55 protein-coding genes (1 of these 55 only partly in view) are annotated in these 48,026 nt (G+C 68.9%); 15 read left to right on the forward strand and 40 right to left on the reverse strand.

All coding sequences use genetic code 11. The features are described 5' to 3' along the window. On the forward strand, positions 1 to 725 hold the end of the coding sequence (locus NVU01S_RS20040) for a sensor histidine kinase (protein WP_043670988.1). The gene continues 868 nt to the left of window position 1, outside the view; 725 of the gene's 1,593 nt are visible here — the last part of the coding sequence; the start codon falls outside the window, past its left edge; its stop codon occupies positions 723 to 725. Beyond that, positions 722 to 1,165 carry a response regulator gene (locus tag NVU01S_RS20045; protein WP_029896163.1) on the forward strand — a complete coding sequence of 148 codons (444 nt, stop codon included), beginning with the start codon at positions 722 to 724 and terminating at the stop codon, positions 1,163 to 1,165. Before NVU01S_RS20040 ends, NVU01S_RS20045 begins: the two co-directional genes overlap by 4 nt. Before the next feature lie 73 nt (positions 1,166 to 1,238). Here NVU01S_RS20045 and NVU01S_RS20050 read toward each other — a convergent pair whose 3' ends face one another. The 10 genes from NVU01S_RS20050 to NVU01S_RS20095 form a co-directional block, all read right to left on the reverse strand. Then, on the reverse strand, positions 1,239 to 1,586 hold the full coding sequence (locus NVU01S_RS20050; protein ID WP_052280629.1) for an STAS domain-containing protein: 348 nt from the start codon (positions 1,584 to 1,586) through the stop codon (positions 1,239 to 1,241). 228 nt (positions 1,587 to 1,814) lie between these two features. Then, positions 1,815 to 2,390 (reverse strand): hypothetical protein, encoded by a 576-nt coding sequence (locus NVU01S_RS20055; protein ID WP_043670992.1) that lies wholly within the window; start codon positions 2,388 to 2,390, stop codon positions 1,815 to 1,817. After that, positions 2,387 to 2,926 (reverse strand): DUF6286 domain-containing protein, encoded by a 540-nt coding sequence (locus NVU01S_RS20060; RefSeq protein WP_043670995.1) that lies wholly within the window; start codon positions 2,924 to 2,926, stop codon positions 2,387 to 2,389. Before NVU01S_RS20060 ends, NVU01S_RS20055 begins: the two co-directional genes overlap by 4 nt. Beyond that, positions 2,923 to 3,255, reverse strand: coding sequence for an Asp23/Gls24 family envelope stress response protein (locus NVU01S_RS20065; RefSeq protein WP_043670998.1), 333 nt, complete (start codon positions 3,253 to 3,255; stop codon positions 2,923 to 2,925). Before NVU01S_RS20065 ends, NVU01S_RS20060 begins: the two co-directional genes overlap by 4 nt. Next, complete coding sequence (locus NVU01S_RS20070; protein ID WP_014983598.1) at positions 3,252 to 3,440, reverse strand: hypothetical protein; 189 nt, start codon at positions 3,438 to 3,440, stop codon at positions 3,252 to 3,254. Before NVU01S_RS20070 ends, NVU01S_RS20065 begins: the two co-directional genes overlap by 4 nt. Beyond that, the gene (locus tag NVU01S_RS20075) at positions 3,441 to 3,938 is read right to left on the reverse strand and encodes an Asp23/Gls24 family envelope stress response protein (RefSeq protein WP_043671001.1); all 498 of its coding nucleotides are present in this window, start codon (positions 3,936 to 3,938) and stop codon (positions 3,441 to 3,443) included. Between the two features lie 95 nt (positions 3,939 to 4,033). Further along, positions 4,034 to 4,354 carry a hypothetical protein gene (locus tag NVU01S_RS20080; RefSeq protein ID WP_043671004.1) on the reverse strand — a complete coding sequence of 107 codons (321 nt, stop codon included), beginning with the start codon at positions 4,352 to 4,354 and terminating at the stop codon, positions 4,034 to 4,036. Then, on the reverse strand, positions 4,351 to 4,725 hold the full coding sequence (locus tag NVU01S_RS20085) for an Asp23/Gls24 family envelope stress response protein (protein ID WP_014983595.1): 375 nt from the start codon (positions 4,723 to 4,725) through the stop codon (positions 4,351 to 4,353). The genes NVU01S_RS20080 and NVU01S_RS20085 overlap by 4 nt, the downstream gene beginning before the upstream one ends. Then, positions 4,722 to 5,318: a hypothetical protein gene (locus NVU01S_RS20090; RefSeq protein ID WP_043671006.1), complete on the reverse strand. Its 597-nt coding sequence runs from the start codon at positions 5,316 to 5,318 to the stop codon at positions 4,722 to 4,724. The genes NVU01S_RS20085 and NVU01S_RS20090 overlap by 4 nt, the downstream gene beginning before the upstream one ends. Beyond that, positions 5,309 to 5,875: an RNA polymerase sigma factor gene (locus NVU01S_RS20095; protein WP_042263175.1), complete on the reverse strand. Its 567-nt coding sequence runs from the start codon at positions 5,873 to 5,875 to the stop codon at positions 5,309 to 5,311. The genes NVU01S_RS20090 and NVU01S_RS20095 overlap by 10 nt, the downstream gene beginning before the upstream one ends. Positions 5,876 to 6,046: 171 nt before the next feature. Between NVU01S_RS20095 and NVU01S_RS20100 the strand changes: the two genes are divergently transcribed. Both NVU01S_RS20100 and NVU01S_RS20105 read left to right on the forward strand, forming a co-directional pair. Next, positions 6,047 to 6,253, forward strand: a complete 207-nt coding sequence (locus tag NVU01S_RS20100) for a CsbD family protein (protein WP_029896186.1) — start codon at positions 6,047 to 6,049, stop codon at positions 6,251 to 6,253. 68 nt (positions 6,254 to 6,321) lie between these two features. After that, the gene (locus NVU01S_RS20105; RefSeq protein ID WP_029896188.1) at positions 6,322 to 6,513 is read left to right on the forward strand and encodes a hypothetical protein; all 192 of its coding nucleotides are present in this window, start codon (positions 6,322 to 6,324) and stop codon (positions 6,511 to 6,513) included. A 19-nt stretch (positions 6,514 to 6,532) separates the two neighbouring features. On the opposite strand, the gene NVU01S_RS20110 is transcribed toward NVU01S_RS20105, so the two are convergent. Next, positions 6,533 to 7,354, reverse strand: a complete 822-nt coding sequence (locus NVU01S_RS20110) for a hypothetical protein (RefSeq protein WP_043671154.1) — start codon at positions 7,352 to 7,354, stop codon at positions 6,533 to 6,535. A 302-nt stretch (positions 7,355 to 7,656) separates the two neighbouring features. Here NVU01S_RS20110 and NVU01S_RS20115 point away from each other — a divergent pair, with 302 nt between their 5' ends. Continuing rightward, positions 7,657 to 8,406, forward strand: coding sequence for a helix-turn-helix domain-containing protein (locus NVU01S_RS20115; RefSeq protein WP_043671009.1), 750 nt, complete (start codon positions 7,657 to 7,659; stop codon positions 8,404 to 8,406). A gap of 43 nt (positions 8,407 to 8,449) precedes the next feature. On the opposite strand, the gene NVU01S_RS20120 is transcribed toward NVU01S_RS20115, so the two are convergent. The 6 genes from NVU01S_RS20120 to NVU01S_RS20145 form a co-directional block, all read right to left on the reverse strand. Next, on the reverse strand, positions 8,450 to 9,529 hold the full coding sequence (locus NVU01S_RS20120) for an amidohydrolase family protein (protein WP_043671157.1): 1,080 nt from the start codon (positions 9,527 to 9,529) through the stop codon (positions 8,450 to 8,452). A 122-nt stretch (positions 9,530 to 9,651) separates the two neighbouring features. Beyond that, positions 9,652 to 10,764 carry an ABC transporter ATP-binding protein gene (locus NVU01S_RS20125; protein ID WP_043671012.1) on the reverse strand — a complete coding sequence of 371 codons (1,113 nt, stop codon included), beginning with the start codon at positions 10,762 to 10,764 and terminating at the stop codon, positions 9,652 to 9,654. Between the two features lie 12 nt (positions 10,765 to 10,776). Then, positions 10,777 to 11,619 carry a carbohydrate ABC transporter permease gene (locus NVU01S_RS20130; RefSeq protein WP_014983586.1) on the reverse strand — a complete coding sequence of 281 codons (843 nt, stop codon included), beginning with the start codon at positions 11,617 to 11,619 and terminating at the stop codon, positions 10,777 to 10,779. Further along, entirely contained in the window at positions 11,616 to 12,584 is a 969-nt protein-coding gene (locus NVU01S_RS20135) for a carbohydrate ABC transporter permease (RefSeq protein WP_043671015.1), read from the reverse strand. Before NVU01S_RS20135 ends, NVU01S_RS20130 begins: the two co-directional genes overlap by 4 nt. A gap of 2 nt (positions 12,585 to 12,586) precedes the next feature. After that, on the reverse strand, positions 12,587 to 13,945 hold the full coding sequence (locus tag NVU01S_RS20140; protein WP_043671017.1) for an ABC transporter substrate-binding protein: 1,359 nt from the start codon (positions 13,943 to 13,945) through the stop codon (positions 12,587 to 12,589). Then, entirely contained in the window at positions 13,945 to 14,907 is a 963-nt protein-coding gene (locus NVU01S_RS20145; protein WP_052280631.1) for a sugar-binding transcriptional regulator, read from the reverse strand. Before NVU01S_RS20145 ends, NVU01S_RS20140 begins: the two co-directional genes overlap by 1 nt. A gap of 146 nt (positions 14,908 to 15,053) precedes the next feature. Between NVU01S_RS20145 and NVU01S_RS20150 the strand changes: the two genes are divergently transcribed. Beyond that, a complete protein-coding gene (locus NVU01S_RS20150; protein WP_043671160.1) occupies positions 15,054 to 16,523 on the forward strand; it encodes a mannitol dehydrogenase family protein in 1,470 nt (489 codons plus the stop codon). A gap of 8 nt (positions 16,524 to 16,531) precedes the next feature. Here the strand turns inward: NVU01S_RS20150 and NVU01S_RS20155 are convergent, their stop codons facing one another. Both NVU01S_RS20155 and NVU01S_RS20160 read right to left on the reverse strand, forming a co-directional pair. Then, complete coding sequence (locus NVU01S_RS20155) at positions 16,532 to 16,786, reverse strand: hypothetical protein (RefSeq protein ID WP_043671023.1); 255 nt, start codon at positions 16,784 to 16,786, stop codon at positions 16,532 to 16,534. Between the two features lie 108 nt (positions 16,787 to 16,894). Then, positions 16,895 to 17,653: an acyl-[acyl-carrier-protein] thioesterase gene (locus NVU01S_RS20160; RefSeq protein WP_043671026.1), complete on the reverse strand. Its 759-nt coding sequence runs from the start codon at positions 17,651 to 17,653 to the stop codon at positions 16,895 to 16,897. Between the two features lie 142 nt (positions 17,654 to 17,795). Between NVU01S_RS20160 and NVU01S_RS20165 the strand changes: the two genes are divergently transcribed. Continuing rightward, positions 17,796 to 18,677: a YobF C-terminal domain-containing protein gene (locus tag NVU01S_RS20165; RefSeq protein WP_043671029.1), complete on the forward strand. Its 882-nt coding sequence runs from the start codon at positions 17,796 to 17,798 to the stop codon at positions 18,675 to 18,677. An 83-nt stretch (positions 18,678 to 18,760) separates the two neighbouring features. Here NVU01S_RS20165 and der read toward each other — a convergent pair whose 3' ends face one another. The 11 genes from der to steA all read right to left on the reverse strand — a co-directional run bounded on the left by der (position 18,761) and on the right by steA (position 32,064). Next, positions 18,761 to 20,164: a ribosome biogenesis GTPase Der gene (gene der / locus NVU01S_RS20170; protein ID WP_081594296.1), complete on the reverse strand. Its 1,404-nt coding sequence runs from the start codon at positions 20,162 to 20,164 to the stop codon at positions 18,761 to 18,763. Between the two features lie 11 nt (positions 20,165 to 20,175). Further along, complete coding sequence (cmk, locus tag NVU01S_RS20175) at positions 20,176 to 20,919, reverse strand: (d)CMP kinase (RefSeq protein ID WP_244467254.1); 744 nt, start codon at positions 20,917 to 20,919, stop codon at positions 20,176 to 20,178. Beyond that, complete coding sequence (locus tag NVU01S_RS42545) at positions 20,919 to 22,421, reverse strand: pseudouridine synthase (RefSeq protein WP_082032059.1); 1,503 nt, start codon at positions 22,419 to 22,421, stop codon at positions 20,919 to 20,921. The genes cmk and NVU01S_RS42545 overlap by 1 nt, the downstream gene beginning before the upstream one ends. A 9-nt stretch (positions 22,422 to 22,430) precedes the next feature. Beyond that, positions 22,431 to 23,096 carry an SMC-Scp complex subunit ScpB gene (gene scpB / locus NVU01S_RS20185; protein ID WP_043671168.1) on the reverse strand — a complete coding sequence of 222 codons (666 nt, stop codon included), beginning with the start codon at positions 23,094 to 23,096 and terminating at the stop codon, positions 22,431 to 22,433. A gap of 572 nt (positions 23,097 to 23,668) precedes the next feature. After that, positions 23,669 to 24,631: a segregation and condensation protein A gene (locus NVU01S_RS20190; RefSeq protein WP_082032064.1), complete on the reverse strand. Its 963-nt coding sequence runs from the start codon at positions 24,629 to 24,631 to the stop codon at positions 23,669 to 23,671. A gap of 200 nt (positions 24,632 to 24,831) precedes the next feature. After that, positions 24,832 to 25,767 (reverse strand): ParA family protein, encoded by a 936-nt coding sequence (locus tag NVU01S_RS20195; protein WP_043671036.1) that lies wholly within the window; start codon positions 25,765 to 25,767, stop codon positions 24,832 to 24,834. Positions 25,768 to 26,148: 381 nt separating this feature from the next. Further along, on the reverse strand, positions 26,149 to 27,102 hold the full coding sequence (gene xerD / locus NVU01S_RS20200) for a site-specific tyrosine recombinase XerD (protein WP_043671039.1): 954 nt from the start codon (positions 27,100 to 27,102) through the stop codon (positions 26,149 to 26,151). A gap of 12 nt (positions 27,103 to 27,114) precedes the next feature. Beyond that, positions 27,115 to 27,777, reverse strand: coding sequence for an NUDIX domain-containing protein (locus NVU01S_RS20205; RefSeq protein ID WP_043671042.1), 663 nt, complete (start codon positions 27,775 to 27,777; stop codon positions 27,115 to 27,117). 4 nt (positions 27,778 to 27,781) lie between these two features. Next, positions 27,782 to 29,503: a CTP synthase gene (gene pyrG, locus NVU01S_RS20210; RefSeq protein WP_029900377.1), complete on the reverse strand. Its 1,722-nt coding sequence runs from the start codon at positions 29,501 to 29,503 to the stop codon at positions 27,782 to 27,784. A gap of 370 nt (positions 29,504 to 29,873) precedes the next feature. After that, positions 29,874 to 30,818, reverse strand: coding sequence for a copper transporter (locus NVU01S_RS20215; protein ID WP_043671045.1), 945 nt, complete (start codon positions 30,816 to 30,818; stop codon positions 29,874 to 29,876). A 31-nt stretch (positions 30,819 to 30,849) separates the two neighbouring features. Next, complete coding sequence (gene steA, locus NVU01S_RS20220) at positions 30,850 to 32,064, reverse strand: putative cytokinetic ring protein SteA (protein WP_014983568.1); 1,215 nt, start codon at positions 32,062 to 32,064, stop codon at positions 30,850 to 30,852. Positions 32,065 to 32,437: 373 nt separating this feature from the next. Here steA and NVU01S_RS20225 point away from each other — a divergent pair, with 373 nt between their 5' ends. The 3 genes from NVU01S_RS20225 (at position 32,438) to NVU01S_RS20235 (ending at position 35,503) form a co-directional block, all read left to right on the forward strand. Beyond that, a complete protein-coding gene (locus NVU01S_RS20225) occupies positions 32,438 to 33,139 on the forward strand; it encodes a DUF8020 domain-containing protein (RefSeq protein WP_063775972.1) in 702 nt (233 codons plus the stop codon). A 279-nt stretch (positions 33,140 to 33,418) separates the two neighbouring features. After that, entirely contained in the window at positions 33,419 to 34,810 is a 1,392-nt protein-coding gene (locus NVU01S_RS45465; RefSeq protein ID WP_052280632.1) for a M23 family metallopeptidase, read from the forward strand. A 192-nt stretch (positions 34,811 to 35,002) separates the two neighbouring features. Beyond that, complete coding sequence (locus NVU01S_RS20235; protein WP_167829388.1) at positions 35,003 to 35,503, forward strand: VOC family protein; 501 nt, start codon at positions 35,003 to 35,005, stop codon at positions 35,501 to 35,503. 120 nt (positions 35,504 to 35,623) lie between these two features. On the opposite strand, the gene NVU01S_RS20240 is transcribed toward NVU01S_RS20235, so the two are convergent. The 3 genes from NVU01S_RS20240 to NVU01S_RS20250 are packed head-to-tail and all read right to left on the reverse strand — an operon-like array spanning position 35,624 to position 38,609. After that, positions 35,624 to 37,021: a DHA2 family efflux MFS transporter permease subunit gene (locus tag NVU01S_RS20240; RefSeq protein WP_244467256.1), complete on the reverse strand. Its 1,398-nt coding sequence runs from the start codon at positions 37,019 to 37,021 to the stop codon at positions 35,624 to 35,626. After that, positions 37,009 to 37,242 (reverse strand): hypothetical protein, encoded by a 234-nt coding sequence (locus NVU01S_RS20245; protein WP_244467257.1) that lies wholly within the window; start codon positions 37,240 to 37,242, stop codon positions 37,009 to 37,011. The genes NVU01S_RS20240 and NVU01S_RS20245 overlap by 13 nt, the downstream gene beginning before the upstream one ends. After that, entirely contained in the window at positions 37,200 to 38,609 is a 1,410-nt protein-coding gene (locus NVU01S_RS20250) for an amidase (RefSeq protein ID WP_043671051.1), read from the reverse strand. Before NVU01S_RS20250 ends, NVU01S_RS20245 begins: the two co-directional genes overlap by 43 nt. A gap of 76 nt (positions 38,610 to 38,685) precedes the next feature. Here NVU01S_RS20250 and NVU01S_RS20255 point away from each other — a divergent pair, with 76 nt between their 5' ends. Together NVU01S_RS20255 and NVU01S_RS20260 are read left to right on the forward strand one after the other, a co-directional pair. Then, entirely contained in the window at positions 38,686 to 39,090 is a 405-nt protein-coding gene (locus NVU01S_RS20255; protein ID WP_043671054.1) for a MerR family transcriptional regulator, read from the forward strand. Between the two features lie 103 nt (positions 39,091 to 39,193). Then, complete coding sequence (locus NVU01S_RS20260; protein ID WP_043671057.1) at positions 39,194 to 39,613, forward strand: SRPBCC family protein; 420 nt, start codon at positions 39,194 to 39,196, stop codon at positions 39,611 to 39,613. A gap of 5 nt (positions 39,614 to 39,618) precedes the next feature. Here the strand turns inward: NVU01S_RS20260 and recN are convergent, their stop codons facing one another. The 5 genes from recN to NVU01S_RS20285 are packed head-to-tail and all read right to left on the reverse strand — an operon-like array spanning position 39,619 to position 44,387. Beyond that, positions 39,619 to 41,394 carry a DNA repair protein RecN gene (recN, locus tag NVU01S_RS20265; protein WP_043671060.1) on the reverse strand — a complete coding sequence of 592 codons (1,776 nt, stop codon included), beginning with the start codon at positions 41,392 to 41,394 and terminating at the stop codon, positions 39,619 to 39,621. Continuing rightward, on the reverse strand, positions 41,372 to 42,331 hold the full coding sequence (locus NVU01S_RS20270; RefSeq protein ID WP_043671063.1) for an NAD kinase: 960 nt from the start codon (positions 42,329 to 42,331) through the stop codon (positions 41,372 to 41,374). Before NVU01S_RS20270 ends, recN begins: the two co-directional genes overlap by 23 nt. Further along, positions 42,328 to 43,161 (reverse strand): TlyA family RNA methyltransferase, encoded by an 834-nt coding sequence (locus NVU01S_RS20275; protein WP_043671066.1) that lies wholly within the window; start codon positions 43,159 to 43,161, stop codon positions 42,328 to 42,330. Before NVU01S_RS20275 ends, NVU01S_RS20270 begins: the two co-directional genes overlap by 4 nt. Before the next feature lies 1 nt (position 43,162). After that, positions 43,163 to 43,468, reverse strand: a complete 306-nt coding sequence (locus NVU01S_RS20280) for a hypothetical protein (RefSeq protein ID WP_244467258.1) — start codon at positions 43,466 to 43,468, stop codon at positions 43,163 to 43,165. A gap of 13 nt (positions 43,469 to 43,481) precedes the next feature. After that, entirely contained in the window at positions 43,482 to 44,387 is a 906-nt protein-coding gene (locus NVU01S_RS20285; RefSeq protein ID WP_043671069.1) for an HAD-IIA family hydrolase, read from the reverse strand. 296 nt (positions 44,388 to 44,683) lie between these two features. Here NVU01S_RS20285 and NVU01S_RS20290 point away from each other — a divergent pair, with 296 nt between their 5' ends. The 3 genes from NVU01S_RS20290 to NVU01S_RS44605 all read left to right on the forward strand — a co-directional run bounded on the left by NVU01S_RS20290 (position 44,684) and on the right by NVU01S_RS44605 (position 46,715). Continuing rightward, positions 44,684 to 45,133 (forward strand): hypothetical protein, encoded by a 450-nt coding sequence (locus tag NVU01S_RS20290; protein ID WP_043671073.1) that lies wholly within the window; start codon positions 44,684 to 44,686, stop codon positions 45,131 to 45,133. Positions 45,134 to 45,295: 162 nt separating this feature from the next. Next, positions 45,296 to 46,219: a hypothetical protein gene (locus NVU01S_RS20295; protein ID WP_043671077.1), complete on the forward strand. Its 924-nt coding sequence runs from the start codon at positions 45,296 to 45,298 to the stop codon at positions 46,217 to 46,219. Continuing rightward, positions 46,209 to 46,715, forward strand: coding sequence for a hypothetical protein (locus NVU01S_RS44605; protein ID WP_209444803.1), 507 nt, complete (start codon positions 46,209 to 46,211; stop codon positions 46,713 to 46,715). The genes NVU01S_RS20295 and NVU01S_RS44605 overlap by 11 nt, the downstream gene beginning before the upstream one ends. Positions 46,716 to 46,975: 260 nt before the next feature. On the opposite strand, the gene NVU01S_RS20310 is transcribed toward NVU01S_RS44605, so the two are convergent. Next, complete coding sequence (locus NVU01S_RS20310) at positions 46,976 to 47,206, reverse strand: Trm112 family protein (protein ID WP_014983551.1); 231 nt, start codon at positions 47,204 to 47,206, stop codon at positions 46,976 to 46,978. Between the two features lie 10 nt (positions 47,207 to 47,216). Continuing rightward, complete coding sequence (locus tag NVU01S_RS20315; RefSeq protein WP_082859549.1) at positions 47,217 to 47,711, reverse strand: GtrA family protein; 495 nt, start codon at positions 47,709 to 47,711, stop codon at positions 47,217 to 47,219. Between the last annotated feature and the right edge of the window lie 315 nt (positions 47,712 to 48,026).

Raw genomic sequence — 48,026 nt, forward strand, 5'->3', positions numbered from 1 at the left:
AACTACGCCGCTCGAACGCGGAACTGGAGCAGTTCGCCTACGTCGCGTCGCACGATCTACAGGAACCGCTGCGCAAGGTCGCCGCGTTCTGTCAGCTGCTGGAGAAGCGCTACGGCGACCAACTCGACGAGCGCGCAGGACAATACATCGCCTACGCGGTGGACGGCGCGAAGCGGATGCAGGTGCTGATCAACGATCTGCTCACCTTCTCCCGGGTGGGCCGGGTGATCGACAGCAATGTGCAGATCGATCTCGATCAGACGATGGACAAGGCGCTGGCCAACCTGTCGTCCGCCGCCGAGGACACCGACCTGAAGCTGGAACGCCCCGCCGAACTGCCCAAGATCACCGGCGACCCGACGCTGCTGACCATGCTGTGGCAGAACCTGATCGGCAACGCGATCAAGTTCCGCGACGTCGAGCGCGCACCCGTGGTGCGGATCGGCTGCGAGCCGGACGAGGACGCAGGTGGCTGGCGATTCTCGGTGTCCGACAACGGAATCGGCATCGCGCCCGAGTTCGCGGAGAAAGTTTTCGTGATCTTCCAGCGGTTGCACAGCCGGGAGGAGTACACCGGCACCGGGATCGGGCTCGCCCTGTGCAAGAAGATCGTCGAACACCACGGCGGCAAGATCTGGCTCGACACCGAATACACCGGCGGCACCCGCTTCGTCTTCACCCTCAGCGCCCCCACGGCACCCACCCCGCAAGGAGATCCGTCTTGACCGACCCAGGCCAGCCCATCGACATCCTGCTCATCGAGGATGATCCCGGCGACGAATTGATGACCAGGGAGGCGTTCGAGGACAACAAGATCGGCAACACCCTGCACGTCGCCCACGACGGGCAAGAAGCGCTCGACTTCCTCTACCGGCAGGGCGAGCACGCGGACGCGCCACTGCCGGACCTGATCCTGCTCGACCTGAATCTGCCCAAATACGATGGCCGCCAAGTGCTCGAGCGGATCAAGGCGGATCCGGACCTCGCGCACATCCCGGTGGTAGTACTGACCACCTCCGCGGCCGAGGAAGACATTCTGCGCAGCTACAAGCTGCACGCCAACGCCTACGTGACCAAACCGGTCGATCTCGACCAGTTCGTGGCCGCGATCAAACACATCGACGATTTCTTCGTCCAGGTGGTCCGGCTGCCCCGGCAGTCCTGAGGCCGAACTCGAAGTCGCGCCGACCGGGCGGTCGGCGCGACTCGAGCAGTATCGATGTTTCCGGTTGCCTCGGCTAGGCGGCCAAGGCGTCGTCGACGGTGTTGAACACGCTGAGCAGCTTGTCCAGGCCGGTGACCTCGATCGGGCGGCGCACCGGCGGCGAGGCCACCACCCGCAGCTTGCCCTGCGGCACCGACTCCGCGGCCACCAGCAGCACGCTCAGCCCGGCGGAGCCGAAGAACTCCACCTGGGACAGATCGATCACGAGCGCCGCCGGCTGTCCCTGCAGCGCTTCCTCCACCACGGCCTGAAATCTCGGCGCCGAGGCCATATCGATCTCACCGGTGATGGACAGCACCCTGGTCGAATCCACCGACCGCGCTACCGCTTCCAGTTCCCTGGCTTTACCGTCCGCACTCATCGGGCACCTGCGCGCATGCGAGAACCGCCGAGCACTGTTTCCACCCGGCTCGAATCCGAGCTCGCTACACCAAACCGGTTGCCTGGCATCGCCACTTCGCTACCTCCGACGCGTCGACCCTCCGCCCGCCGAGCACGGTGCGGAGATGATCCATCGGGTAAAACTACCGTAGGACGGACCCGATCGCCGCGCCCGGCTCGAATGCGGCCGGACAGCCGGGGCAATCGATCAGCGCACGCGGGCGGGACGGCGATCCTCGGCGAAGTCGATCTCCAATGTCACGGGGATGATCTCCACTTCGAGCGCCTCGCGCAGCCGGGTGACGGCGTGCCCGAGAATTCGGCGACGCAGTTCGGCGATGTCGGCGCTGGGCTCCGCGGTCACCACCAGATGCAGCTCAGGCGCGGTGCGGTCACCGGAGAGCCAGGCCGAGGCGGCGCGCACGCCCTCGTAGCTCTCGACATCGGTGGCCACCGGTGCGGCCGCGACGGAGGATTCGAGCACGGTGGTGCCGGGCCACTCGCTGCCGCCGGTGCGCCAGGTGACCGACTTGGGCATCCGGAACACCTGTGCCAGCAACCAGCGCAGGCACAGCAATCCGATCAGCACGGCGGCCGCGACCGCGGCCCACAGCACCCAGGTCGGCGGGGCCGCGGTGCCGGGCACCAGGGTGTCGTCCGAGCGAACCCAGCGCAACCGGCCGAAGTGTGCGGCCACCGCGAGCCCGCCCGCCGCCAGCAACAACACCCCGACCAGCCCGAGCACGCTGCGGTTCAGCGTGGCGGGACGATTGATCCGGCTCATCGGGCCGCTCCTGTCTTCGGTCCCCGTACCTTGGCCCGCACCCGGCGCACCGGTTGCGGCCCGATCTCCTGCACCCGGCGGGTGAGCGTGGCGCAGATCGCTGCGGGCAGCGCGTCGGTGCCGGTCCGATCGGTTCGCGCGGACACCTGTACGCCCTTGCGCCGCAACCGGATCCGCGCCGAGTCGACGCCGTCCACGGCGCCCGCGGCACTGCGCAGCGCGGTGCGCAGGCCGCCGCGGGTCACGCCCGCGCTGAGTCCGTCCTCGTCGGCGAGCGGCAGGACCGCGGGCCGCCCCGGCCACAACGCCAAGCCGAGCAGCACGAAGCCGAGCACCGCCGCCGCGGCGCCGGCGACGAGCACCGGCAGTTCGTTCCAGGTCAGGCCGTGCAGATCGGTCGCGACCGTATCGTAGGAAACGAATTCCCTTGCGCCGACCAGCCGTTGGATCAGCGAGACCGCCACGGCCGCGCACCCGGCGATCAGCACCACCGCGACCACGATGGCCGGTCCCACCCGACGAGGCCTGCGTATCACCGAACCCTCCTTCCCGCACCGGTTTCGGTGGTCAGCTCGGCCACCTCGATATCGATCGCGGAGACCGCGAGCCCGGTCAACTCGCGGGTCCGGCGGGCCAGATGGCCGCGACAGGCCTCGGTCACCTTGCCCACCGGCGACGGATAGGCGATCGGCAGCCGCACATCGAGCGCGGTCCGATCCGCGAACACCTCCGCCTCGACCCGCACGTCCTGCCCTACCCCGGCCACCTCACGGGCGGCCTGCGCGACGATCCGGCGCACCGCGCGGGGCGCGACGGTGGTGCGGCCGGGCAACTCCACCTCCGCCGCACCGACCGCGAGGGTCATCGCCTGCCCTTGCGCTGCGCCGACTGCAACAGGCCCGGCAGATCGAGTTCACCGTCGAGCCAGCGGCCGATCAGCAGGCCGAGCACGGCGAACAGCAGGACGATGGTGAACGCGCCGAATCCGCCGAAGGCACCCGCGAATCCGAGCGCCAGACCGACCGCGAGGCAGATCGCTGTGGCATTCATCTACTGCACCCGGCTGCTCGGCGCGGGTTCCTCGTCGTCGCCGGGGATGAACACGTCGTTGACGTTGATGTTCACCTCGACCACGATCAGGCCGGTCATCTGCTCGATCGCGGTGATCACGTTGCGCCGCACCGCGCGCGCCAATTCCGCGATGGCGACCCCGTATTCGACGACGAGCTCGAGATCGACGGCCGCCTGCGTCTCGCCGACCTCCACCGAGACGCCCTGGCCGATACTGGCCGACGCGCCGGGGATCCGGTCGCGGATCGCGCCGAACGCGCGGGCGGCGCCACCGCCGAGATCGTGTACGCCGCGCACTTCGCGCGCGGCCAGGCCCGCGACCTTCTGCACCACGATATCGGCGATGGTGGTGGTGCCCTGGTCGCTGGCGAGCTTGCTGTCCTTGTCGGCCGCGGCGGCGGTCCGGCTCGGCTGGTTCTTGGTGTCCGCGGCCGTCTTGTTCTCGGTGTTCTTATCGGTGCTCGTCGTCGCGGTCATGCCAATTCCTCCTGATTTCCCTTGGGGTACAGCGGATTCGCTTGCTATGGATGGACACCTGCGCGGTCCGATCGTCACGGGTGCGCTGCTGTGAGCTAGGTAACTCTCCCTTCTCCGCCGAAGGCCACGGCGTCGAGATCGGTGACCACCAGCCGCAATCGGGCCTCCGACCACGGCGTCTCGGCCAACGCCGCACGCACGGCCTCGGTCGCCTTGTCCAGCAGCGGCGTCAGCGGTAGCTCGGCCGCGGTGACCCGGATCTCGACCCGGGTCTGGGTCAGGTCCACCGCGAATCCCCTTGCGTCCCATGGCCACCAGGCGGGCGGCTCGGTGCCGAGGGTGGTCGCGGGGCGCAGGCCGTCGATGGTGTCCAGCGCGGCGAGAATCGCCGCGATGACGTCGCCGGAAGAATTCACTGCCGCTCCGGTTCGATATCGAGAATGGACACCGACACCTCGTCGACCGCCTGACCGGTCTGCTCGAACACCACCCGCGAAACCTCCTGTTGCACTGCCTGACCGATCACCGCCGCGGCGCGTTCGGCCGAAATCACCAGATCCACTTGCACACTCAGCGCGCCCGACGCGCTCCGGCGCACCCGCACGCCCTCCGACGGGGCGGGATCGGCACTGGTGAGCCGCTGTTTGCTCACCCGGAGCAGGGACGAGACCAGGCCGCGCACACCGGGTTCCAGCCGGATCACACCCGGCGTCGCGCGGGCCGCATGCGCGGCCACCGCGGCGATGACCGGTGTCTCGATCACCACCTCGGAAACTACGTCGGTCATCGCGGCGCGTCCCCTGTGTCCTCGTAGATATCGGCGACCACCAGGTCCAGCGTCGCCAGCTCGAGACCGACCTGTGCGGCCAGCGCCGCGCGCACCCGCTCGCGCACCACCGGCAGCGCGGCGCCGACGGTGGTGTGACCGAAGCGGATCGCGACCGCGAGTTCGACCGCCAGCAGGTTCGCCCCGTCCGTGCCCGAACCCACGCGACGCACCCGGCAGTGCCTGGCGCGCACGCCCGGCACCGAATCGGCGGCGTAGCGCAGCACCGCGGCGACGGCCTGTTCGCTCACCTCCACCACACCGGGCATGGTCGTCGGCAGGCTCAGCGTCCGGCCGCGCCGGGCCTCGGCGCGGACCGCGGACATGATGCGCCCGGTGAGATCGGGCGGCGCCGGATCCGGTTCGTCGATCAGCTCCTTGGTCGCCGCGCGCAGGGCCAGCAGACTGTCCCTGGCCGCCGCGCAGTGCGGGCAGGTGTTGTCGTGTTCGTCGCCGAGCCCGGCCTCGACCGTGTCCAGCCGGTCCCAGACCTGTTCGATCTCGCGGCCGCAAGGCAGCAGGTAGTCCTGTTCGGTCGTGCCGTTCACCGCCATGGTTTCATCACCTCGGACAAGTGGGCTCGCGCCCTGGCTATCCGGCCACGCACCGCCGTCGTGTTCACCTCGACGATGTCGCCTATCTCCTCGTAGGAAAGCCCGTGTACCTCGCGCAGCAGCCAGCAGGCGCGCTGTTCGGGCGTGAGCAGTTGCAGCGCCGCGTTCAGCGCTGCCAATTGCGTGCTCACCTGCACCGCGTGCTCGGGTTGGGTGTCCGAGCGCGGCGATTCGGTCGTCTCCGGATCCACCTCGACCGTCGGCCGGCGGGCCCGGATCACGTTCAGACAGCGGTTGGTCGTCATGCGATAGAGCCAGCCGACGAACGCGGCGTCCTCGTTGAGTTGCGGAAGGCGGCGCCAAGCACCCAGAAACACCTCCTGCACCACATCTTCGGCGTCGGCCCGGTCGGCGAGCATCTTGACCGCGAGCCGAAACATCTGCGCCTGATAGCGCACCACCAGCTGCTCATAGGACCGCATATCGCCGTCGCGCGCCCTGCTCACCAGGGTCGCATCGTCCGGCGTGGTCTCGGCAACCGTTTCGGTCGTGGTCACAGCACCTCCTCCACCGCTTGTCCGTAAAGACACCGCGGATCGGAAACCGTCACGGCCCAGTATGACGTGATCGTTGTCTCAGTGGTTGCTGCGTGCGCTTTCCCCCGCGCGCCGTGTCTCTAGGACATGCGCATCCGATCGGGATGCGCGCCAACGCAGCAGGAGGTTTCGATGTCTCTGAGCGACAAGATCGGCAACAAGGTCGACGAATTCGGCGGTAAGGCCAAGGAGGCCGCGGGCAACGCGACCGGTGACGAGGACCTGGCTGCCGAGGGTAAGGCGGATCAGGTCGGGGCGGCCGTCAAGGGCGCGGTGGAAAACGTCAAGGACGCCATCGGTGACGCGGTGGACAAGACCAAGAGCGCACTGGGCAAGTAGCCCGCGCCGCGGTGTGCGGCCGGTTTGCCCGGCCGCACACCGTCTCCGGTTCGAACAGAGGTAAGACAGTGACCGAACAACGACCGGCCCGGATCGCGGGCATCGAACAGGGCACCGCGGTGCTCGCCGCGGCGACCTCGCTCGCGCTGACCATCGCCGTCGCGGCGCTGACGCATTCGCTCGGCGCGACGGTCGCGGCCGGTGCCAGCATCGTGGGCGGGCTGGTGCTCGTGCTGAGCATCCTGCCGCACAAGGCCTGACCGGCCGCGCGCGTCCGCACTAGGTGCGCGGCTGCTGCAACGCCTCCTCGACCGCCGCGAGCGCGTCGACCGGCGTGCGGTTCTGGCCCTTCTCGTTCTTGCCGAGCTGCGCCCAGCCCTGGCCGTCCGGCCCCCGCAGCTGGGTCCAGATGTCGCGGGTCTTGTCCAGCAGCTCGCGCTGCTCGAACTCGTTCAGTGCGGACATGAATTCCTCCTCTATTCCGACGCCGCAGGCCGCGGCGAAATCCTGGGGCGACATGCCGTAGGCGATGTTCATGTCGCAGTCGCCGAACGGCGGGCAGCCCTCGGGCAGGCCGCCGCCGTAGCCCTGGCCGTCGGTGTATTGGTGCGCGATCTGACCCGGCAGGTTCGGATTGCGGCCATACCCGGCCCCGACCATGCGCAGGCCGGCGGGCCGATGTGACCACATGCCGAAGAAATCGCCGCTGTTCGCGTAGCCGATGACCCGGCGGGTGTCGCCGAGCCAGTCGGCGACGCTCCAATAGGTCGCGTTGAGCGCGTCGGAATGATCCCCGCCGGGATTACCCCCGGATTCGACATCGATCATGGTGATCATCCGCGGGTGCGGACCGCCTACCCCAGCCACCATGTCCCGGTGGACCTGCACCGTCTCGGCCCAGTTCGGGCGCCAGTAGAAGTACACGACGAAGCACGCCAACCGACCGGAATCGACTGCACGACAAGCCCAGTCGTAGTTCGCGGCGAAGTTCGAATCGCGAAATGTACCGTCGTTGGAGCGGAAGCTCAGGATGCCGAACGGGTAGGAATCGTCCACCGGCACCTGAAAATATGACACATCCGCGAAGAGGCTGTCGACCATTTGTTCTCCCTCGATTTCGTCTGCCGAAATTTCCCCCGAGTAGTGGCCGCCGCCGCCGAACACCCCTCGCGACGTCGTGAGACGCCGATGAAACGTGGGTGAAGGGCCTGCGCCGGAGACTGTTGTTCGTCAGTTGGAATGTCCCGGCGCCCATGCGGTGCGACGGACCAATGTTGTCGCTGGTCGGCCGCGGTTCGGAAGCGAACGGTCGGATGAGCGAACCGGGCGTTCCATTTGTTGGACCACGAGCGATAAGAACGACGTGCTCGGTTCGTTGCGTTATCTGCATGGGAGGACAGAGAGTGAGCGAAGCGACGATCGAACGGGCGGCTATGGGGGGCCGCGGCGTATTGGAGGGCGCATTCGCCCTGTTGGAGGTCCTCGCGGAAGGGGACGAGGTCGGCTTGACACAGCTGGCCTCGGCCGCGGGACTGCCGAAGGCCACGGCCTACCGGCTGCTCAACCAGTTGGTCGTGGAGGGCGCGGTGCAACGGCGCAGCGGCCGTTATCAAATCGGCCCCCGGGTGTATCGGCTCGGGCAGACCTGGCAGCCCGCGCGGTTGCTCAGGGCGGCCTCGGCGCGGCCACTCGGGCAGTTGACCGCGGCCTCGGATCGCGGAGGTTTCAGTCTCGCGGTGACCGATCGGGGGCACACGATGTTGATCGGCGGCATCGGGCGCGAGATCGATGAGATCTTCCCGCTGCGCGCGGGCGTGCTGCTGCCGCCGGGCACGGCGGCCGAGCAGGCGCTCGCCATCGGGCGCACCGTCACCACCCCGCCGACCGGCTATTCCCAGCGGGAATGGAGCAGGCAACTGGCGGTGACCCGGGAGCGGGGACTCGCCTACGACACCGACATGACCCGGTTCGGGCTGGCGTGTGTGGCGGCGCCGGTCCGCGGGCCGTCCGGGGAGGTGGTCGCCGCGCTGGCGGCGACAGTGGCAGACCTGCCCCGGGTGCCCGCGGTCGCGGAGGCGGTGCTGCGGGCGGCGGGCCTGGTGAGCGCGAACCTCACCAGGCTGCTCAGGTCGACCGGGGCGATGTCACTGTGAAACCGGTTGGCGTCCGGCGCGGTCCGGACGCCGACCGGCGCGGTCAGTCGTGCGCGATGCCCGCGCACCAGACCTTGGTGATGGTGCGGGTCGCGTGGATGTCGGCGAGGGGGTCGCCGTCGATCAGCACGAGATCGGCCCGCTTGCCCGGGACGACGGCGCCACGATCGGTGAGCCCGAAATGCTCGGCGGGCAAGCTGGTCGCGGCCTGCAACGCCTCGGCGGTGGACAGGCCGGCGGTGACCAGCAGTTCCAGTTCGCGGTGCAGCGAGTCGCCATGCGGCGGCTGACACGGCACGCCCGGGGTGCTGTTCGCGTCGGTACTGGCGAGCACCGCGACGCCCGCGGTGTGCAGCGCGGCGACGGTGGCGAGGCAGTCGGCGAAGCCGAGGACGCCCTGCGCCTTGGCGATGCCCTGCATCATCGTGAGCGTGGGCGTGGCCACCCGTCCCTCGGTCGCCATCCGGTGCACGTCCGCGGCGGGGACCTGCCCGTCCGTCGGCACGTGCGTGATGATGTCGGCGCCGATATCCAGCGCCAGGGCGTAGGCGGCCAGGGACGTGGCGTGCACGACGGTGCGCAGCTGCCGGGCGGTCGCGGCCGCCACCACCGCTTTCGCCGTCGCCGCGTCGGGACCGCCCGCGCCCGGAGCTTCCAGCATCAGCTTGATGTAGTCCGATCCGGCGGCGGCGCGCTCGGCGACGAAGCTCTCGGCATCCTCGACGCCGCGGATGACCGCCTGCTCGGCCAAGCCGGGCAAGTGCGCATGCACCCCGCCCGGGCCGATGATCGGCACGCCCGCGCTGCGAATGTCGGTGGTACCCGGTCGATTTCGGAGCGCGTCCAAGCGCTCGGCGGGCCAGGTGGCCATGTCGAGCGCGGTGGTCACGCCGTGCGCGGCCAACTGGTCCAGCGATTCACCACCGGATAGGTGTACGTGCGCGTCGATCAGACCCGGTAGCAGCACCGCCCCGTGGCCGTCGACCTCCTCGGCCCCGGCCGGGTCGGTGCCGATCACCGCCCCGTCGATCACCACCGTCGTCGGCTCGGTGAGTCTGTGCCCGTCGAAGACCCGAACGTTGCGCAGGGCGGTTTTCCCGTTCGCTGGGGCTTCGACAGTCACGCGGACCTCCGGTGCGGTAGTCGTCAGCGGCGGGATGCAACCGCTCAGCATGGAACGTTAGTAGCCGTCAACCCATTTGTCCGCACACGAAGTGGTAACACCTTGCGCATGATCGAATCGCGCTAGTCGGCCAGCCGGGCACCGGTCTCCGGATGGAAGAGATGCACTGCGGCAGCATCGGTTACCGCGAGCCGCACCGATTCGGCGAGCCGAGCGGGCGCCCGCATCGCCGAGCGCGCGACGAACAGGAACGACTCGCCGTCCAAACCCGTCACCGCGCCGCCCGACGGTCGGGCGTAGACGTAGGACTCACTGCCGAGTTCCTCGATCAACTCCACCGTGACCTCGAAACCCTCGGCATCCCTGCGCAATTCGAGCTGTTCGGGCCGGATGCCCACGGTCACCCGAGACAGGCCCAGCTCGGCCAGGCGGGCCAGCCGTTCGCGCGGCAGTTCCAGTGTGCTGCCCGCGATCTCGACCCCGCCGGGCACCAGCGCCACCGTGCACAGATTCATCGACGGCGAGCCGATGAAGCCCGCCACGAACGCGGTGGCCGGCCGGTCGTACAACTCGGCCGGAGTGCTGAACTGCTGCAACCGGCCGTCGCGCAGGACCGCGACCCGGTCGCCCATGGTCATCGCCTCGACCTGATCGTGCGTGACATAGACGGTGGTGGTGCCCAGCCGCCGTTGCAGCGCGGCGATCTGGGTGCGGGTCTGCACCCGGAGCTTGGCATCGAGGTTGCTCAGCGGCTCGTCCATGCAGAACACCCGCGGCTCCCGCACGATCGCCCGGCCCATCGCCACCCGCTGTCGTTGCCCGCCGGACAGTTTCGCCGGTTTGCGATCCAGGAACGGGGTGAGGCCGAGCAGCTCGGCGGCCTCGGCCACCCGTCGTTTCCGTTCGGCCAGCGGCACTTTCATCATCTTGAGCGCGAAACCCATGTTCTCGCCCACGGTCTTGTTCGGGTACAGCGCGTAGTTCTGGAAGACCATCGCGATATCGCGATCCTTGGACGGCACGCCGACCATGTCCGCGCCGTCGATGCGGATGGAACCGGCGTCGATCTCCTCCAGCCCGGCGAGCATGCGCAGCGCGGTGGACTTGCCCGAGCCCGAAGGCCCGACCAGGACGATGAATTCGCCGTCGGCGATATCGAGATCCAGCGAGTCGACCGCGAGACTGTCGGCCCCGGCGTAGACACAGGACGCCGAGTCGTAACGAATGGTGGCCATGAGTGGTGTTCCTTACTTGATGGCGCCGAAGGACAGGCCGCGCACGAGCTTGTTCTGCGCGATCCAACCGGCAAGGACGACAGGGAGCGCAGAGAGCACCGCGGCGGCGGACAACCGGGCCCAGTACAACCCCTCGCCGGTGATGAATCCGACGAGGAAGACCGGAATTGTCTGTGCCTGAACGGCGGTCAGGTTCACCGCGAAGAAGAATTCGTTCCACGAGAAGATGACACAGATCAGCGCGGTCGCGGCGATACCGGGCGAGACGAGCGGCAGGATCACCTCGCGCACCGCGGTCCACAGGCTCGCGCCGTCCATGCTCGCGGCCTCGAGCAGCTCGCTCGGCACCTCGAGGAAGAACGAGCGCATCATCCAGACCGCGATCGGCAGGTTCATCGCGGTGTAGAGCACGACCAGCGCCCAGATATTGTCCAGCAGACCGATATCGCCGACGATCACGTACAGCGGCACGATCGCCGCGACCACCGGCAGCATCTTGGTGCCGATGAAGAAGAACAGCGCGTCCTGGGTGCGCCGCACCGGCCGCAGCGACAGCGCGAAGGCGGCGGGCAGGCCGAGCAGCAGCACCAGGATCGTCGACATCGCGGTGGCGAAGGCGGAATTCAGCAACGTGGTGCCGATACCGCTGTCCAGTACAGCCGCGAATTGGTCGAGCGTCGGGGTGAAGAACAGCTTCGGCGGATCGGTATAGGCGTCGGCCTCCTGCTTGAACGCGGTGAGCACCATCCACAGCACGGGAAAGAAGAACCCGATGCCGACCACCCAGGCGAGCACCGTCCAGAGCAGGCCGCTGCGGCTGCGCCTGCGGCGGACCGGAACCTGTTGCGCGGTCATGCCGCCTCCTCTTTTCCGGTGAAGGACTTGAACAGCAGGCGCAGGGCCAGGGTGGCGACCACGGTGGTCGCGATGACGGTGATGACGCCCATCGCGGCCGCCTGACCGATATCGAAACCGAGGAACGCGCGCTGATAGATGTAGAACGGCAGGTTGGAGCTGGCGATACCCGGACCGCCGGAGGTCATCATGTACACCGCGTCGAAGGTGTTGACGAGGTAGATGGCCCCGAGCACCGCGCCGAGTTCGATGAACCGGCGCAGGTGCGGCAGGGTGAGCTCGCGGAAGACCGCGAACGAGCTCGCGCCGTCGACCCGGGCGGCCTCCACGATGTCGCGCGGCATGGACTGCAGTCCGGCCAGGATCAGCAGCATCATGAACGGGGTCCACTGCCACACCAGGTCGGCCATCACCGCGGGCAGCGGATAGCGGCTCACCCAGTCGATCTGTCCGGCGCCGAACGGTTTCAGCACCACGTTCACCAGACCGAACACCGGGTCCAGCATGGTCGTCTTCCAGATCAGCGCGGCCGCAACGGGTGTCACCAGGAACGGGGTGATGAGCAGCGTGCGCACGATACCGCGCCCGAAGAACGCCCGATCCAGCAGCAGCGCCAGCAGCAGGCCGAGGACCACCGAGATGATGACCGTGCCGACGATCATGATCACGGTGTTCAGCGCGACCTGACGAAACTGACTGTCGCGGAACACTTCCGCGTAATTGTCGAGGCCGGTGAAATGCCGCGAACCCGGACGGACCAGGTTCCACGACTGGGTCGAGTAGTACAGGGTGAACACGAACGGCAGCTGGGTGACGACGATCATGAAGATCAGCGCGGGCAACAGCGGTCCGCGCCGCCGCCAGCCCTCGGCCCTGGAGATCCGATCGCGGCGGGAGACCAGCGGGGGCGCCGACTCAGGCGCGGGCGGCGCGGAAGCTGCTGGTGCGGTGGTGGTTTCCGACATTGTCACTGACTTTCTCGATACGACCGCCCGACCACGTCGGCGTACTGCTGCGCCTGGTCGAGGGCGGCACGGACGCTGATCCGGCCGGCGACCGCGGCGCTGATCTGCTGACTCACCCTGGTGCCCAGGTCCTGGAATTCCGGAATGGTCAGGAATTGGATGCCGGTGTACGGCACCGGTCGCACGCCGGGATGCTCCGGGTCGACACCGGCCATGGCCGACAAGGTGAGCGGTCCGTACGCCTTGGACGCCTCGCGGTACTCGGGTATCTGGTAGGTCGAAAGACGGCTGCCCGGTGGCACATGCGACCAACCGAGCTTCTCCCCCACCATCCGGATGTAGGGCTTGCTGGTCATCCAGGACACGAATTTCCATGCCGCGTCGGGCTTGTCGGTCGTCTTCGGGATGCCGAGCGACCAGGTGTAGAGCCAGCCCGCGTTCGGCTTCTGCATGATCGGCGCGAGCGCATAGCCGATCTTGCCGACCACTTTGCTCGACGCGGGGTCCTCCAGCACCGAAACGGCCGAGGTGGCGTCGTACCACATCGCGGTGTTGCCCTGCGCGAGCTGCGTGGCGCACTCACCGAAACCACTGGTGGCCGCACCGGGTTCGCCGTGCGTGCGGACCAGGTCGATGTAGAACTCGACGGCCCGCACCACCTCGGGGCTGGTGAGCTGGGCGTGCCAGTTCTCGTCGAACCAGCGGCCGCCGAAGGTGTTGATCACCGTGTTGAGCGGGGCCAGGGACTCACCCCAGCCGGGCTTGCCGCGCAGGCAGATGCCGGACCGCCCGGCCGCCGGATCGTCCAGTTTCGCGGCCGCGGCGGCGACCTGCTCCCAGGTGGGTTCGGCCGGGATGCTGAGACCGGCTTGCTCGACCAGATCCTTGCGGTACATCAGGAACGACGACTCGCCGTAGAACGGCACCGAGTACATCGAGCCCTGATACGACAGCGACTTACGCAGCGACGGGATGAAATCCTCCTCGTCGTAGCCCGGCGTGTTGCGCGCGTAGCTGGAAAGGTCGGTCAGCCAACCGTTCTCGGCCCACTGCGGGGTCTCGTAGTTGCTGATCATCACCACGTCGAACTCGGCGCCGCCGGTGGCGACGGAGGCGGTTATCTTCGCCCGGGCCTCGTTCTCCGACAGCGAGACGAATTTCAGCTTGGTTCCGGGGTTCTCGCGTTCGAACTCCCCGGACAGCGCGATCGCGTCGCGCATCTGCGAATTCGAGACCATGGCGATGGTGACCGTATCGCCGCCGGCGCCGAACGAGCCGGCACCCGCACAGCCCGACGCGGCCAGCACGGCCGAAATCCCCAGCGCCAGTATATTTCTCCGGATCGGGCTGTGCCTTCGCATCAGGCCGCACCCTCTTTCTGCTCCAGCAGCCACCGCGCGCACTCGATATCGGTGACGAGAATCTTGGCCAGCCCGCCGCGCAGTGCGCCGAGGGTGGCTTCGTGCTTGGCCGCGCCGCCGGCGATCAGCAACGTGGCGGGACAGGCGCGCACCGCGTCGAGGGCGACCGAGACCGTCCGCGCGGCAAGCGATCCCATGACATCGCCGCCATCGGCACGGAAGAATCTGCCGCCGATCTCCCCCACCGCGCCGAGCCCGCGCAATTCGTCGAGGATCGCGGTATCGAGGTAGCTGCCCTCGAACAGCGTGGTCGCGGTGGACACCGTGCCGACGCCGAACATCATCACCTCGGCGTGCCGGCCGAGCGCCATCGGCTTGCCGAGCACCGAATCCTGTTCCAGCGCAGTGACAGTCGCCGGGTCAGCGTAGAGCGGAGCGTGCAGCCGGACCGGGGTGGCCTGCAAATAGGTCGCGCAGCGGCCGAGGGTGTACTCGACGCCGGTCTGATAGTCGCCCGAGGTCATCGACCCGTCCAGCTGGACGACGAACGTGCAGCGGGTCGTCTTGGTGTGCAACTCGTGCGCCACCGCGATCGTCTCTGGGCCCCAAGTGAATCCGAGGGTGTCGCGCGGCTGCAACCGGCGGGTGAGCACGGCGACCGCGGCGCGCGCCAGCGGCTGCAGGCCGGACGGCGAACCATCGGGCACATCACGCAGCACCACCGCCTCGGTCAGGCCGAACGCCGCTTCGAGTTCGCGCTCGAGCTCGGTGTGCACGGTGTCGCGCAAATCGTCCGGGAGGCTGATCTCGATGCGCACCAAGCCCTGGGCGCGGGCCCGGGCGATGAGCCGGCCCGCGGTCGGTCGCGAAACACCGAGTTTGGCCGCGATTTCGGCTTGAGTAGCGCCTTCCAAGTGATAAAGCTGCGCGGCGCGGAGCGCGAGCCTGACGTCATCCGGCATACCCGGCCGGGATGGGACGGTGGCCACATGGCCTCCTCCATGAGTCTGAGCATATGCTCAGCATGTGATCTCCTGCTCACAGAGGGTACCATCCGATATGTGACGTACACAACAGTGGTGGGGTAGTTATGACTTGGGACACAGGCGTGCCGCTCGATGCCGCGACGCTACGGAACCTCGGCTCGGGTATCGCGACACCGGCCTACGATCGGTCGGAGATCACCACCGGCATAGTGCATTTCGGTGTCGGTGGCTTTCACCGCGCGCACCAGGCGATGTACCTGGACCGATTACTGGCGCGCGGCGAGGCGCGCGAATGGGGCATCTGCGGGGTGGGCGTGCTGCCCGGCGACCGCCGGATGCGCGACGTATTGACCGCGCAGGACGGGCTTTACACGCTGTCGGTGCTCGCCCCGGACGGCGGCTGGACCGCCCGGGTGATCGGCTCGATCGTCGAATACCTCTACGCCCCGGACGATCCCGAGGCCGTGCTGGCGAAACTGGCGGCGCCGAGCACCCGCATCGTCTCGCTCACCGTGACCGAGGGCGGCTATCACATCTCGGCGACCACCGGCGAGTTCGCCGCCGAGGATCCGGCCATCCAGGCCGATCTCGCCCCGGATGCGGTGCCCGCCACCATCTTCGGACTGATCACCGAGGGGCTGGCCCGGCGGCGGGCCCGCGGTATCGCGCCGTTCACCGTGCTGTCGTGCGACAACATCGAGGGCAACGGCGAGGTCGCCCGCAAAACCTTCAGCGCGTTCGCCCGGCTGCGCGACGCCGAATTCGGCGACTGGGTGGCCGCCGAGGTGCGTTTCCCGAATTCCATGGTCGACCGGATCACCCCGGTCACGCCGCCGGACGCGGCGGCCGAGGTCGAGCGGCGCTTCGGCGTGCGGGACGGGTGGCCGGTGGTCACCGAACCGTTCACCCAGTGGGTGCTGGAGAATTCGTTCACGCTGGGCCGGCCGGACTACGGCGCGGTCGGCGTGCAACTCGTCGACGATGTCGCGCCGTACGAGCTGATGAAGCTGCGCCTGTTGAACGCGAGCCATCAAGCGCTGGCCTACTTCGGCTATCTCAGCGGCTACCGGCTCGTGCACGACGCGGCGCTGGATCCGGTGTTCCGCCGATTCCTGTTGCGCTACATGGACGCCGAGGCCACCCCCACCCTGCTGCCGGTGCCCGGTGTCGATCTGGCCGATTACAAGCAGACGCTGATCGAGCGGTTCGCCAACCCGGCGATCGGTGACACCATCGCCCGGCTCTGCGCGGAATCATCGGACCGCATCCCCAAGTGGGTGCTGCCGGTGATCCGCCGCCGCCTCGCCGACGGCGGCGAGATCACCTGCGCGGCAGCACTTGTGGCCAGCTGGGCGCGGTACGCGGAAGGCACCGACGAACAGGGTGAACCGATCGAGATCGTGGATCGGCTGCGCGAGCGCCTCGGCCCACTGGCCCGCCGCCAGCGCACGGACCGCACCGCATTCCTCAGCGACCGCGAGGTTTTCGGCGATCTGATCGACGAGCCACGGTTCGTGCGCGAGTACGTCGCGGCGCTGGATTCGCTGTACGCCAAGGGCGCTCGCGCGACGGTCGCCGAACTCGCGGGCTAGCGGGACGGTTAACCGCAGCCCGGCGTCCCGGCGTTGCTACCGGTCGCGATCGGCAGGCACAGCCCGGAGGAGCCGGTGTTCAGCGCCCGGACGAACTGACCGGCCAGTGCGTGCGGGTCGGCGACCCGGTCCGCGCCACTGGCGATCGACGGTGCGTCGGGCGTCTGCGCGGCCGCGGTGCCATGCCCCAGGGCCACGCCGGCGCCGATCGTGGCGCAGACGGCGAACGTGCGAAGCGAGACCGTACCCATCAGTTTCTGCATGACCTCAAACTAATGCGGTAACGCGATCACCCAACGCCCCCAATTGCTGGCCCCCGAGTTCTGGTGCCGCTGCCACCGCCAGCACCAGAGCGCCCGGGCCGCCCGGAGTCAGAGCGGGAGCACCCGGGTGACGGCGTGGGTCTCGCCGCCGACGGTGAACCAGATGTCGAGGTCGGTGCCCGTGCGCTGCGCGACCAGCGCGACCTGATCACCGGACTTCAGCGGCTTCGCGTACTCGATGACGGTGCGGTGGGCGCCCGACTTCAGGTCGTGGTGCTCGGCGAGGACCTCCTCCACGCCGCTGAGGTAGACGCTGTTGTTGACGTGGTCGAGCATGTCGATATCGGTGATCCGCAGTGGGAAAGGTCGCACCTGGATATCGGCGGCGTCGATGCGGGGCGCGGGCTCGGTGAGCGCCGCCTTCCAGCGCAGCCGGTGCTCGGTGGTGGCGGCCAGCATCGGTGCCATGAAGCGATCGCTCATCCGCGCCGGGAGCCCGGATTCGGTGCCGAAATGGATCAAAAAGGCCTCGGTCTCGACCAGGCCGCCGCCGCTGCCGACGATCTGGACCCGCATGTTGCACCAGCGGTTGGACAGTCCGGAACACCAGCGGCGCAGCGTGACCCGCTCGCCGAACAGAATCGGCTTCAGCACGTCGATCACGGTCCGGCGCACCACCCAGCCGGGATGGGCGTCGCCGTCGTCCACCGCGTCCAGGTGCTCGAACCCGATGTCCTGCAGGTAGCGGGCGATGGCGTCGAGCCGCAGGTGTTGCTCGCCGTCGGTGTCGGCGAGACGGACCGGCCATCCCGTCTCGAACGGGGTTCCGGTGGTCGGACGTTCCGGCAGCACGCTGGGAATGACCATGCAGGGATACTGCCAGGTCGTGCCGCGTGCGCGCGCAGCGGCACGGTCGGCGCGTCGTGCATCTCACATCTGCGCATCGCGACAACGGGCGTCACACCGCGGGGTTGACCCTCACACGGTGTCAGCTCGTTGACTCGACGTCATGCACGCTTATATCGGTTCGGTTCCCTACTGCTACAGCAATTCCCTGGCGATGCTGCTCGGTGCGCACGCGCCGTCGACCGCGGTGATCGAGACGCTGACCGGATCGCCGTTCGGCGTTCAACTCGAGGGCGGCACCGTGCCGTTCTTCGATCCGGTCGGCTGGCACCCGGAGATCGGCGTGAGTGCCGCGCTCGAGCTGCTCGGTTGGTCGTGCACCCGCAGCGCGGGCGGGCCGGCCCCGGCGGCGCTCGAGCGGTTGCGGGACGCGACCACGCGGGGGCCGGTGCTGGCCGGTCCGCTCGATCTCGGGTTGCTCAGGTATCGGCCCGGTGCCGAAGCCGCGCTCGGAGCGGACCATTACGTGGTGGTGCTGGCGGTGGCGCACGACACGGTGTTGCTGCACGATCCGCAGGGGCATCCGTTCGCGACCCTGCCGACCGAGGAGTTTCTCGAGTCGTGGCGGGGCGAGCGGGTGAGCTACCGCGATACGCCCTTCGTGCTGCGCTCGGATTTCGTCCGGGAACGGGAGGTGTCCCCGGTGGAAGCGTTGGCATCGTCCATGCCGCAAGCGATCCGGTGGACGGCGGGCGCGTCCGACGCCGCGGCGGCGATCGCCGATCTGGTCACGCGGGGACTGCCGCCGGAGATCCGGGGCTTGCTGGCCGACTTCGGTCTCCGTGTGGGCAGCCGTCGGTTGATCGACGCCGCTACGAGCCTGACCCTGCTCGGGCGCACCGCCGCGGCGGAACTCGCCGCGACGCAGGCCCGCCTGATCGGCAGCCTCCAGTACCCGCTGGTGGCGGGCGACGACAGCGCGGTCGCCGCCACCCTGCGCGACCTCGCCCCCGGCTACGACCGGCTGCGCGCAGCCCTCGCCTGAAAACCCACGCACCCCTTCCGCTTTCCCGCACCCGCTGTGCCATGCCAGAGCGGGTGCGGGAAGCCAGAAAGGGTGCGGGTGTGCTACTTCTTGCCGCGCTCGCGCTTCTCGCGGACACGCACCGAGATGCGCACCGGCGAACCGTCGAAGTTGAACTCCTCACGCAGCCTGCGCTCCAGGAAACGGCGGTAGCCCGCCTCCAGGAAGCCGGTGGTGAACAGGACGAACGTCGGCGGACGGGTGGACGCCTGGGTGGCGAACAGGATGCGGGGCAGGCGACCGCCACGCATCGGCGGCGGCGTCGCCGCGACCACTTCCTTCAACCAGTTGTTCAGGCGACCGGTGGAGATGCGCTTGTCCCACGACTCGAGCGCGGTCTCCATCTGCGGCACCAGCTTCTGCACCGCGCGACCGGTGTGCGCCGAAATATTGACCCGCTGCGCCCACGGCACCCGGACCAGATCCCGGTCGATCTCGCGTTCCAGTTGCAGGCGCCGGTCCTCGTCGACCAGATCCCACTTGTTGAAGGCCAGCACGAGCGCGCGACCGGAGTCCGCGACCATGCTGATCACCCGCAGGTCCTGCTCGGTCATCGGCTGCGAGGCATCGATCAGCATGATCGCGACCTCGGACGCCTCCAGCGCCGCCTTGGTGCGCAGCGACGCGTAGAACTCGGTGCCGCTGGAATGCGAGACCTTGCGGCGCAGACCCGCGGTATCGACGAATTTCCAGACCTTGCCGCCCAATTCGACCAGCGAGTCGACCGGGTCGACCGTGGTGCCCGCGACATCGTGCACCACCGAACGCTCGTCGCCGGCCAGCTTGTTCAAGAGGCTGGACTTGCCGACATTCGGCTTGCCGACCAGGGCCACCCGGCGCGGACCGACCCCGCCGGTGCCCTCCCGCGGCGTCTCCGGCAGGACGGCGAGCACGTCGTCGAGCAGATCGCCGGTGCCGCGGCCGTGCGCCGCACTCACCATCCGCGGCTCGCCGAGACCGAGCGACCACAGCGCGGCGGCCTCGGACTCGATGCGCTGATCGTCGACCTTGTTGGCGACCAGGATCACCGGAATCTTGGAGCGGCGCAGCTTCTTCACCGCGGCCTCGTCGGTGGCGGTCGCGCCGACCACGGCATCGACCACCAGCAGGATCGCGTCGGCGGTCTGCATCGCCACCTCGGCCTGGCGCGCCACCGACTGCTGCAGGCCCTTGGCGTCAGGCTCCCAGCCGCCGGTGTCCTGCACCAGGAAGCGGCGGCCCGCCCAGTTCGCCTCGTAGGAAATCCGGTCCCGGGTGACGCCGGGAATGTCCTCGACGACCGCCTCGCGGCGGCCGAGGATCCGGTTCACCAGCGTCGACTTGCCGACATTCGGGCGGCCCACCACCGCGAGCGTCGGCATCGCGAGCAGCTCTTCACCGTCGAACTCGCCGTCGAGATCGGTGAGCTCCCACTCGGTTTCGTCACTCCAGATGCCGTCGCCGGCCATCACGTCTTCGGTCACTGCGAACCTCCCGTCCGGCCTACCGAAATCTGCTGCGCGACAACGCGGTACAGCTCGTCGATGACCTCATCCATGTTCAGGTCGCTGGTGTCGACCAGCACGGCGTCGTCGGCCGGACGCAGTGGGGACACCTTGCGGGTGGAATCGAGGTTGTCGCGTCGCTGCACATCGGCGAGCACGGCCTCGTAGTCGTCGCCGCGGCCCTCGGCGATGTTCTGCTGATTGCGCCGATGCGCGCGCGCCTCCGCCGACGCGGTCAGATAGATCTTGGCGTCCGCGTCCGGCAACACGACGGTGCCGATATCCCGGCCCTCCACCACGATTCGCTGTGCGTCCGTGGTGATCTCGCGCTGCAACGCGACCAGCAGATCCCGGACCTCGGGCACGGCCGACACCGCGGAAACCGCCTTGGTGACGGCGTCGCCGCGGATCTCCGAGGACACGTCCTCGCCGTCGAGCCGGATCACCTCACGGCTCGGATCGGTACCGATCGAGAGCGGCAGCTCCTTCACCGCGGCGCCGATCGCGGCGGCATCGGTCAGCTCGACACCCGCGCGCAACACCCGCAGCGTCGCCACCCGGTACATCGCACCGGTGTCGAGATAGCGGGCACCGAGCCGGGTCGCCAGGCGCCGCGAGACGCTGGACTTGCCGGTACCGGACGGGCCGTCCATCGCCACCACGAGTGGACCGGTCCCCGACATCTGCCGAGGGGCCTCGACCGGAATCTCCACACCCATCACAACGACACCGCCTCGTAGAGTTTGCCGATTTCCGCGCGACCGAGCACCCGCAGCGTGCCCGGCCGCTGGTCGCCGAGCGCGACCGGACCGATATTGGTGCGCACCAGCCGGGTCACCGGATGGCCGACCGCGTCCAGCAGCCGTCGCACGATGTGTTTGCGCCCTTCGTGCAACACCAGTTTCACCAGAGAACGTCCCTCGCCCAGCTCGAGCACCTGGAAACTGTCCACCTTGGCGGGACCGTCCTCCAGCTCGATGCCGTCCTTGAGGCGTTTGCCGACCGACTTGTGCACCTCGCCGTTGACCGTGGCCAGATAGGTCTTCGACACCTGGAACGACGGATGCATGAGCCGGTGCGCCAGATCACCGTCGTTGGTGAGCAGCAGCAGGCCCTCGGTGTCGGCGTCGAGACGCCCGACATGGAACAGGCGCTGACCCGCCGCCACCCGCTCGGCGACGATGTCACCGACACAGGGACGACCCAGATCGTCGGACATGGTGGACTGCCAGCCCTTGGGCTTGTTCAACGCGATGTGCACGAGCTCCTCGCGCACCATCACGCGGGTACCGTCCACCCGGACCACCGCGACCTGCGGATCGATCCGCAGACCCTGTTCACGCACGATCGCGCCGTCGACCTCGACCCGGCCCTGCGCGATCATCTCCTCGGCGGCGCGGCGCGACGCCACACCCGCCTTGGCCAGCACCTTCTGCAAACGCTCGCCCTCGCCCCACGGCATCTTGACGTGGCCCTCGGCGGCCGCGGGTTCCACGTGCTGGCGCTTCGCGGGCTTGGCGTTGCTGAGCAGCGGAGCGGACTGCGTCTGCTTCTGCGGCTTCGGGTTCTTCTTCTTGCCGGTCGGCGCGGGCTGGGCGGCCCGGCGCACCGGGATGCCGTTCGGCGGGGTGCCCCACTGGGCGGTGCCGCCCTGGCTCGGGCCACGTCCCGAATTGCCTTGCGCGGAGCCGTTTTCGGTCCGGGGGCGGTAGGAAGCGCCCTGCGCGGGGCCGTCGGTGCGACCGCGGTAGCCGTTGCCGCCCTGGGCGGGACCGTCCGTGCGGCCGCGGTAGCCGTTGCCGCCCTGCGTAGTTCCGTTGCGGGTGCCGCGATATCCGTTGCCGCCCTGGGTATTTCCGCCGTCGTTACGGCCGCGGTAGGGGCCGTCGCCGTCGGAGCGGCCGCGGTAGGAGCCGCCTTCGGTGCGGTCGCGGTACGAGCCGCCTTGCGCGGCGCCGCCGCGGTACGAGCCGCCGTCCTGGCGGTCCCGGTACGAGCCGCCGCCGGCGTTGCCGCGATAAGCGTTGCCACCCTGAGCGTTTCCGCCCTGAGCGTTGCCGCGGGACGCGGTACCGCGATATCCCCCGTCGCCGCGGGCGCTGCCGCGGTCTGTTCCCCCGCGAGCCGCACTGCGTGCGTCTCGCGTCGCGCCACCCCTGCTGGGCTGGTCGCTGCGTTTCCTACGATCCGGTGTGCCATCTCGGCGAGCGGGCGTATTCATTTTGTCCTGTCAATCCTCGCTGCCGAGGTCCAAGTCGGCCTCGGCGGGTTTCTTCAGCTTGGTGTAACGGGGGTCCGTGTCCAAGCTCTCGTTGATCTCATCGATCAGGTCGACGCCCGGGAGCAGGGGCGCCAGCGGCGGCAGGTCGGTCAGCGACGCGAGCCCGATCCGCTCCAGGAACAGCTCGGTCGTGCTGTACGTCGTCCCGTTCGTTTCCGGGTCGACGCCGGCCTCGGCGATCAAGCCCCGAGCCAGCAGCGTGCGCATCACCCCATCGACGTTCACGCCGCGCACCGCGCTGACCCTGGTCCGGGTCACCGGTTGACGGTATGCCACCACCGCCAGAGTTTCCAAGGCCGCCCGCGTCAGTTTGGTGCGAGCGCCGTCGAGCAGCACCCGTTCCACATAGGGCGCGTACTCGCTGCGAGTATAGAAGCGCCACCCGTCTCCGACGAAACGCAGATCGATCCCGCTCCCCCGCGCCGACAACTCCGCCGACAGCTCACGCAACACCCCCTCCACCCGCTCGGTGGTGTCGTCCAACGCCGCCGCCAACTGCTCTACCGGGGCCGGAGCGTCCACCACGAGCAACATCGCCTCCAACGCCGACCGAAACTCCGCATCCTCCAAAAACTCCGGCGTGAACTCCGACACGGTGTTGTCGGCGACTGGTATCGCGTCGTGCGTGGGCACGTTTTCGGCGGACGCATCGGACGCGTCGGATGCCTCGGACGCGACGGATGCATGGGACACGTCGGACGCAGAAACAGAGCGATCCGCCGAGCCTTCGACAGCATCGCCCCCGTCGGTCGCCCCCTCCGCCCTGCCATCGACAGTCCCGCCCGCAACACCCGCAGTCGCCTCGACCGCCCGGGCCGCGGGCACCGTCGCGACGGGACGCAGGCGACCGGCCACAGCGGTCACTGCACCGGCTGCAGCCGAGCCACTGGCGGAGCCCTTCGCGCGGGCGGCGTCCACGCCGTCGCGCATCGCCTCCTCGTCTGCGGCAGCCGAGTCACGGGCGGCCGAGGGCGCGGGGGGCGCGGCGGCGGGGGCTTCCTTGCCAGCCGCCGCAGGGGGCGAGCTGGCGAAAGCAGACGTTGGGACAGCGGCGTCCCCTGCGGAGCCAAGGTCCTCGGGGCGACTCGTGGCCGAAGCCGAACTGTCGGCGGTGGACACCGGGGGGTCCGCGGCTGGGGTGGGCGCCGACTGCGGCTGGTCCGAGACCGGGGTGTCGGTGTGCTCGGTCACCCGTAGTCCTCCTCGATGGTCACAGTGCTGGTCTCGACGTCGTCACCGATCCAGCTGATCGACAGTGGGCCGAGCGGGTCGGGCTGGTCGAACTCGATCGTCTTGCCCCGGTACAGCTCGAGCAGCGCGAGGAAGCGGGCGACGATCTCGACCGGCACGGTGCAGTCGGCGACCAGTTCGGTGAAGGTCGTCCAGCCACCTTTGCCTGCCAGCTTCAGCCGTTCGAGCACCAGCGCGGCCTGTTCGGCGATCGACACGGCGTGGTTGTGCAGGTGGTCGAGCCCCACCTTGGGCACCGGGCGCGGCCGGAACGCCGCCGCGGCGATCGCGGCGAATTCGTGCGCGTCAACTCCCAGCGTAACCTCGGGCAGCAGGTCGGCGAAGCGCTCCTCCAGGCCGACGGCGCGCGGGTACCGCCGCAGCGCGACCGCTTCCAGTTCGCCGAGCAGCTCGGCCACCTGCTTGAACGCCCGGTATTGCAGCAGCCGCGCGAACAGCAGGTCGCGCGCCTCCAGCAGTTCGAGGTCCTCGGCGTCGGTCATCTCCCCAGAGGGCAGCAGTCGTGCCGCCTTGAGGTCGAGCAGCGTGGCGGCGACGACCAGGAATTCGGTGGTCTGGTCGAGGATCTTGTCGGCCCGCAGCGTCGTCGTGGCGTCGTCGGACAGCGCCGCGGTCAACGCCTTGGTGTAGGCGATGAACTCGTCGGTCACCTTGTGCAACGCCACCTCGGTGACATCGAGCTTCCGCGAGCTGATCAGGGTCAGCAGCAGATCGAACGGCCCCTGAAAGTTGCTCAACCGCAGATGAAACCCGGACTTCTGCTCCGCCCCGTCCGCCACCGAGGCATCCCCGCCCCCGGCCACACCATCGTTCCCGCCCTGCGGATGCGCCGGCACCGTCTGCTCGGCAGCGCTCGACTCCGCGGGGGGCTCGGGGTTCGCGGCGGGCTGCTCGGGCATCTGGACATCATGGGGCACACCGGAGTGGTCCGATGTGTGCAGGTCCGGGGTCGACGTGACCTCGTCCGCCGCACGGTCCGGTGCGTCGGCGCGCGCCGCAGCCCGCTCCAGGAGGTCGCCCGACGGGTGGTCGTCGCCGTGGACGACTCCGTGGCCGGGCGTGTGGGTGGTAGCGGGTGGTGCGGGGTCGTTGCTGCCGATCACCGGCCGGACCGGTGGATGACTTCCCGCGCCATCGCCCGATATGCTTCGGCTCCACTGGATTTCGGCGCCCACGTGGTGATCGGCTCACCTGCGACGCTGGCGTCGGGGAACCGCACGGTACGCGAGATCGCCGCGTCGTAGACCAGGTCACCGAACACTTCGACGACCCGCGCCATCACCTGACGCGAATGCAGTAGTCGGGCGTCGAACATGGTGACCACTATCCCGTACAGGCTGAGCCTGGGGTTGAGGCGGTCGCGCACCTTTTCCACGGTGTCGTTGAGCAGCGCGAGCCCGCGCAGCGAGAAGTATTCGCATTCCATCGGAATGATGACGCCGTCGGCGCAGGCGAGCGCGTTGACGGTGAGCAACCCGAGCGACGGCTGGCAGTCGATGATGATGTAGTCGTACCGGTCGCGGATGGAATGCAGTGCGCGGCCGAGCGAATGCTCCCGCCCGACCTCGTTGACCAGCTGAATTTCCGCGGCCGAGAGGTCGATGTTGCTGGGCAGCAGATCCATGTTCTCGACCCGGGTCTGCATCAGCACGTCGTCGATCGAACCTTTGGAGCCGACCAGCAGGTCGTGCACGGTCAGCTCGAGATCGTGGTGGGCCACCCCCAAGCCCGCGGACAGCGCGCCCTGCGGGTCCAGATCGACCAGCAGCACCCGGCGCCCGTATTCGGCGAGCGAGGCGCCGAGATTGATGGTGGAGGTGGTCTTGCCGACGCCGCCCTTCTGGTTGCACATGGCGATGATGAGGGCGTCGCCGTGCCGTTCCAGCGGCGGCGGGTCCGGCACGAGTCGCAGGGGGCGCCCGGTCGGGCCGAGTGCCGCGTCCTCCGCGACAGGGAGATCGGCCCCGGTGCCCCACAGGGTTTCGGCCGCCGCCGCCGAGGCGGGACCCGGATGCGGCTCCGCCCCAGCACCCATCGGCGGCTCTGCCGCTCCGGCTGATGTCACGATCCGCTGCTCCTTATACGTTCCTGCCCGTTGCCTCGCCGAGCGTAGCGAAGCCGATCAGGCCCGACCTCGCTTTCGTACGGTCCAGCTCTCGATAGACGCTACCGCTTATGAGCGTGCAAGAGCCGCGACGCGCGCGGCGTGTTCGCGGCACCACGCCGGGCCACGAACAGCAAAACGCTACCCCGTATCGCTCTGCGCCACTCCGGGTCACCGTTGAAACGCACGTCGAAGCGGCCGGGTGACTCGTCCGAGCTGTCCCGTTTCCGCCTCGCTGTCCCGTTTCCGCCTCCCCGCGGGTGTCCGGATGTGCTCGTAACGAACGATACCCGGCGCCGCGATCGCGCCGGTCTAGCGGGCGCGGGGATGCGCGGTGGCCCACACCTCGCGCAGGGTGTTCACCGTGACGAGGGTGTAGATCTGGGTGGTGGTGACCGAGGCGTGGCCCAGGAGTTCTTGCACCACACGGACATCCGCGCCGCCGTCGAGCAGATGGGTGGCGAAGGAGTGGCGCAGCGTATGCGGTGAGACGGCGGCGCCGATGCCCGCGCGTTCGGCCGCGGTCTGCAACACCTGCCACGCGGTCTGGCGCGACAGCCTGCCGCCGCGCGCGTTCAGGAACAGCGCGCCCGCGTTCGCTTTGCCGGCGGCGGCCAGCATCGGACGCCCCCGCACCAGATAGGCGTCCACCGCGGCGAGGGCTGGCCGGCCGATCGGCACCATGCGTTGCTTACCGCCCTTGCCGTGCAATACGACCGCGCGTTCGGCGATATCGAGATCGTCGACATCCAGTCCGACCATCTCGGAGATGCGCGCGCCGGTGGAGTAGAGCAGTTCCAGCAGCGCGCGGTCGCGCAGCCCGCGTGGTCCACCGTCGGTGCCGGGCGCGGCGTCCGGATCGTCCACGGCCCCACCGCCCGCGGCTTCGAGCAGCTTCAGCACCTGGTCGTAGGGCAGGGCTTTGGGCAACCGGCGACCGGGCGCGGGCGGTTTCACCGCGTGCGCGACATCGGTGACGGTGAGGCCTTCGGCAGCGGCGAACCGGTGCAGCCCGCGCACCGCGATCAGGGCGCGCGCCACCGAACTCGCGGCCAGCGGCGGATGATCGGCGCCGCCCGCGCGCAACGCCATGGTGAATTCGGCGACGTCGCCCTCGGCGACCTGATCGAGCGCGGTGATGCCGCGCCCGCTCAGGAAGTCGAGATAGCGCCCGAGGTCACGCCGGTAGGCGCCGAGGGTGTTGCGCGCGGCGCCGCGTTCGACCGCGAGATGGTCGAGGTAGGCGTCCAGTTCCCGCGCGAGCACCCGGCGCCCCCGTCAGTCCGCGGACTTCTGCGCCGCCTTGCGGCGCAGGAACGCCGTGGGCTGACCGGGCCACGGCGCGTCCGCCGGACGTAGCTCGGTGTCGCCGGCCCGCGCCGCGGCGAGCGCGAGCACACCGGCCACCGCGGTCGCGTTGACGATCTCCCCGGCCAGTGCCGCGCGCACCGCGTCGGCGACCGGCATGCGCACGATCGCCAGATCGGCCTCCTCGAATTCCGGCTCGGGCTGGTCGGTGTCGTAGAGGTCGCGCGCGACGTACACGCGCAGCGCCTCGTCGGTGAAACCCGGCGACAGCGCCACGTCCACCAGCACCGACCAATCCCGCGCGGCCAGCCCGGTCTCCTCGGCGAGCTCGCGCCGCGCGGCGACGAGCGGATCCTCGCCCGGCAGATCGAGCAGACCGGCGGGCAGCTCGAGCAGCCGCCTGCCGATCGGATGCCGGTACTGGTTGATCAGCACGACATTGTCGTCGTCATCGATCGCGGCGACCGCGACGGCACCGTGGTGCTCGATCACCTCCCGCTCGACGACCTTGCCGCCCGGCATCCGCACCTGGTCCAGCCGCAGCGCGAGAATCGCGCCGCTGTAGACCGTTTCGCTCGACACCGTCTCGAAATCGTGGCTGCCCGGTGCGGCAGCGCCCCCGTCCACCGTCATCGCGCTACGCCTGCTCCGCCGCGCTCACGAACTCTTCGTCCGGGATGTCCACCGGCAGCCGCTCGGCCAGCTTGTAGGTCAGGGCCGCCGCGACCAACGCCGCGAACAGCGGATGCGGCCGGGTCGGCCTGCTCTTCAGCTCCGGATGCGCCTGCGTGGCGACGAAGAACGGATGCACGTCGGCGGGCAGTTCGACGAACTCGACCAGATGCCCGTCCGGCGAGGTACCGCTGAACCGCAGCCCGCTCTTCGCGATCCGGTCGCGGTAGGCGTTGTTCACCTCGTAGCGATGCCGGTGCCGCTCGGACACCTGCTCGGCGCCGTACGCCTGCGCCACCACCGACCCCTTGGCCAGGGTCGCCGGGTAGGCGCCGAGACGCATGGTGCCGCCGAGATCGGCCTCACCGGCGACGGCCTGTTCCTGATCGGCCATCGTGGAAATGACGGGATGCGGCGTGTCCGGCTCGAACTCGGCCGAATTCGCCTCGTCCAGACCGACCGACCTGGCCGCTTCGATGACCACGCACTGCAGGCCGAGGCACAACCCGAGCAGCGGAATACCGCGCTTGCGGGCGTAAGCGATCGCGCCGACCTTGCCCTCGATGCCGCGGATACCGAACCCGCCGGGAATCAGCACCGCGTCCACGTCCCGCAGCGCAGCCTGCGCACCCGCGGGCGTCTCGCATTCATCGGACGGCACCCAGCGGATCTGCACCTTGGCCCGCGAGGCGAAACCGCCCGCGCGCAACGCCTCGGTGACCGAAAGGTAGGCGTCGGGCAGGTCGACGTACTTGCCGACGAGCGCGACCTCGACCGTCTCGCGCGGCGAATGCACCCGGTCGAGCAGATCGCCCCACACCGTCCAGTCCACATCGCGGAACGGCAGCCCGAGCTTGCGCACCACGTAGGCGTCCAAGCCCTCGCGATGCAGCACGCGCGGGATGTCGTAGATCGACGGCGCGTCCGGGGTGGAGATGCAGGCGTCGACATCGACGTCACACATCAGCGCGATCTTGCTCTTGAGCGCCTGCGGCACCTCGCGGTCACACCGCAGGATCAGCGCGTCGGGCTGAATACCGATGTTGCGCAACGCCGCCACCGAATGCTGTGTCGGCTTGGTCTTCAGCTCGCCCGAGGGCGCCAGATACGGCACCAGCGAGACGTGCAGGAAGAAGACGTTGTCCCGGCCGACATCGTGCCGGATCTGGCGCGCCGCCTCCAGGAAAGGCTGCGATTCGATGTCGCCGACGGTGCCGCCGATCTCGGTGATCACCACATCCGGGGTCTGCCCCTGCGCGTCCGGCGCGCTCATCGCGAGCACCCGGCTCTTGATCTCGTCGGTGATATGCGGAATCACCTGGACGGTATCGCCCAGGTACTCGCCGCGCCGCTCCTTGGCGATGACCGTCGAATAGATTTGCCCGGTCGTCACATTCGCGTCCCGGGTGAGATCCCGGTCCAGGAACCGCTCGTAGTGACCGACATCCAGATCGGTCTCGGCACCGTCCTCGGTCACGAACACCTCACCGTGCTGGAACGGGTTCATGGTGCCGGGATCGACATTCAGATACGGGTCGAGTTTCTGCATCGTGACGCGCAGCCCACGCGCCGTCAGCAGCTGACCGAGGCTGGAGGCGGTAAGACCTTTACCCAATGAGGAGGCGACTCCACCGCTCACGAAGATGTGCTTCGTAGCTGTTCGCGCCTGAATCCGTGTTTGACCCACGGGTCTTCACGGTAACACGGATCAACTGTCCAGAAGTAACGCCACGCACGTTTGCTGTGTATGTGCCGCGCGGGCGCGGTGGGGTTCGCGGCCCCTTTGTCTCGCTTCTCAGCTGTCGAGACTCGCGCCTTCGGCGCATGCGCTTCGACAGCTGAGAAGCGAGACGGCCGCGAACCGGGCGCTCGTAAGACTCGCTCCGTGGTGGGTGCGTGGGGATTTGGGGGTTCGGTGGTGTTCGGCGGAGCCTGCTACCGGTATTCGGTGGGGGCGCGTGCCGCATTGGCGGAGTGCTTGCCGTGTTCGACAGGCGGTCGATCCGCGCGGGGGCGGCGGACCTCCGCTTCCTCGCTGCCCGCCGGGTTGATGCTGTCTAGCGGGGGGCCGAGGCGAGTGTGAGGGACGTCGCCTTGTCGCCGGTGCCGTATCGGCCTGCGACGCCGTTGAGCTGTTCGGTGAGGGCTAGGACGGTGGTGACGCGGCCGATCTCGCGGTCCAGGTTGTCGACGGTGGTGACGGAGGTGGCGAGGGCGCCGTCGGTGCGGACGACGGCGATCGGGCCGGGGTTCTCGGCGGCGCCGGCGCGGCCGGCGAGGACGACGCCGGCGCCGCGGCCGCGCAGGGCGCCGGTGAACCTGGCGAGGTTCGCGCCCTGGCTGTTCTCCGCGGACTTGGCGCCGTTGCCGGTGATCACGACGGCCAGTTGCGCCGGGTGCACCGGGGTGTCGCCGTAGGCGAGGAAGCCGCCGCCGCGCAGGGTCTCCAGGACGAGGCCGAGTTCCTGCGGGGTGCCGCGGGTTTGCCCGTTGGCCGGATCGAGCAGCAGCACCAGGCCGAGCAGGTCGCCCGCCATGCTGCCCTGATCGACTGCGCCGGTGCGCAATTGGGCCCCGGCCGGGATGACGTTGGTGACGGCGGTGCGCATTCGGTCGCCCTCGGTGGCGTCGGCGAACGCGTCGGTGAGCGCGATCCGGCCGGTGATCGCGGCCCCCGAGGTTTCCAGCGACTTGGTGACACCCTCGATATCGGCGGGATCGGCGTCCGGCGTGGTGAACACGACCACGCTGCGGTCGGCCAGCGTGCCGCCGAGGATGCGTCCGGCGGAGCCCGCGATGAAGCGATCGGCGGCGTTGAGCTGATCGGTCAACTGCCGATTCTGTTCGGACACGGTGTCGACCTGCTGGCGTAGATCGGATTTGTCCGCGCGCAGCCCCGACAGCAGATCCGCCGCGAGGGTCTGCGAGCCGAGCACGACGCCGATGGCGAGTGCCAAGAAGATCGCCACGATAGAGACGGCGTGCTGGCGTAGCGAGATCATCGTTCTCCCTTGGTCATGGAGCGCAGGCCGGTCACTGGCCGCCTGCGCCGACTAAGCCCTGCGCCCAGAGCGCGAACCGGTGCCAGGTGTCGGTGGCCCAGGTCAACGCGTCGGTACCGGTGTTGGACGCGAGCAGCACGACGATCACCGCGACCAGCGCGGCGAGCACCACCAGCGCGACCCCGATGCCGGACACCCGGTTGCGGTACAGCGTGGCAACGGCTTTGGCGTCCATCAGCTTGGTGCCGAGCTTGAGCCGGGTCAGGAAGGTCGCCGGATTGCTCTCACGCCGGCTGCGATCGAAGAAGTCGTCGAGCGTGGCGGCCGCGCCCGCGGTGACGATCAGCGCCGCACCGTGATGGTGGGCCAGCAGCAGCGCCAGGTCGGCGGGCGACCCCGAGGACGGGAACGTGGTGGCACCGATGCCCAGATCCTGGATCCGCTCGAGGCCCTTGGCATGTCCGTCGGTGTCGGCGGGCAGGATCACCTCGGCGCCGCATTTCAGTGTGGCGGTGGTGATCTCGTCCGGATCGCCGACGACGAGGTCCGGCTTGTACCCCTGCTTCATCAGCGTGTCCGCGCCGCGGCCGACGCCGACCATGATCGGCACGTACTCCTTGATGAACGGCTTGAGCCGCTTGAGATCCTCGGCGTGATCCGGTCCGTCGGCGACCACGACGACGTGCCGGTGCTTCATCGACAGTTCCAGTTCGGGCACGCCGATACCGTCGATGAGCAACGCGCTCTCGGTGCGGATGAACTCGATCGTGTTGCCCGCGAAGGCCTCCAGATGATCGGCCAGCCCGTTGCGGGCCTCGATCATCCGCTCGGCGATATCGGCGTCGGTGAGCTCGATGCCCTCGACGAGCACCTCCGGCTCCTTCTTGGTGACCTTGTCGAGATAGACGACGCCGCCATCGATCCGGACCTTGATGCCGTCCTTGATCTTGCTGAAGGCGTCCGAACTCACCGTGTCCAGCAGCAGGATCCCGTTGGCCACCAGCACTTCGGGGCCGAGATTGGGATAGCGGCCGGAGATCGACGGCGAGGTGTTGATCACGGCGACCACCCCCGCCTCGACCAGCCGGTCGGCGGTGAGCCGGTCCAGGTCCATCTCGTCGAGCACGACGACATCCCCCGGCCCCACCCGCTTCAGCAGACGCCGGGTATTGCGGTCCACCCGGGCGATCCCGGTGCGGCCGGGCAGCGTTTCGGTGTTCCTCGACAACAACGCCAGCATCTTCATGGCTCCGATGCTGCCCGCTAACCCTCAACCTTTGGTGGAGGCGCGCCGTATCACCTACCACATGGGTCACTGCTAAAACAGCGACTCGACCCACGACACGCGGAACTTCTGCCGGATCCGTTGTGGTCAGAGGCGAAAACGCCGCCTCGGACCGGTGGTGGGCTGTCGAACCCAGTCGGCGTGTGCCCTAGCTAACATTCGGCGCGTCTTGTGCGTCGGCAACCGTCCGGCATACCTTGACCCCATATTTCCATCTGGGATGGCTTTCGTCCGCGGCGCTGCGTACCGACAGAACTCCCATGGCATCTCCGACCCGCAGGCCGAGCGCGGCACCCGCACCGGCCACCGGGTCGAATCGAAGGCGGTACGCACCGTGCACAGATTGACGAGATTCCTTATCGTTTCGGCGAGTACGGCGGCGATCGGCGCCGCATCGACCCTCACCGCCCATGCCGAGCCACCGGCCCCCGGCATTCGATACACCGCGCAGGCGGTCGGCGACGCCGTAATACTGACCACCGACTCCGGATCACTCGACACCGCGGGTGACCAACTGGAGATCCGGGACGACGCGGGCGTCCTGCGGGCGTCCTTGCCTCTCGGCTACTACCAGGACAATCGGCGCCGGCCCATCGCCGCCCGCGTCGACGGCACCACCGCGACCCTGACCCCGAGCCTCGACCCGGCCACCGCGACACCCGCGCCCGGCGTCACCGATCCGCTGCGCGAGGTCGCCCTCGACCCCGAATCCCCCGAGTTCACCAAGGCTTTGGAGAACTTCACCGCCGTCGTCGGCGTGGGCACCGCGCTGGGCACCCTCATCGGGACCGTCGTCGGCGCGGGCCTCGGCTGCGTGGTCGGCGGGGCGCTCGTCGGCGGCGCGGCGACCATCCCGACCATCGGCGTGCTGACCATTCCCGGATTTCTCGGCGGATGCCTGGTAACCGCCATCCCCGTCGCCGCGATCGGCGGGGTCATCGGCACCATCGGCTTCGGCATCCCCGCGGTCGTCATCGGCGGCTTCCTGCTCGGTGACGCGCTGTCCAAGCAGAACGCGGCCCCGCCGAAACCCTGACCCGCGAATCACCCGAGCATTCAAGGCATTACGGACAATCGCCCGCTCAAACTGTGTCTACCGTCACAGGAAGCAAACTATTTCGCGCGTCTAACTAGCGAGGTCGCTACCGTTTCGTTACCGTCGGCCGACATCGATGACCGCTCGACGTGACGCAGCAAAGGACACCGGCTGGATGCGCTTCGAAACAACCGCGAATATCGGTGCGACACACCGAATACCAGACGTTTCTCGCATACCGGCGCGTTCTGGACAATCCAGACAAAAACGGTCGATGCGATGAGCGGCTACGGTCCGCGAGGTTTCGAGCAGCGCAACACCTCCCGGCTGCGCAACCCGGACGACATCCAGCAAGGCTTCAGCAATTCCTTGCGACGAGACGAATCCCGGGTGGCGCGGGACGATCATCGGCCCACGGCCAACCGGTGGCCTACCACCGAGGACCGCTGGTCCGGCGACAACGATCGGTGGGCCGTCCCCGAGCACGCCGCAGCGCCGTGGCCCACCGAAAACCGCTGGTCCGAGAGCTATTGGCCACCCGCCGAGGAACAGTGGGCCGAGGACTGGCCGACCGCGACCGATGAGCCGCCCAGTGATCCGACACCGACCGATCAGTGGACGTGGGCGAACGACCGCTGGCAGTCCCCGAACGAACCGTGGGCGGCACCCGCCGCGCGGGTTCCGGACGATCAATCCCGGGCAAGCCGACGCGAGAACCGATCCGACACCAGTCGCGTGCCGCGAACCGGAGTCGACCGCAGCAGGGGCGACCGCAGCACCGTCGTTGCCCAGGGTCTCGGCATTGATCGCGATTCAGCCGCCTACATCGGAAGGGGCCAGTCCGACGTAGGCGGCAACGGCTCGGCCCGGGGTGCTGAGACCACGCTGGGGGCGCCGCGGCGCGACCAGCCGGCGACGCCCGCCGCTGCCGAACCGCGCAAGCGCCGGGGCGGGCGGCATCGGATGCCACCGCCACCGACGGCGCTGAAGGGGCGGGCCGCGATCGTCGCGGTGGCCGCGGGGGCGATCGTGGCGGCGGGACAGAATCTCGAGACCGGGAGCGCGAAGGCACCCGCGCAGTCGGTGGCGCCGATGGCGCTGGGGCAGCCGCAGGCGGTGGAGGTGGCGGCCACCGAGGCGGCGCCGCACAGCACGGATCCCGGTTTGCTCGCGGAAGGTCCGGCCACGCTCGGCCAGTTCGCCGACATGCTGCAGAACGGCAGCAAGGTCGCGGACGAGATCGCCGCCGATGTCCAGGCCAAACTTCGTCCCCTGTTCGTCAAGTTCACCTCCGGCACCTTCACCTCCGGCTACGGAATGCGCTGGGGCACCCTGCATCCCGGCGTCGACGTGGCCGCACCGATCGGCACCCCGATCGTCGCGGTGGAGGACGGCACCGTCATCAGCGCGGGCCCGGCCAGCGGCTTCGGCATGTGGGTGCGTGTACTCGGCGACGACGGCACCGTCACCGTGTACGGCCACATCAACACCGCGCTGGTCTCGGTGGGCCAGCACGTCACCGCGGGCGACGAGATCGCCACGGTCGGCAACCGCGGCGAGACCACCGGCCCGCACTGCCACTTCGAGGTCTGGCTGAACGGCACCGACCGCATCGACCCCCTCCCCTGGCTCGCCACGCGCGGCATCGGCCTCGGCCCCGAGCGCGACTGACCTTCCGACCAGCGCAACCGAGCCCGGCTGAATTATCGAGATCGGAATCACGGCCGGTCAGCATGTCCCCGTTATTTACGACCGATCGATCGTACTATAGCCTTTGGGTACCAGACCTGGCGATCTGCGCACACTATGAGGCCGCGAAGCGTCAGCTCGACCAGGCCGCGATCCCGACCGAGAGGAAACGCGATGCCTACCATGCTCCCGAGCTACCACGTGGGGATCGTCGTCGCCGATCTCCGGCAGGCGATGGCCGAACTGAGCGCGATCGGCTTCGAATGGCACGCCCCGATCCGCAACGACAGCGACGTGCTCATCGACAACGCACCGGTCAACATCAGGCCGTGGCTGGCCTACTCGAAACAGGGCCCGCCCTACGTCGAACTGCTCGAGCAGATGCCCGGCACGATCTGGGCCGAGACGGGCCTACATCATTTCGGCGTCTGGGCCGACGATGTCGCCGCGGAATCCGAACGCCTCACCGACGCGGGCATCCCGCTCCTCAGCACCCAGTACGACAACCAGACCGGCGCACCTGCCCGCTATCACCGAACCGCCGATGGCGTGCGATTCGAACTGATGGACATCGGCCGGGTCGGTCCAGGCTTGGCCACCTATCTGAGCGGCGCCGCCGACAACTATCTCAACGGCCTCGCCGAAGACTACTTCGACTCGGCCACCGGGCACTGAAGGCGCTGCGGCACAAGCAACTTCGCCATCAGAACACCGGTAGCGAGAGTCTCCCGGCCTGCGCCCCGCGGTGCCGATCCCGATCCCACCGCACGCGAATTCTGGTGCAGGGGGCTCGGCTCACGCTCCGCGCGCGGGCCGACCTGGCATCAGGACTGCGGCGGCCAGGCAGGCCGCGGCGAGGCAGATGCCGCAGGCGGCGAAGGCGGGGCCGTAGCCCGCGCTCAGGGCGATCGCGCTCAATGCCGCGAGCCCGACCGCGCCGCTGGTCTGGCGCACTGTGTTGAGCACACCGGCGGCGAGGCCGTTGCGTTCCGGCGGCACGCCGTCGGTCGCGGCGACGGTGAGGGGGGTGAACGCGGCGGCCGTGCCGTAGCCGAAGATCATGCCCGACACCAGGACCGACCAGAAGTACGCGGCACCGAGGGCGATCCCGAGCGCGGTGCCGAGAAAGCCCGCTCCGCCGATCGCGCAGCACAGCATGGCGGCCCGGCGGGCGCCGAGCCGCACGGTGAGCCAACCCGCGGAACGGGAACCGACGACCATCGCGACACCCGAAGGGAGATAACCGATCCCGGCCAGGAACGGCGAATACCCGTACACGTCTTGCATATACAGCGACAGCAGGATGGGACTGCCCAGGAAGCCGACGCCGAGCAGGAAGATCACGACGTTGGCGCTGGTCACCGAGCGCAACCGGAAAATGGTCAGCGGCAGCAACGGCTCGGCCGACCAAAATGCCTGGTGCACCGCGAAAATGGCGATCAACGCCGCGCCGCCGAGCACCGCGACGAGCACACCCGGATCGGTCCAGCCCGCGGCCGCCGACCGCATGATCGCCAGTACGACACCGGTGATGCCCGTGGTGACCAGCACCGCGCCCACCACATCGAGCCGCGGCCGTGCGACGGCCGTCACCTGACGCGGCAGCACCACGAGTGCGCCGATCATCCCGACCACCCCGACCGGCGCCAGGACGAAGAAAACCCAACGCCATCCGGCCAATTCGGTGAGCAACCCGCCGAGCACCGGCCCCGCCGCGGCGCCCGCCGCCGCGACCGCACTCCAGATGGCGAGCGCCCGGGCCCGCCCGGCCGGCTCCAGAAATGTCGTCGTCAGCATCGACAGCGTCACCGGCATCAGCAGCGCACCCCCGAATCCCTGCACCGCACGGGCCGCCAGCAGGAACCCCGGAGTGTCGGCGAAACCGGCCGCGACCCGGGCGACGGTGAATATCCCCAACCCCGCCAACAGGATTCGGCGGCGGCCGAACACGTCCGCACAGCGCCCGCCGAACAGCAGGCAGCCCGCGAAGGCCAGGGTGTAGGCGTTCACCGCCCACGGCAGCGCGGCGGGCGTGAAGCCGAGGTCGGCGCGCAGGTCGGGCAGCGTGATCGAGACGATGGTGGCGTCCATGACCACGCTGAACGAACCGAGGCAGGCCAGCGCCAGCACCAGCACCTGCTGCCGCGTGGGCTGCTCGGCGCGCACGGCCGCACCGACGCTCACTGCTCCCACCCCGGCTCCCCGGGCCGCGCGTCGAATCGGGTTGCGGGAACCGCGTATCGAGCCTCGGGTACCGCGTAGAGCGCATCGACCGCCGCGCGCAGGCCCGGATATTTCACCGCATGACCGCGGATCTCGGCCGGGTTCGCAGGCAAACCGGCTGCGGCGAGCAGTGCTTCGACAAGGCCGCTCATGCCGCCGCCGTCCAGGTCGGCGGCAGCTGCCGGTGCCATGCGGTGTCCTGCTGGAACGCCTCGCCGACCCGCAGGATCATGGCCTCACCGAAGGCCGGGCCGGCGATCTGACAGGACAGCGGCAGGCCGTCCGCACCGAAGCCCATGGGCACGGCCAGCACCGGATTGCCGAGGGCGTTCCAGTACGGGGTGTGGATCATCCGGAACAGCGCGGCATCGTCCTGATGTCCTGCCGCATCGGCCAATTGGTCCAAGCGCGGCGCAGTGACCGAGGCCGTCGGGCACACCACCACGTCCACCTGCTCGAACAGCGCACCGATCGCCACCTGCGCGACCCGCCGGACCCGTTGCGCCTGAACGTAATCCGCACCGGATACCAACGCGCCCTGGGCGAGCAGGCCGCGGGCGGCGACGAAATAGTCGTCCCAGCTTCGGATCAGGTCGTTGCGGTGGTACGCCAGGCCTTCCGAGACCGCAGTGACGATCGCGGCGGTGGTGGCTTCCCGGTAGAACGGCAGCGCGATCTCGGCCGTCTGGGCACCCCGCGCACCCAGAACCGCTATCGCACGGTCGAATACGGCCGGTAGCTCAGGGTCGCCGCCCCCGGCGAGATCGCGAACCACGCCGATCCGCACACCGCTCAGGTCGGTCTCCGGTGGCCCGACGGTGAAGACTGTGTCCACCCCGGGATGCGTGCTGTCCGGGTCGCTCGGGTGCGGGCCGGCGAGTACCGCGAGCAGTGCCGCGCAGTCGGCCGAGGTGCGGGCCAGCGGGCCCACCCGGTCCACGCTGTAACCCAGTGGCACACACCCGGATTTCGGCACCCGCCCGAAGGTCGGCAGCAATCCGGTGACCCCGCAGAACGCGGCGGGCATGCGAATACTGCCCGCGGTGTCGGAGCCGAGCCCGGCCGCAAACAGGCCCGCGGCGATCCCGTTCGCCGTGCCGGAACTGGAGCCGCCGGCCCAGCGGTCGGCCCGCCACGGATTGCGCGGCAGCGGGAACGGCTTGCCGGAATCCGGTATGCCGCAGGCGAACTCCATTGTCGTGGTCTTGCCGATGATGATCGCACCGGCCGCCTTCAGCCGGGCCACGACCGGTGCGTCGCGTCCCGCGCCCCACGCCCGATCGTGCACCAGACTCTGTGCGGTGGTCGGGCCTTCGGCCACCGCCATGGTGTCCTTCACCGCGACCGGAATGCCGTGCAGGGGCCCGCGCACGAGCCCGGCCGCGCGCTCGGCGTCGGCCTGCCACGCCTGCTGCCTGGCGGTTTCGTCGAAGCGGGTGAGATAGACCCCGAGTTCGGTGTCGTGCCGGTCGGCGAGCGCGATCGCGGACTCGATCAGCGCGACGCTCGTCGTTTCGCCCGCGCGTAGCGCGCGGGCGGCCTCGGCAATGGAGTACATCGGCCGTCCCTTCGGAGTGATCCAGCAAGTTAGGGTTACCTTGCCCGTTCAACCCGAGTTGAGGTCAACTAGAGCAATGCCGGAGCTCACGGATATCTCCACCGTCGTCGACCACTTCGCACTCCCCCTGTCGACGCTGCACTACTGGGAACGCCGCGGCCTGCTGACGCCGCATCGCCGCGGCGGTCGCCGCTACTACGACGACGATCAGCTCTATCGGATCGCGCTGATCAAGCAGTGGCGGACCACCGGATTGATGAGCCTCGACGAGATCGGCGCGCTGCTCACCGCGCGGGCCACCGATCCGGACTGGCGCACCACGGTCGACGCGCACATCGCCGCGATCAATCGGAACATGGCCGAACTCGAAACCGCCCGCGACTATCTGGACTATCTGCTCACCTGCCGATACGACGGTGAACTGGAGAACTGCCCCGCCTATCGCGCGACGGTCGCCCTGCCGGACCGGCCTGGTCCATGATGCGTGGAAGACACTGTCTGTGACACCGAACACCCGGACCCCCGGCGGGTACCGGTGGTACCTATATGCTGCGGGTCACAGGTAACTCGAAGAGGAGACCCCCATGGCCAGCACCACCGTCGACGCCGTCATCGCCGCCCCGCGCGAGGTCGTGTACCGGCTCTTCGCCGATCGCGAGAGCGTCAGCCCGTACCTGCCGATCACCATCAAACTGACCAAGCCCGGACTGACCGAGCGCGAAGGCGTCGGCGCGCAGCACCTGCTCGGCGTCGGACCGCTCGGCGTCACCGAGGAGATCACCAAGCTGGTGCCGGGCGAGCGGATGGAATACAAGATCGTCAAGGGGGCGCCGGTGAAGCGCCACGTCGGCGTCATCACCTTCGCCGATGCCGACAAGGGCACCCTGGTGTCCTACACGATGGAATCCGAGCCGAGCCTGCCCGTGCCCGCGAAAGTGCTGGAGTTCGGGTTGAAGAACCTGATCGGCCAGTTCATCAAGGCCGCACAGAAGGCCGCGCGCTAACGCCCTCAGACGGTCGCGCCGGACTTCTCCGAGCGCGCCGTCTCCAGCAGTTCCTCCGCGTGTGCCCGGCCGGTTTCGGTGTCGTCCAGACCGGCCAGCATGCGCGCCAATTCGATGACCCGTTCGTCCTTGGTCAGCGCCCGCACGCCGCTGTTCACCTTGCCCTTGCCGTCGTCGGACTTGTCGACCACCAGGTGGGTGTCGGCGAAGGCCGCGACCTGCGGCAGGTGCGTCACCACGATGACCTGATGGGTGCGGGCGAGCCGGGCCAGCCTGCGCCCGATCTCCACCGCGGCCCGGCCGCCGACGCCCGCGTCCACCTCGTCGAAAACCATGGTGGCGCCGTGATCCGAGCGGGCGAGCACCACCTCGAGCGCGAGCATCACCCGGGAGAGCTCACCACCGGAAGCGCTCTTGCTCAACGGCAGTGACTGCGCGCCCGAGTGCGCGGACAACCGGAACTCCACCTCGTCCACCCCCGAGGACCCGGCGTGCAGTTCCTTGCCGCCGACGAGCAGCGGCGCGGAATCCTGCGGACCCGCGGGCACCGGCCGGACCTCGACCTCCAGTTTCGCCTTGCCCATGGCCAGTCCGCCCAGCTCGGCGCTCACCGCGGACGCGAGCTTGCCGGCCGCTTTCTTGCGCGCGGCACTCAGCTTGCCCGCCGCCTCCCGCACCCGTTCGGCCGCGATATCGACCTCGGCCGCCAAGGCGGTGAGCGCCTCCTCGGACACGTCGAGCGAGCCGAGCTTGGTGCGCGCCTCATCGGCCCAGGCGAGCACGCCGTCGATGTCGGGGGCGTACTTGCGGGTCAGCGACTTCAGTTCGGCCTGGCGGGTGAGCAGCGAATCGAGCGCGCCGGGATCCGACGGCAGGTCCGAAAGATAGCCGCTGAGTTCGGTAGTCAGGTCGACCACCACCGCGATCGCCTCGCCGAGCCGCGGCGCCAGCGCGGTGAGCTTCGGATCGTCGGCCGACTCGATGCGCGAGCGCGCGGCACCGAGCAATTCCAGTGCGCCGGAACCGTCTTCAGGCGTCTCCGGCGAGCCGGCCAGCGCGTCGTGCGCGGTCGCGGCGGCCTCGCGCAGCGAATCCAGGTCGCTGAGCCTGCGCACGTCCTCGACGATGCGCACGTCCTCGCCGGGTTCCGGTGCGATGGCATCGATCTCGGTCAGCGAATGCTGCAACCGGTCGGCCTCCTGCGCCAATTCCCGGCTGCGCGCGGTACGTTCGAGCAATTCGTTGCGCGCGTCCAGCCAAGAGCGCCGCTGCACACCGTATTTGCGCAACAGCGGCCCTACGGTGTCGGCCGCGAACTGGTCCAGCGCCGCCAATTGCTGGTCGGGACGCTGCAAGCGCAACTGATCGTTCTGCCCGTGCACGGTCAGCAACGGCGCGGTGAAATCGGCGAGGACCGCGGCGGGCACGCCCCGCCCGCCCAGGTGCGCGCGGGAACGGCCGTCGCTGCCCACGGTGCGGATCGCGATGATGCTGCCGTCGTCATCCTGTTCGGCCGCAGCCGATTCCAGCACCTGCGCCACTTCGGCGCGGGCGCCGTCGTTCACGTCGTCGACGGTGAAACGGCCCTCGACCACCGCCCGCGCGGCACCCAGCCGGACCCGCCCCGGATCGGCGCGCGCACCGCTCAGCAGGTGCAGGCTGGTGACCACCATGGTCTTGCCCGCACCCGTCTCACCGGTGAGAACCGTGAGACCCTCGTGGAATTGCGCGGTGGCCGTCGAGATAACGCCAAGCCCGTCAATCCTGATCTCTGTCAGCATGTGTGCTCTCCGTTCGCCGTCGGCCACGCCAGCCTGTCACGGGCAATTGGAACTTGCGCACCATCCGGTCCGCGAAGGGCGCGGAATCCAGCCGCACCCAGCGCACCGGCTGCGCGCCGCGGACCGCTTCCAACCGGCCGCCGCGCGGCAGGTCGAGCGTGCGCCTGCCATCCAGGAAAACTATCGCATCGTGCCCCTCGGCGGCCGCCTCGACCGCGATCCGCGACTCCGGGCTGGTCACCAGCGGCCGGGCGAACAGGGCATGCGCGTTGCTCGGAATCACCAGCAGCGCTTCGAGTTCCGGCCACACCACCGGGCCGCCCGCGGAGAACGCGTACGCGGTGGAGCCGGTCGGGGTGGCGATCAGGATGCCGTCGCAGCCGAACGCCGACACCGGCCTGCCGTCCACCTCCAGCACCAGCTCCAACACGCCCATCCGCGAGGCGTTTTCGATGCTCGCCTCGTTCAAGGCCCAGCCGGTTTCCACCACCTCGTCGTCCACCCGGACGTTGACGTCGATGGTCATCCGGTGCTCGATGCGGTAATCCCGGCGCACCACATGCGCGAGCGCGTCGTCGAGATGCTCGGCCTCGGCCTCGGTCAGAAAACCGATGCGGCCCAGATTGATTCCCAGCACCGGCACCCCGGCCGGGCGCGCCAGCTCGGCGGCCCGCAGGAACGTGCCGTCGCCACCGAGCACCAGCACCATCTCGCAACCGACCGCGGCCTCGGGCCCGTGCGCGACCACCCGCACCGGATAGCCGCCCGGCTCGGCCTCGAACCGGGTGCTGTCCGCCTCGTCGTCGAGCACCCGCAGGCAGATACCCGCGTCGGCGAAGATCTTCGCCAGCCGGTGCGCGGTCTCGATGATCTCCGCCCGGCCGGGATGCGACACCAGCAGGATCTCCCGGCTATCGGCCCTCGTCGGCGCGTTCACTGTGGACCCTCCTCAACCGCACGCTCGACGAGGGCAGCCACTCGCGCCTCGTCGTCTTCCAGCCTGCCGTCCGCGGTAACGGACTTGCGCAGCCACAGGAAGTATTCGACATTGCCCGACGGGCCCGGCAACGGGCTGGCGGTCACGCCCTCGGTGTGCAGGCCGAGCGCCGCCGCGACCGTCGCGACCTCGCGCACCGCCGCGGCGCGCAACGCCGGATCGCGCACCACACCGCCGGCACCGACCCGTTCCTTGCCGACCTCGAACTGCGGCTTCACCATCGGCAGCAGATCCGCGCCCGGCGCGGTGCACGCGGCCAGCGCGGGCAGCACCAGGGCGAGCGAGATGAAAGACAGGTCACCGACCACCAACTCGACTGGGCCGTCGATCATTTCGGGCGTGAGGTGACGCACGTTCGTGCGATCGACCACCCGCACCCGGTCGTCGTTCTGCAACCGCCAGATCAACTGGCCGTAGCCGACATCCACCGCGACCACCTCGCGCGCCGCGCGCGAGAGCAGCACATCGGTGAAACCGCCGGTGGACGCGCCCGCATCGAGGCAGCGCTTCCCCGCGATGGTGAGCCCCGCCGGTTCGAACGCCGCGAGCGCGCCGAGTAGTTTGTGCGCGCCGCGCGAGGCCCACGACACCTCGTCGGCCTGCTCCCGGACCAGCAGCGGCGTCCCCGCCTCGACGGCGGTCGCCGGCTTCACCGCGACCGTTCCGGCTATCAGGACGCGACCGGCACCGATCAGCTCGACCGCGTGTTCTCGCGATCTCGCCAACCCGCGGCGAACCAGTTCGGCGTCCACGCGCGCGCGTCTGGCCACCTCAGATCTTGTCCACCGTGGCCAGGGCCTGCACGAGCACGTCGTGCGCCTGCTCCAGGATCCGGGCGCGGCGGGTGATGTCCGCACCGGTCTCCGCGCTCTCGGCCGTCGCGTTCGCGCCCGGCCAGCCGGTGCGGGTGACGAGTTCGGTGAGCAGGCCATCGATCTCGGTGCGGATGCGCTCCGGATCGGCGGGCTCCGGACGCCCGGGTGCACCCGGCAGATGCTGGCCCGGCAGCGGAACCCCGGGGCGGGGTCCGCTGGCACCTGGCGTCGGCATTCCTGGGCGGGGCATGGGAGTAGTCATCGTGCGGTCAACGCTATCGGATTTCCGAACCGGACGCGCGCACCGTCACGGCCCGTCCCGGGTTGCGCCGCAACCGGTCGGCCAACGCCGCGGCGAGGTCGCTCGGATCGATGTCCGATTCGGCCGGAATCGGCGGGTGGTTCAGCGCGTCCAGCGAATCGGCCACATAGGTCGGAATGAATTCGGCCGCCGCGTCTTTCAGCTCGTCCAGGGTGCTGACACCGGTGAGCACCAGCAGCGATTCCAGGCCCACGGCGTTCGCGCCCTCGATATCGGTGTCCAATCGGTCACCCACCACCAGCGCGCTACGGGTGCCCGCGCGCGCCAGCGCGTCCTCCATCAGCGGGGCGAACGGTTTGCCCGCCACCATCGGCTCGAGCTCGGTCGCGGTACGCAAGGCGGCGACCATCGCGCCGTTGCCCGGGGCGAGACCGCGCTCGTTCGGCAGCGTCTTGTCGGTGTTCGCGGCAATCCACAGGGCGTCGGCGCGTAACGCGTACGCGGCCTCGGCGAGTTCGGGCCAGCCGGTCTGCGGTGAATGTCCTTGCACCACAGCGGCGGGCGCGGCGCCGTCGAAGCGGCGCACCGGGCGCAAGCCGACCGCCGTCACCTCGGCGGCCAGATCGTCGGTGCCGACCACCAGCACCTCCGCGCCGGGAGCGAGGCGCTCGGCCAGCAGCCGGGCCGCCGCCTGCGCGCTGGTCACCACGTCGTCGGTGGTCGCGGGGAAGCCGAGGTCCACCAGATGCGCGGCGACCGTCGCCGGCGAACGGCTCGCATTGTTGGTGACGTACACCAGTCGCTGCGTGCCCTCGGCCGCCAGTGCCGCCGGCGCACCCTCGATCACCACGGGACCCCGGTACAGGGTGCCGTCCAGGTCAAGCAGCAAGGCTTCGTAGCGATCTCGTAGCCGCTTCACACCACTCTCCGTGTCACCGAACTTCGCATCCCCGCGGATGCCCGAACCGGCCCCGCCGCGCCCAAGGCAGCTCCGAGACACCCACACATTACGCCAAGGCGCCGACACGAATCGCGGCTCGGTGGGTTCGAGCGCCACGGCGAAGGGGTGCCGATTCGTCGGCGGATGGCCCCACGATTGGTGACGAGGGAAAGCGTGCGACGAGTCCCGGAAACCGGCTGAGAGGGTGGCCGGAGAGTTAAACTGCTGCTCGAGTCGTCGGTCTCGGGGGCGGGCCGGTGCGGAAAGGTAGTGCCATGTCGGTTCGTGCCATCGCTGTGCTGCCCGTGCTGTTGTGCGCGGCGTCACTTGCCGGTTCGGGTCAGGCGACCGCGCAGGGGTACGGCGGCTGCCAGGTCGGCAGCGTGATGAGCGGGCGGTTGGTGCCCGGGACGGGCAGCGCAGGCCAGAACATCCATCGGGAAGTAAACCTGCGCGAATGCGCCAGCGCCCTGCTGCCCGGTGTGGACGCCGCGCGGATGAGCGTGACCATCCCGTTCAACGCGCCGGGCGCGACCAGCTCCGCCGAATTCGCCTGGTCCGACGGAAGTGTCAGCACGGCAACCGGTTACGGCAATGGGCTGTGGTCGATCACCGCCGGGCCCGCCACCGGCCATGCCCTCCACATCCACACCGCCGACACCTGGAACGGCTGGTACTTCAGCTACGCCGAGGTTCTCGTCACCTCCGCCACCTTCGTCTCCTGAACCCCTTCTCCCCCAACACTTCACGAACCGTTCCTGTACTCCCGTCCAGATTGCCGGTGAGTTGCGCGACACCGCTTGCGTGTTTCCAGCAACACACCGCGCAAACCTGTCCCACAGACACTTTTCGAATGAATTTTCGAGCCATGCCTCTATGTTTGCCGCATGGTCAGCTCGCAACACGAAGCGATGCACCGCATCTTCCAATACGACCCCGGCACGTTCGCCCGCGCCTTCCGCGCCCTGGACCTGCCGTTCCCCGACCCCCTGGAGGTGATTCAACTCTCGGTCGACCTCACCGAATGCCGCCCCGTCGAGCGCCGCGCCGACACGATCCTGCAAATCGACACCACCGAAGGACCATTCCTGTTGCTGGTAGAGGCACAGGGCAAGCGGGATCCGACCCGACCGCCCGCCTGGGCCTACTACCTGTCTTATCTACAGGCCAGATACGAACTACTACCCGTGCTCGTCGTCATCTGCCAGGACCACGCGGTCGCGTCGTGGGCCGAGGGTTCGCTGCCGGTCGGCCATGACCGGTGGCCGAGCCTGATCCTGCGCCCACTCGTCCTCGGCCCGCACAACGTGCGGCCGGTGACCGATATCGACACCGCCGTCTCCGACCTCGCGCTCGCCACCCTGTCCGCCATCACCCACGCCAAACAACCCGATATCACCGAGATCCTCGAAACGCTGGCCAAGGCGCTCAGCAAAACCGGCCCCACCGAAGCAGCCCACATGTACCGCGAACTCACCGAACTCGGCCTCGGTGCTGGCGAAACCCAACAGATGTGGAGGAAACTGATGTCCATGGACCTTGACTTCTTCCGTTCCCAGACTTCCGAAGATCTGCGCGCGCAAGGAGAAGTGCGTGGAGAAGCGAAAGGAGAGGCGAGAGGACTGATCAAGGGGCAGGCGGAGGGACGCGCTGAGTGCATCATTCGCATGTTGGACCGACGCGGTATCCCGTTGTCCGACATGGACCGGAACCGAATTCTGACCTGCCTGAACATCGAGGTCCTCGACCGCTGGTTCGACCGCAGCATTTCCGCCACCACTGCCGAGGAAGTCCTCGCCGATGACCACTGAGGCGAATTCCATACCGCTGTGGTTCTTCCGGTCCGAGACGTCGCAACGCATCCGCGCCGACGGAGAAGCCAAGGGGCGGGCCGAGGACATCGTCCGGATCCTGGAGCATCGCGGTATACCCGTAGCTGACAGCGTCCGCGCTCTCATTCTGTCTTGCCGAGAGGCGGACTATCTGGACTCCTGGTTCGACCGCAGCCTCGTTGCCAGCACGTTGCATGAAGTCTTCCTCGATACACCCAGCTACGCCGAGGGGTATACAGAAGGCTTCGCCGAGGGATTGGCTGAAAGCAAGGCCGAAGGGCGCGCCGAGATCATCGTGCACATCTTGGAGCATCGCAAAGTCCACCTGTCCGAAGCCGACCGTGAGCGGATCCTGGCCTGCTGGGACTCCGATGAACTAGACCGCTGGTTCGAGCGCAGCATCGTTGCGACGACCGTGGCCGAGGTCTTCGCCCAGGACGGGCGATCCGACGGCAGCCGCGAGCTGGACAGTTGATCACCAGGTAATGGTGGCGGCATCGGTCGAGAGGCCCACGCCACCATTACCTGGTGATCAGGTGTCCAGGACAGTTTCCGCTGGAGCGGCCGCGATACGTGTGCTTGTCGAGGGGCAACGCGATCGAGTCGCGGCGGGCCGGTTCGCAGCCGACTGGTTTGGGCTCCAACAGCATTGGGCTTCAGCCGATTCGTCGTGCGAGCCGTTGCGGCCGAACACGCTCGGGCGGAAGGAGCACGCTCAGGCGGGAGGGAGCGGGCTCAGCTTTCGACGGGCTGGGCGATGAAGTCGGCGTGTTCGGCTTCGGTGGCGTCGCGGGCTTCGTCGATGAGGAGGACGGGGATGCCGTTGTCGATGGGGTAGGCGCGGCGCAGGCGCGGGTTGTAGAGGACGGTGCCCTCGGTCGCGCGGACCAGCAGTAGCGGGCCCTTGTCCTGCGGGCAGGCCAGCAGGCTCAACAGCGTGGCGTCCAAGGTGGTGTGCTCCGGCATGACCGAAAACCTACCCGACGACGTCGCGCGATTCGACCGCCGGTCGGCGGCGGAACGAGATGTGGCGGTGGCCGAAGTAGCTGGCGACGGCTACCAAACCCATCACCACGACCGCTGCGGGTTTGTCCGGGAAGTGCCACACCGACACGGCCAGCTCCAGCAACACCATATTCAGCAGCAGCCCACCGGAATTCACCGCGACGAACCGCAGGAAATCACGCAGCAGATGCCCGCGCACCCGGAACACCAAAGTCCGATGCAACACGAACGCGACCGCGATACTCACCGCGTACGCCGCCGCCACCGCCACCGAGGGCGGCACATTGTCGCCGAGCACCGCCAGCCACACCACGGTCATCCCGATACCGAGCGCAGTATTGAACCCGCCCACCACCGCGAACGCCAACTCCTGCCGCCGCACCACCCGCAACAAAGGCCCCGGATTCTCCCCACCCCCCGCAGCACTCTCCCCCACCCCGGCCGCGCCGCCCCCACCCGCACCCACAGCAGCCAAAGCCCCACCACCCCCACTGGTCACCCCAGCCCGACCACCATCGGCCAAACCCTCAACTCCCGCCCCGCCCACCACGTCACCAGCCGCACCAGTCAAAGTCCCACCGCCCGCACAAGCCACCCCAGCCCGACCGGCATCTGCCAAACCCTCAACTCCCGCACCAGCCTCTACGCCACCGGCGGCACCGGCCAAAACTCCATTGCCTATGCGAGTCACCCCAGCCCGACCACCACCGGTCCGACCCTCAGCCCCCGCACCGCCCACCGCGTCACCGACGGCACCGGTCAAAACTCCACCACCCGCGCT

This window comes from Nocardia vulneris (genome assembly GCF_001613425.1).
GTDB classification, from domain to species: Bacteria; Actinomycetota; Actinomycetes; order Mycobacteriales; family Mycobacteriaceae; genus Nocardia; species Nocardia vulneris.

Excerpts from the sequence above, each read along its gene's own strand:
- NVU01S_RS20235 (WP_167829388.1), top strand. The coding sequence starts at position 35,003 with ATGCCTACCATGCTCCCGAGCTACCACGTGGGGATCGTCGTCGCCGAT.
- NVU01S_RS20215 (WP_043671045.1), bottom strand. The coding sequence starts at position 30,818 with ATGATCTCGCTACGCCAGCACGCCGTCTCTATCGTGGCGATCTTCTTG.
- steA (WP_014983568.1), bottom strand. The coding sequence starts at position 32,064 with ATGAAGATGCTGGCGTTGTTGTCGAGGAACACCGAAACGCTGCCCGGC.
- NVU01S_RS20255 (WP_043671054.1), top strand. The coding sequence starts at position 38,686 with ATGCCGGAGCTCACGGATATCTCCACCGTCGTCGACCACTTCGCACTC.
- NVU01S_RS20295 (WP_043671077.1), top strand. The coding sequence starts at position 45,296 with ATGGTCAGCTCGCAACACGAAGCGATGCACCGCATCTTCCAATACGAC.
- NVU01S_RS20190 (WP_082032064.1), bottom strand. The coding sequence starts at position 24,631 with ATGCCCGAGCAGCCCGCCGCGAACCCCGAGCCCCCCGCGGAGTCGAGC.
- NVU01S_RS20110 (WP_043671154.1), bottom strand. The coding sequence starts at position 7,354 with ATGGTCGACAGCCTCTTCGCGGATGTGTCATATTTTCAGGTGCCGGTG.
- NVU01S_RS20205 (WP_043671042.1), bottom strand. The coding sequence starts at position 27,777 with ATGACGGTGGACGGGGGCGCTGCCGCACCGGGCAGCCACGATTTCGAG.
- NVU01S_RS20135 (WP_043671015.1), bottom strand. The coding sequence starts at position 12,584 with ATGTCGGAAACCACCACCGCACCAGCAGCTTCCGCGCCGCCCGCGCCT.
- NVU01S_RS20145 (WP_052280631.1), bottom strand. The coding sequence starts at position 14,907 with ATGCCGGATGACGTCAGGCTCGCGCTCCGCGCCGCGCAGCTTTATCAC.
- NVU01S_RS20100 (WP_029896186.1), top strand. The coding sequence starts at position 6,047 with ATGTCTCTGAGCGACAAGATCGGCAACAAGGTCGACGAATTCGGCGGT.
- NVU01S_RS20290 (WP_043671073.1), top strand. The coding sequence starts at position 44,684 with ATGTCGGTTCGTGCCATCGCTGTGCTGCCCGTGCTGTTGTGCGCGGCG.
- NVU01S_RS20070 (WP_014983598.1), bottom strand. The coding sequence starts at position 3,440 with ATGAATGCCACAGCGATCTGCCTCGCGGTCGGTCTGGCGCTCGGATTC.
- NVU01S_RS20055 (WP_043670992.1), bottom strand. The coding sequence starts at position 2,390 with ATGAGCCGGATCAATCGTCCCGCCACGCTGAACCGCAGCGTGCTCGGG.
- NVU01S_RS42545 (WP_082032059.1), bottom strand. The coding sequence starts at position 22,421 with ATGAATACGCCCGCTCGCCGAGATGGCACACCGGATCGTAGGAAACGC.
- NVU01S_RS20075 (WP_043671001.1), bottom strand. The coding sequence starts at position 3,938 with ATGACCGCGACGACGAGCACCGATAAGAACACCGAGAACAAGACGGCC.
- NVU01S_RS20250 (WP_043671051.1), bottom strand. The coding sequence starts at position 38,609 with ATGTACTCCATTGCCGAGGCCGCCCGCGCGCTACGCGCGGGCGAAACG.
- NVU01S_RS20130 (WP_014983586.1), bottom strand. The coding sequence starts at position 11,619 with ATGACCGCGCAACAGGTTCCGGTCCGCCGCAGGCGCAGCCGCAGCGGC.
- NVU01S_RS45465 (WP_052280632.1), top strand. The coding sequence starts at position 33,419 with ATGAGCGGCTACGGTCCGCGAGGTTTCGAGCAGCGCAACACCTCCCGG.
- NVU01S_RS20125 (WP_043671012.1), bottom strand. The coding sequence starts at position 10,764 with ATGGCCACCATTCGTTACGACTCGGCGTCCTGTGTCTACGCCGGGGCC.
- NVU01S_RS20165 (WP_043671029.1), top strand. The coding sequence starts at position 17,796 with ATGCACGCTTATATCGGTTCGGTTCCCTACTGCTACAGCAATTCCCTG.
- NVU01S_RS20050 (WP_052280629.1), bottom strand. The coding sequence starts at position 1,586 with ATGAGTGCGGACGGTAAAGCCAGGGAACTGGAAGCGGTAGCGCGGTCG.
- NVU01S_RS20260 (WP_043671057.1), top strand. The coding sequence starts at position 39,194 with ATGGCCAGCACCACCGTCGACGCCGTCATCGCCGCCCCGCGCGAGGTC.
- NVU01S_RS20280 (WP_244467258.1), bottom strand. The coding sequence starts at position 43,468 with ATGACTACTCCCATGCCCCGCCCAGGAATGCCGACGCCAGGTGCCAGC.
- NVU01S_RS20195 (WP_043671036.1), bottom strand. The coding sequence starts at position 25,767 with ATGGGTGCTGGGGCGGAGCCGCATCCGGGTCCCGCCTCGGCGGCGGCG.
- cmk (WP_244467254.1), bottom strand. The coding sequence starts at position 20,919 with ATGGGTGTGGAGATTCCGGTCGAGGCCCCTCGGCAGATGTCGGGGACC.
- der (WP_081594296.1), bottom strand. The coding sequence starts at position 20,164 with ATGGCCGGCGACGGCATCTGGAGTGACGAAACCGAGTGGGAGCTCACC.
- NVU01S_RS44605 (WP_209444803.1), top strand. The coding sequence starts at position 46,209 with ATGACCACTGAGGCGAATTCCATACCGCTGTGGTTCTTCCGGTCCGAG.
- NVU01S_RS20155 (WP_043671023.1), bottom strand. The coding sequence starts at position 16,786 with ATGCAGAAACTGATGGGTACGGTCTCGCTTCGCACGTTCGCCGTCTGC.
- NVU01S_RS20160 (WP_043671026.1), bottom strand. The coding sequence starts at position 17,653 with ATGGTCATTCCCAGCGTGCTGCCGGAACGTCCGACCACCGGAACCCCG.
- NVU01S_RS20090 (WP_043671006.1), bottom strand. The coding sequence starts at position 5,318 with ATGGCGGTGAACGGCACGACCGAACAGGACTACCTGCTGCCTTGCGGC.
- NVU01S_RS20085 (WP_014983595.1), bottom strand. The coding sequence starts at position 4,725 with ATGACCGACGTAGTTTCCGAGGTGGTGATCGAGACACCGGTCATCGCC.
- recN (WP_043671060.1), bottom strand. The coding sequence starts at position 41,394 with ATGCTGACAGAGATCAGGATTGACGGGCTTGGCGTTATCTCGACGGCC.
- NVU01S_RS20065 (WP_043670998.1), bottom strand. The coding sequence starts at position 3,255 with ATGACCCTCGCGGTCGGTGCGGCGGAGGTGGAGTTGCCCGGCCGCACC.
- NVU01S_RS20310 (WP_014983551.1), bottom strand. The coding sequence starts at position 47,206 with ATGCCGGAGCACACCACCTTGGACGCCACGCTGTTGAGCCTGCTGGCC.
- NVU01S_RS20140 (WP_043671017.1), bottom strand. The coding sequence starts at position 13,945 with ATGCGAAGGCACAGCCCGATCCGGAGAAATATACTGGCGCTGGGGATT.
- NVU01S_RS20245 (WP_244467257.1), bottom strand. The coding sequence starts at position 37,242 with ATGGCACCGGCAGCTGCCGCCGACCTGGACGGCGGCGGCATGAGCGGC.